Source organism: Porcipelethomonas ammoniilytica (genome assembly GCF_025567485.1).
GTDB classification, from domain to species: domain Bacteria; phylum Bacillota; class Clostridia; order Oscillospirales; family Ruminococcaceae; genus Porcipelethomonas; species Porcipelethomonas ammoniilytica.
In genome coordinates this window covers 121,280-178,005 of record NZ_JAOQKH010000004.1, presented here as the reverse complement: position 1 = coordinate 178,005, position 56,726 = coordinate 121,280, and the positions used below count along the sequence as shown (strand labels likewise).

Here is a 56,726-nt window from a genome sequence, read left to right as displayed (position 1 = left end):
GATAACATCTGAATGCTAAACTTTCACCATTTTGAACAACTGAATTCCAACGATTATGTGAAACAACCGTAAGTACTTTACCATTATTCAGCATTTGCTTTACTATATTAAGATAAGGATCATTTACATTCTGTATAGTATTATCAAGAGGCATATCATATTTTGCAGTATTTTCTACTCTGGTTTCTAAAGCCTCTATCTTTTCATTCTGCAATTGAGAAGGCCATTCCGTGTAATTATCCGTATAAGGAAAATCATTGCTTTTTAAGCTTCCTAATGTTTCCAATGTAGAATAGGCGTCTATGGGACAAAGACCTATGTCATTTCCATTATTTATCAAATTATAAATCCATTTAGGTGAATAAATGACTCTGTCAGAAACATTGGTCACATTATTAAGTTTGTTTACCTCATATGAGTATTGGTAATAAGTTGTTGCAAATGCCACACATGATCTTAACCTTCCTTGATTGGCTATAGGCGGAAAGCATGGCGAAGTACTTAAATCAACCGAACTTGGTACAGAAGCTGTCGTTGTCGGAATGTCCCCTGGATTTTCAAAAATATTATTTATACCTAGTGTTGAATTCAATATTACGCCTTCAGAACAAGTATTTTCTTCCGCTCCTACCGGTAACATACTGATTAGATTAACAGCCAATATTCCACCTACAGCAGCACTTAAAAGTTTTTTTAATTTGCTCATTGTATTGTCCTCCTATTTTTAATTTGAATAGTATTTTTCCTTCTGTTTATATTATATCACAAATTTCCTATTTTTACCATAGTTGTTTTTATATATTTATAATTTTGTATATATGCACAAAAATTAATAGAGTATTTGTACTAATTTACAAATACTCTATTAAAAATAATATTATTGTTGTTCAACAAACATACCTTCGGCTCTTGCCAAAGCTTTAGCGGCAAGGAACCGAGCTATTTCTGCGCAATCCAATGCTGTTATTTTCCCGTCACCATTGAAATCTGCTGTTTCCGGTAATTCGTCTGCTTTCTGTTCCGCAAGCTTTTTTGCTATGTATGCTGCGTCTCCGGCTGTAAGCTTGTCATCGCCGTTAGCTTCTCCATAATTAGAGGCATGCGAAAAAATGTCAACATAAGGTGAAAGATAAAGTAAATTACTATCAGCCTGCATAATACAATATTCAAATTTTGCTAAGTAAAGTATATCCTCATCAGTTATTTCTAAAAACTTTAATTTAAAATCAGTAATACTTACCTCAAGCCTCCAATCGAAATAAGACGAACCTGACATCAACGGTGATTTTACTGTATATTCAACACTATCCCCTAATAAATACTGTATGCATTTTTCAGTTTCATAAGGAATATATTCCTTATCACTTGATTTTACAGTACAATCAAATACGCCTCTTAACCCGACATAGTCACTATACATAACTTTCAAGGCCTCATAATCAGGCACATTAGATGAACCCTGCATATTATTAATACCATATATTGCCCTAGCTTCACCCTCAGGTATCGATTTCATATCATAATAACAAGAATTAGCAGTTTCGTCAAGAGCCAAAAATTCTTCTTCACTCATCTCCAACAGTTCTGAAAAGGTATATATTTTTTCTTCTGATGCACTTGTAGATAAACTTCCCAACAACGAAACCGACATCATACCTGCAAGTATAGCACTCAAACATTTTTTTACTTTCATAATAATCGCCTCCATTATTTTCTATTTTATGTTAATTTTCTACGTATATAACTTCTGCCGACTGAATTCAGTCGGCAGAAGTTATATAGGTGATATCATAAATTGAATTATGGTATGTGTTAAAATATTATATTCATTGTCTTAGACGATGAATATTCTGATATTTCTTCACTGACCAAAACTAGTCAGCGAAGAAAAGCAGAAATAATTACTCATATAATGAGGTGCATATACGAATAATTAATATCAAATCAATTTTGGCATGCCAAAGACTTTGAAGTTGATTTTTCAACGCTAACCGAAGAATAATCGGTGCTGAATAATAATACAAAGCTCATTCATATCAAGAGGTGATATGTCTAAAGTATATCATATTATCGATTACAAGAAACATTCAAAAAACGGGGGATCTAACCGAACCACTAATCAACATCTAAATTTAAGGTTTCTGTACCGGCTAAGCCGATACAGAAACATATATGAATTGATTCACAAAAGGTTGAGATGATATTGTGAACAATCATACAGCAAATCTTCGACATAACCAAAATTGATAAGCTATCACGAATACTACTGGAAATCTATATTCCTTTCATATCCATTTATATTATAGCACAATATTCCAGTACTGTCAATAGTTTTTTTGAAAAAATATGTAAACAATTTATGAACAAATTAAAGACTTTTTTCGATACTGTATTTTATTACATCTTCATAAGAATTTCCCTTATAAACTTTTGCTACGGTTTTTACTCTATATGTACCGCTGTTTAATGTTGCCGAAGTATTATTAAAATCTAAACTCGTTGAATATTCGGTTCTGTACCATATTGCATGATCTATCCAATCACTACCGGATTTTTTCTGCAATATCTGCTCTACATAAATTTTAGTAATATCAGATTTACCTGATATAATACTAGTACAAGTAGCTTTTTTATTGGAAATAGAAATTTTACTTTGTGCATCATCAACATTTTCACTGAAAACGATGATTTCTTCATCAACAGCATAATCCAATTCATCAGCATTGACTATCATTCCCGATGTTCCGACTGCCAGAGCTGCTGTAAATACAGCAATAAATTTTTTCACTTTTTTCATATTTTTACACCTCATTAAAATTTGTTAGAAATTCACATTTCTATATATAAAGACAATAAAAACGATAATTTGCGGAATTCTTTTTTGAAATTTATTTTATTTTTGTAGATTTGCATAAATCAAGAGCAGTTTCCTGACTTGTATTTGTTCGCAATGTAAACAAATATATATCGTTGCTCCACATGATCAGATAATAATCTTCCTCTTCATCAAAATGGATCACATATTTTATTCCGTCTCCATCCGTAATAATATCATTGATCCCATGTTCATTATCAATGTAGATTATATTATCTTCCACTACTTCTTGTACAAATTTTATATAATCTTCATTATTTTCATAATATTTTTTTTGAGAAAATTCGCCTACAGTTTCATCCTTTAATTCAAAGCCTTCGGGTACTTCTATAGTATATTCTTCTTCAATTGTAGCAGGAAAAACATAATTTTCTTCACATTTTATACGAACTTCATCAAAATCATAATGGTACAGAACCAGATAATCAACCGCCGGATCTCTTCCGGCGTCTGTCAGTATACTCAATCCAGCCGCCATAACAAATATTGCCGCAACACTTGCTCCGCAGCGTCTGGCCATGCTGATAATTTTACCCCCGCGAGTTTTTCGTCTTTTTATAATCTTTGACATTCTGCGTTCAAACTCATCTGAAAATTCATGTTCATAATCTAAAGGAAGCGATTCGTTAAGTATTTCCGGAATAACAGATTCTGCCAGAGCTTCGGCAAATATGGATTTATCTTTTTTCATCTTTTGTCCGCCTCCAGTAATCTTTTCAAATGTTTTCTCGCCTGCTGCAACCGTTTCTGAGCAGCAGCATTTGTAATTTTTTTCATCTTTGCAATTTCTCTTAAACTTAAATCATAAAAATAGTAAAGTAACAATACTTCTTTTTCTTTAGGTTTTAATTTTGATATTTTTTCCTTTAAATACATCTTGTTTATATACTGCAATTCAATATCAGATAAAAAACTGTCATCATTTTCACAGTCATCTATGCTTATGCAATTATTTTTCGATTCTGAATTAATAATATTTTTACAGATGTTTTTTAATGTAAGAACACAATATGCTTCTATCTGACTATCGCTCAGCGTTTTAAAGGAATCGAATTTTACGGAAATATTTAAAAACGCTTCAGAAACAGCTTCCTCTGCAAGCTTTTCATCATTTAGCATCTTGTACGCTATAAAGTACAATTTCTGCTTTTGAGCATTATAAAGACGTTCAAAGCCGTCCTTTTCATAATCTTCTTCAGTAAAAGTCATATACGTCTCAAACATAAACGTCCCTTCTGTTATGTCATTTCAGATTCCTCCTTTTCATAATACATATAAAAATACGGATATTCTACCATATTTTATTAACAAACTTAATTTTTGTTGATATACACAATTTTGCAATAATATTTAGTTTTAGTTTTCGACACATATGACAATTTTAAAAATCGGAATATTATTGCTTATATATATAAAGACAACAAAAATGACTGTTTGCGGACATTTTTTTCAAAAAATATTTATATTTCGTATGAATGCACAAAATCATACGTTTTTTTTGTAAAAATTGCACATATCCGACATTAACATATCCACTATAATTTATAAAAAACAAAAAATGTCACATTATTTTTAAAAATAGGGTGACAATTCGATTTTTTTATGATATAATAGAAAAGGCAAAAACTTGTCTTAAAAATGGAGGTTAAAAAATGGAAGCTACAAGAAAAAAAACAACAACATTCAACATTGTCATGGTGGGGCTTTCTGCCGCACTGATATGTATTGCAGGACCTTTTGCAATTCCGATACCGTTCAGTCCTGTCCCGATATCGCTTATCCCACTGGCAATTTTTATTTGTGCGTTTCTTCTTGACTGGAAATTGTGCGGCTTAAGCTATGTAATATTCCTGCTTTTAGGAATGGTCGGACTTCCGGTATTTTCGGGATTCAGCGGCGGTCTGGCAAAGCTTGCCGGTCCTACCGGCGGTTATCTTATCGGTTTTATTTTTACAGCGTTGATATGCGGATTTTTCGTTACTAAATTCGATAAGATATATATGTACGTAACAGGAATGGTTCTGGGCATTATTATCGCCTATCTTTTCGGTACTGTCTGGTTTACAATCCAGCAGGATACTAATTTTATAACAGCTCTTAGCCTATGCGTGATTCCATATCTTCCGGGCGATGTTATTAAAATAGTTATTGCAGTACTTGTCGGACCTATACTCAAAAAAAGAATTGCAAAGCTTTCAATATAGTGAAAAAAGAGGACTGATAAAATCAGTCCTCTTTATTTTTGCTTTTCTTTCTTTTTTTAACGCATTCCGTCAGCAGAAATTCAATTTGTCCGTTAATAGAACGGAAATCGTCCTCAGCCCAGTCTGCCAGATCTGTCCACAGCTTCGGGGACAATCTCAGCACTATCTGCTTTTTTCCGCTGTCTTTTTTCTCTGCCAAGCTTATCCCTCCGATATATTTTTAATAAAGCGAACCGCTGTTCACTATCGGCTGAGCATCCTTGTTTCCGCAGAGAACAACCAAAAGATTTGAAACCATCTGCGCTTTGCGTTCTTCGTCAAGACTGCATATTTCGTTTTCAGAAAGCTTATTAAGCGCCATTTCAACCATACCTACCGCACCTTCAACGATTTTTTGTCTTGCTTCAATAATAGCCGCCGCCTGCTGACGCTGTAACATTGCCGCCGCTATTTCCGGCGCATATGCAAGATGTGTTATTCTTACTTCGATCACTTCCAGTCCGGCAACCTCGACCTTCTGCTGAAGTTCTGTCTTTAGAGCGTCCGCTACCTCCTGACTGGAGCCTCTGAGAGACTTTTCGTCTCCCTGCTCGGAAACGTCGTAAGGGTAAAGTCTTACAATATTTCTCAATGCCGAATCTGCCTGTGTGGAAAGATAATCCTCATAATTATCAACGTTAAATACGGCTTTCGCAGTATTATTGATTTTCCAGATAACATTTACTCCGATCTCAATTGGATTTCCCTGTTCATCGTTTATCTTCTGCTTTTCATTGCGCAAAGTCATTGCCTTGAGTGAAAGCTTTTTATCTACTGACGATACGGCTACCTTTATTTCGCCGTTTTTTACTTTTTGATTCAGATCGTTTAAATGCTTTGTATACGCAGGATTGACAGATGTACTGAAAGGATTTACAAAGAAAAATCCGTCTTTTTTAATTGATCCGCTGTACTTTCCGAAGAGAGTCAGAACCAGCGCCTCATTGGGTTTAATTACTCTCAGTCCGCAATCGATTAATATAGCCAAAACAATAATAAGCGAAGCCAAAATAAATATTACAGCTGCAAATCCGTCGTCTCCGTCAGAAACGGCTTTTCCCCCGGCAATAAACGCTCCGATAGAAGCAAGATACAGAATCAGCGACAAAAACAGCATTCCCCAGCCGCTTGAAGGATTCATTTCCTTTTCTTCAAAATTGATTTGTTTTTTCTCTTCCATAATGATTTCCCCTTATTTCAAATTATTAATTGATATGTTTTGATATCAATTTGATATCACTATATTATCACAGATTTTCCGGTTTGTCAAGAGGGTATTTGATTTTTCCGGAAAAATATGATATATTGTTTTCAGAGGTGTTTTAGAAAATGGAAAAAACAAACGTAATGAGAATACTGGATCAGAAGAAGCTTGAATATAGATCTCATTTTTACGGCGATACCGGAGCAATAAGCGGAACCGATGTAGCTCAGGCGCTGAACGAAAATCCGCAATCGGTTTTTAAAACTCTTGTAACTGCGGGAAAATCAAAAAAATATTACGTATTTATGGTACCGGTATGTGAAGAACTGGATTTGAAAAAGGCTGCTAAATCAGTTAATGAAAAATCCATAGAAATGATAAAATCAAAGGAACTTCTTCCGCTTACAGGCTACATTCACGGCGGATGCTCCCCCATAGGTATGAAAAAGCTTTTTACTACCGTTATTCACTATACCGCAAATAGCTTTGACAAGATTTTTTTCAGCGGCGGCAGGATTGGATGTCAGATAGAAATGTCATTTGAAAGTCTGAGAAAGGTCATACCGATCAATACCGCAGATATAATTGTAAATAAAAATGATTTATAACAGCATAGTAAAAGGCAGATTTATTTCACGTCCGAACCGATTTATAGCATACGCCGAAATAGACGGCAAAGAAGAGATCTGTCATGTAAAAAACACGGGACGGTGCAGAGAGCTTCTTATACCCGAAGCAGATATAATTCTCGAAATATCAGATAATCCTAACCGCAAAACAAAATTTGATTTGATTTCCGTCTATAAAAACGGACGGCTTATAAATATAGACAGTCAGGCGCCAAACAAAATTGCCGCAGAACTTTTGCCAAAGCTTTTTCCGGATTATATTATAAAGCCCGAACAGAAATATAAAAATTCACGTTTTGATTTTTATTTGGAGTCGGCAAATAAAAGAGCTTTTGCTGAAGTCAAGGGAGTTACTCTTGAAAATGAAAACATCGTTATGTTTCCGGACGCTCCTACAGAAAGAGGCGTAAAACACATAAACGAACTTATTCAGGCTGCCGAAAACGGCTTCGACGCATATATTTTGTTTATCATACAAATGAATCAAGTAAAATACCTTATTCCGAATTATGAAACTCACCGAGAATTCGGAGAAGCCTTACACCTTGCAAAGCAAAAGGGTGTCAAAATTCTTGCTTACGACTGTATTGTAAAAGAAAACGAGATAACCGCACATGCTCCTATAAAGGTTTTTACCGAAAATATGATCTGATTTTTGTCTAATTTTTTCATAAAAAGATATTGCTTTTTTTTAATTGTTATGTTATACTAAATTTAAATGGTTTGAAATACGTTATATCCGGCGCTGTTACAAAGTACTTTAGGCTTTAGAAGAATAAAAAGAAATCGGCAGTTTTTACCAAGTAATTTGTAAAAGAGACGGGTATATAATAATGGAGGAAGATATTAAATGAATATGAGTATACTGGAAATTATCGGCGGAATACTGCTGATTTTAACCTGCGTTCTTGCGGTTATTTTATGTTTGTTACAGGATTCAAAGCAGCAGCAGAATATGACGGCTGCAATTACCGGCGGCGCTAACGATTCATTCTATGAAAAAAATGAAGGAAGAACAAAAGAAGCTATTTTCAGAAAAATCACAAGAGTTTTACTTATTGCTTTGTTTGTTCTTACGATTGCTGTGAACGCCGTTATAGCTTTTGTAAAATGATTATTAATTCCCTGTGACAAAAACGAAAAGGTTAATGTCGCAGGGATTATTTTTAAAAATCTGTACGGCTGAAACAAAGCTTTCTGTCATCACATGTTCCAGATAACGAGGACTTAATAATGAGTAAAGAAAAATCAAAAAATAAAAAGAAATTTGGCAGCGGTAAATATTCTGTAGAAAATTATCAAAATAAAATTATAATTTTTCTTAAAAAAAACGGAAAAAAGCCCCTATCCTCTAAGGAATTGGCGGCAAAATGCAGAAGCGTAAAAGGAAATGAAAAAAATTACAAAACAGCGGTCTCTGAACTTTTACAGAACGGAACAATATGCGAACGCCGCAGAGGCTTTGTAATGTGCGATATTCTGGGATTTTTCAAAGCCGAAGTTTTAAGACTTAACCGTACGTTCGGATTCATAAAACGCTGCGACAATAATGAAGAGATTTTTATTCCGGGAAAATTTCTCTGCGGCGCAATGCCGGGGGATATTGTTTTGGCACGTTATATTGAATCCCGTTCAGGAAAACCGGAAGGCGAAGTTATCGACGTTCTTGTACCGTCGGCATCAAAGCTTACAGGCATAATCATCGAAGAAGAAGGTACTCAATATTTTCTTGCGGATACTATGTCGAAAACTCCTGTAAAAATTGAAGAAAACGGTATCGAATATCATGCCGGCGATAAGGTCATGGCAGAGCTTTGCAGAATGGGAAAACGTCACAGAGATCATAAAGTCAAGATAGTTTTCCGCTTCGGAAATTCACAGAATGCCGTATGCTGCGCTGAATCGGTATTGGCTGTAAACGGTATTGAAAAAGAATTTTCCGACGAGGTAAAGCGGGAAGCGCAAAAAATTGCGGCGGCAGGCGTATGGGAAGATGATTTTAAAAACCGTCTTGACTTAAGAAACCAACTGATTTTTACAATTGACAGCGCTGAATCAAAGGATCTTGATGACGCTGTTTCTATTGAGCGTATCGCAGACGGATATATACTGGGAGTGCATATCGCCGACGTTTCCCATTATGTTAAAGGAAACAGTCCTCTGGACAGAGAAGCTCTTAACAGAGGAACCAGTATCTATTACGCCGATAAGGTCATACCTATGCTGCCAAAGGAGCTTTCAAACGGTATCTGTTCGCTTAATCCCGATGAAAACAGACTGACTTTTTCTGCAATAATGAATATTTCAGCAGAGGGTAAGCTTAAAGATTTCACCTTTAAAAAGTCTGTCATACGCTCAAAGGTAAAAGGCATTTATTCGGAGATTAACAGTATTCTTGCCGAAAATGCTAACAAAGAAATCCTTGAAAAATACAGAGAACTTATTCCAAGTATTGAAATAATGAACGAGCTTGCTGACAAACTCATTGCAAACCGACAAAAAAGAGGTGCACCGAACATCGAAACCTCTGAAAGCAAGCTAATAATAAACGACGAACAGCTTTGTGTTGACGTCAAACCCAGAACCAGAGGCAAATCTGAAATGATTATTGAGGAATTTATGCTTCTAGCCAACGAATCTGCCGCAAGACTTGCAAGAGAAAAGCAGATTCCTTTTGTTTACAGAATCCATGAAACGCCTTCGCCGGAAAAAATTGACGATTTAAAAAGCGGTCTGAGAAGGCTTAATGTTGAGATTCCCGTATTTTCTCAGGTCAAGCCTGCACACCTTGCGGAAATTCTGACAAATGCAAAAGACAAACCGTTTTATCCGGTAGTCAACATGATGACGCTCAGATCAATGGCAAAGGCAAAATATCACACCGAACCTGTCGGACATTTCGGTCTGGCGCTTGACGACTACGCTCATTTTACATCTCCTATAAGAAGATATCCAGACCTTGCTATACACAGAATTCTTTCAGATGTCATAGACGGTGCCGACTCACAATGGCTTGAAAAAAGATACGGCGGATTTGCCGCAAAAGCTTCAGAACATTCCACCGCAGCGGAAATAAGAGCCATGAATATTGAAAGAGACTGCGAGGACTGTTATAAGGCAGAATATATGCAGCAGCATGTGGGAAACGTATTTGAAGGTCTTATTTCAAGCGTTACAGAATTCGGTTTTTATGTAGAACTGGAAAATACCGTTGAAGGTCTTGTTCATATTAACAGTCTGCCGGAGGGTTATTATAATTACGACGGTTATTTTACTCTCAGTGACGAATACAGCGGAAAATCATATTCTGTAGGAGACCGTGTAACCGTAATTTGTTCAAGGGCGGACGTAAACAGCGGAAATATAGATTTTGACCTGAAAGTATAGACAAGGAGAAAGCAATGAAAAAATATATGCTTGCAGCCGTTCTGTCAGTGTTACTGCTGACTGCTGCCTGTTCAAAGGAAGAAACAAAAACAGCAGACGCAAAAACATCTTCTGTTTTGTCCGACTCAGAAACAGAGGCTTCCGATCATGCAGACGGTAAAAGCGAAATTGAAAAGGAAGCTGATGAAGCAACTGAAAAAGTATCAGAAAATCAAAGCACTGCTGAAATGCAAAGCTTTGATGAACAGTCAAAAGAGATATTTGAAGCAGAAGAACAAAACAACCAGTCCTCTGAAAGCCCCGCTGATGAAGGCAGTTCGCAATCCCAAGACATTGAAGCTATCGGCAGCGAACTTTTTGAAAAAAGCTGTCAGGTAACATGGAATATGCTTATAGGCTGTCCTTACAATCTTGACTATGACACTATGACAAACAGCGGAGCCGTTCTTATCGACGATCCTGCCGTTACCGGTCTGGAGGATATTATAAACGATTATTGTCAGATTTTCGCTTCTCCTGACGGCGGTCTTTATGACAAATATTTTGAATCAGAAAACGGCGTATACTGCTTTGACGGCGGTAGAGGTGCAGACAGGTCTTATACAGATACAAAACTGGAACTCGTGTCTCAAAGTGATACGGAAGCGGTTTTCAATGCAGTATCACACTTTAAAGATCCTGACACTGAAGAATCTAAAGACGATGAAACCAACATATTTGTTATAGTCAAATCAGACGGCGTATGGAAAACAAAAACATTTACATTGCCTTATTAATAAAAAACCGGTCTTACGACCGGTTTTTTATATCTGTGTGTTTTCAACCTGTTTTAATTTCGGACCTTTTACCAGTGCAACAATTGAGGAAATAAAGAAAATAAAAAATATTACTGCCGCTATTACCGGAAGAATCATAAATGTTATTTCTGATTCAGATAAATCAAAGCCTTCACGATACTCGTCTAAGTCTTTATTTATTCCTTTATTAAATAAATCGTCCATTAATATAAATGCTTTCATAACCTTTAAAGATATAAGATCAAGTATAAGACATATTGCCATGAATATTGTACGTATCGCTGATACTGCCGGATGGTATGCCTTAAAGCAAATTATACTGAATATAATACAAAGTACCGTCATTATCATAAACGGGTAAAAGAATAAGGCTATATCACCAAGTATTCCGGAAAATTTCGGATCGTCTCCTGATCCTTCATGCTGAACGGCAAATATCATAGCTCTGATAAAATGCACAAACATAACTGCGCCGCACAGGAATGTCAGTATGGTCAGTATTCTGAAAATAATCGACGGGATTTTTGATTTCATAATTTTCTCCTTTTTTCCGTTTATGTCAGACGGAATTTATTCTAAAATATTAAATATAGTTAAAATTATATCATATTTTCTGAATATCGTCAAATTTATTTTTTATTTGCCTATTGACAATAAAGCAGATTTATGGTATAATTTCAAAGGTTGTGTGGGTGTGGTGAAATTGGCAGACACGCAAGATTTTGATTGCGTTACTACGGTGAAATTATTATTTTGTGTTAATTTCACTTATATATTGCAGTATTTGTGAAGGAGATAGGAAATATGGTTCTAAGAAATTATATAAAAGAAGATGCAGCAATTATCTGTAAATGGCTTAGAACCGAAGAAGAATTATACAGATGGTCGGCTGATAGGTTTAATAAATTTCCGCTTCTTGAAACTGACATTAACAATAACTATATGCCACAGATTGAAACCAGAAGATTTATTCCACTCACAGCGGTAGATGAGGAAGAAAATTTATTAGGTCATTTTATAATCCGATATCCAAGAGAAGATGTTGACTCTACTGTTCGATTTGGATTTGTTATATTAAATCCTGATTTACGAGGCAAAGGATACGGAAAGGAAATGTTGCGTCTTGGAATAGAGTATGTTAAAGACAATTTAAGTGCGAAGCGAATTGATTTAGGTGTATTTGCAAATAATGATAACGCAAGATTTTGTTACGAGTCGATTGGATTTAGAGAGTACAGCAGGCGAAAATGTGAGATGCCGATAGGTGTATGGGAGTGTATTGATATGGAGTTATTTATGGCGTAAAGAAACAAACAAAAACGACAAATTCGGATTTATACATGAAAAATTAAATATGCGGGTGTGGTGAAATTGGCAGACACGCAAGATTTTGATTGCGTTACTAAAATATATGATTAAATGAGGTACAGAAAATGATACAATATATTGAAGCAACGCCAACTGCTGATGAATTCAATACACTTACCGATTCTGTTGGCCGGGGTTGTACTAATAGAGAAATTGTTGAAAAAGCACTGAAAAATACTGTTTATTCGATTTGCGCATATGACGATAACAAAATTATCGGTTTCGGAAGACTCATAGGTGATACGGCAATGTTCTTGTATATTCAGGATATTATGGTTTTGCCTGAATATCAAAGACAACAAGTCGGTTCAAGTATAATGAAATATCTCATAAATAAGGTTGACGAATTTAAAAAAGATAATCTTGACATTAGAACTTATTTAGGCGCTTCCAAAGGCAAGGATGCATTTTATAAAAAATTCGGGTTTGTCACTCGTGAAGAAGCAGGGTTAGGTGCAGGAATGGTCTTGTTCTAATAAATAAGTATTATTATTTCTAATATGCGCCTGTGGTGAAACCGGCAGACACGCAAAATTTCGTTTGCGTTACTACAGTGCATTTAATTCTTGCGGCTGTTGATAGGTAAAATACAATATAAAAGACATGGCTTTATATTTTGAGGTTTAGTAATTATGACTGCATTATTTACGACAGAGCGCTTATCGGTGAGAAAATTTATTCCGGATGATTATGATGATTTAGCAGATATTTTAACTGATACTGAAGTTACTTATTTTGAACCTTATGAAACTTTTACAAGAGAAGCCTGTGTTCAAGAAGCAATAAATTTCTCAAAAAGCGAGGAGTTTTTTGCGGTTGTCTTAAATGATAAAGTTATAGGAAAGATATACTTTTCAGATAAAGGTTTCGGCAGCTATGAAATCGGATATACTTTTAACAGGAATTTTCAAGGTAAAGGATACGCTTACGAAAGCATCTGCGGAATGATGAAATATGCTTTTTCCGCCCTTGGCATCCGCCGTATTTTTGCTGAGATAGATTCAAGAAATATAAAATCTTTAAAGCTTGTTGAACGAATTGGAATGCGCAAAGAAGCAGAACATAAGGAACTGTTTCCACGAAAAGAAAATAATGAAATATATAATGATTTTTATATTTATGCAATTCTGAAAAGGGAATTTAAATATTAAACAAGAAATATGCGGGTGTGGTGAAATTGGCAGACACGCAAGATTTAGGTTCTTGTGCCGCAAGGTGTGCAGGTTCAAGTCCTGTCACCCGCACCAGATAATGATAATCCGAACCCGGTTCCAATCGGAGACGGCTTCGGATTTTTAGTATATCTTTAGTGCTAAAGCAAAAGCAACGGTATCGTGAGTGATACCGCTGCTTTTGTCATACGCTCCTTTTCTTTTCCGGTTCATTTCCCCTCTGCGCTTTCCATTCTTAAAATTCTTTCTTCCCCTCTGGGCTTTCAAAGAATTTCTGAATTTCTGGGAGCAGACAGTGGGCAAGGGCTTCTATTTCATGTTGGGGGATATTTGTGTCCGGTTGCTTTTTTGCCATATATCGCCTTTCTTATTCAGTTGTCAAAGTACAATGCCGCACAGGGGCGGCGTGAAAGTCTGCTTATGCTCAATCACCTTTCCTTTGTGTGCTGCCGTTGCCGCTTTACTTCCGCCAGCACATCCGGCGGGATACGGTCAACCAGCCTTTGGATATTCTGCAATTCGCTTTCCAGCTTCGCCCGTTCCATGCGGTCTTTCATTTTGTCGCTTTCGCTGGCTCTGGCTCTCGCTTCCAGCTTTTGATTTTCTTCCAACAGGTCATTGATTGTGACCTTGTATTTTTTGAGCTGCCCGGAGAAGTTCTCCATTTGCGGAAACCACTTTTTCAGCATGGCAAGGGCTTCCTTTTTCTTCCTTCCGGCGTTGATTGGATTGATACCGTCCAGCGTGGCTTCAATCGATCTTGCCTGTTTGGAGAGATTGACCGCCTGTTTGAAAAGCCGGGTAGGGATATGCTTCCGGCCTGTCTTGCTGGCGCTCTCCCCACGCTCCAAGTCCGGGATATTTCTCCACCATGTAGGCGTGAAAATCGTCCTGCCACTTCGTCAAATTCGCCCGGTTGCCTATGATTTCTTTAGCGCACAGGCGGTTGTCCTTTGTCAGCGGAACGAAAGTCAAATGCAGGTGGGGCGTTTTCTCGTCCATATGTACCACCGCCGACACGATATTTTCCCGGCCTACCCGATCAATGAGAAAGTCTGCCGCCCTCTGGAAAAAGGCTTGTATCTCCTTTGGGGACTTCCCCTTGAAAAACTCCGGGCTGGCGGTGATGAGCGTATCCACAAACCGGGTGCTGTTCTTGCGTGTCCTGCACCCCGCCTGTTCAATGCGGCTCTGAATGAAATGGTAGTATCTCCCCTCCGGCTTAACGATGTGAAAATTGTATTTGCTCCGGCTGGTGTCAATGTCGGGATTGCTGGCGTACTGGTCTTTCTGTTTTTCTGTCTTTCTGTCTTTCGTGGTGGGCTTCCAGCGGTCTTGCCGGATTGCCCTTATGCTTTTCAAATCGCAAAATTGCGTGCTGTGCCATAAACTCCTTTCCCCATTCCTTTCCTATCCGGGACTTTTCCACAGGAAAATCCCGCCGAAAATATCTCTGATAGGATTGGAATGGAATTGATATAAATAAATCTGTTAATCTTTGTATTTCTATATACCGTCCGGTTTTCGTACTTCAAGAGGATTGATTATCGTACTCCATGAGTACGGTTTTCAGTCCTCCGGCGTACCGGAACTGGATTTCTTGAAGTCGGTGTTTGAAACCGCTTCATAAGATTTGGGATAGATACGGTTGGGTTTTCCACAGCCCTGTTTCTGTATCTCCACAAGCCCCGCATACTGCAACTCCCGCAGGGTGTTGACCGCTTTCTGCCGCCCACAGTGGAGCAGGGCGACCACCTCGCAGATTGGATAATACAGGTAAATGCGCCCGTACTCGTCTGCCCAGCCGTTCTTGCGTGACAACTCCGTCCGGCGCAGGATAAAGGCATACAGTATCTTCGCTTCGTTGGACAAAGCTGTGAATGTGGGGGCTTCAAAGAGAAAATTCGGGAGCCGGGTGAAGCTGACCGATTTCTCCGGCTGATGAATATAAATGGTATTTGTCATAGTGTGCTTTGTGGACAGTTAGAACGGTATTTCCGGGGTAGGGCGATACTTTATACCACTTTCCCCGGTTCCGCCCTCTGGAAGCCTTATAAATCAAGGCTTTTTTCCTGCCTAATTGTCCACGCTTGACCTCCTTTTCCGTTCACTTTCCGCTTTCTGCCGCCTGTGAACGCTGGCGGCACAGGCGGGACAGTATTTCGCCCGGTTGGACTTTGGGATGAACACGCCGCCGCAGACCTCACAGTGTTTCAAGTCCTTTCCTCGAAAAATCTCTGCTTCCAGCGTCCCGTCCTGCGGCAAGACCGACCAGCGGAACCACTTACAGCAGACCGAGAAAGAAATCATCTGGGAGCAAGTGCGGCTGTCCCCGTCGTCAATGGCGATACAATCCCCGCCCTCACAGTTGCAGCACTCCCGGCGGATAAGGCTGTTTGCCTGTTTTCTCTGTGCCGGCGTCATGCGGTAGAGGGAGACGTCCGGCTTGCGCTCCAAGGGCGGCAATCGCTTGTATAAATTTTCTTTCATGCGTTCCTCCGTTTCCTTGCTGCCGTTCTCTCCAAAAGTCTTTATCCTAAAAGCCGTATTTCTACGGCTACCCCATTTCTGCAGCGTGTCCCGGCATTGGTGCGCTTTATGCGTCGCTTCTCCTGTCGGTCATATTTCTTTTGGACGGTCATTCTGTTTTCAAGGTGCTATTCCGAACGTTCGTGAATCCAGTTTATCAGAAAAAAATGCAAATCCCGGATTGTTGCGAGAATTGCATTTTCCCAAAGTCTATACTTTTGAAATTGCATTTCTGCAATTATCCTGTATAATGGAAGCATACAGAGGAGGTGCGTATTCATGGCTTTACCCGGAACACCCGGACAGCGGATTTCAGACCTTTGCAACGGGCGGCATATCCCGTAAAAGGAACTGGCAAAGAAAATAGGGATTTCCCCCTCCCAGTTGAGCCGGATCGTCAGCGGGGAAACAAAGACGGTCAGCAGTGATATTTTTATAGGCATTGCGAAAGAATTTAGAGTGTCAACGGATTATATTCTGGGCTTGTCAACAGTGAGCGTCCAAAAGAGTTATGACATATCGGAATTGGGATTGTCCGAGGGAGCAGTCCGGGGGCTTGTAACGGGAATGGTAGATGTGGAAATTCTCAACCGCTTGTTGGAACATAAGAATTTCCCACGCCTGATAAGCCTGATACAGATTTATTTTCAAGACACAGCGGCAAGGGGCGTTATGGCACGAAACCAGGTAATCGAAATGGCAACATCTTCGCTGTCCGATTTAATGAAAGACCGCCCGGAATACCGGGCGGAAGCAAGACAAGATATACAGTTTATGAACGCCCACAAGCTGGGGGAGCATGAAGCGGAGATTGAGAAAATCAAGAATGTGTTTATGCCTATCCTACGGGACATAAAAGGCGATATAGACAGCGGGGAGCCGCCGGAGGAACCAGTGACCGCAGCTATGTTTCAAAATATCCAGACCGCCGCACAGGAGCAGAAGCAGGAATTACATACCATTGATGATGTGACGGCGTTGGTTGCGGAACAGCTTAAAAAGGTCATGCCGCTGGACAAGGAAACAAACGAACAATTCCAGCAGTTGATGAAGAAGATAATTGAGCAAGCGGGAAAGTAAAGATATTTGAGGGAAAATGATATGGTAAAGTCAGAAGTTAAAGAAATAATTAGACGATTGAAGAAAAAAGAAATTCGGATTTTTGATGTCCCAGAAGAATATAAGAACGATATTCAGATTGTGACTTTTGAACGAAAAGCGGGTTTTCGTATAACAGGGAAAAGAGGATTTGACATTATTTCTAATTCTTTCTTCGTTGAAGAAACGTTAATTTATTTGGACACAGATGGCGTGGAACAAAAAAGAGGCGTTTTTCTATCGTTTGATAATTTTGATTCTTATTTTGAATTTTTAAATGGGGATATTTATGATAATGCTTGCTATACATTTTGCCCTTTTTCGAGAATATCTATTTCAAAAAAAATTGACGCAAAAAACTTAATGGCAAGAAAAGCGTTTATCGAAGATACAATAGATGAGTATTCGTTGTCATTATCAAACGAAGAAAAAGAGAAGTATGAGAAAGGAAAGCAAATTCATAAATATTGTCAACAGTGGAGCAAAAAATTTAATAATTGTAGTAGCTATGATGAATTGGTAAAAGTCGTGGGAAATTATCAGAAATCTAAGATTGCGTCCATTGTTGATGTCAGCTTTTTCTTTTTTCAGTATATTTTCGCAGATGTCAAGGATAAACAACGATTCTCTATTATTATGGATTATATGTCCTCCGGCGCTTATCCTAAATGCAAAATAATCAACGCATTGTGTTCAATATATAACCCTGATGATGTTATGCAGTCATATGACTACTCGCTGGGAGTAAAGGGAACGATATATAAGCATAAGAAGAAATTGAAAGAGTACATCTGCCGCTTGAAAAATGGAGAAATTAAATTTTATTCAAAATCATTTTTTGATAAGGAAACACATTACTATTGCGAAGAAACTCAAGGCTATCTAGAGGATAATAAATCAACAATTTATAGATATTTTGAAACGTTTGATGAGTTTGCTAGGTATCGTAACGGAGATTTGACATATTGTGATTTATCGGGTGCACTTGAATGTGATGCGGATTTTTCTAATTACATTATTGATGAAACGACAAAATTACCAGTTCATACAAATACAGAGGTTACTTATTCGATAAAAAAATACTATCAAAACAGAAAATTCTATGTTACGCAACAATGGTGTAATACATCTGGTAGTGTGATAAAAGAATACAAACATTCCTTTGATTATTTTTTCGATTTTGTTGCTTTTTTAAAGGGTGATTTGTCTGAAGCTAATTTACTTTTTTGTGATGGGCTTGACAATTTAGCTCAGTGGGATTTTATTGACTTTACAGGCGTAAAAATGAAAAGTAGCTTATGTGAAAAGTTTGGTCTACAATATGATACTTATGCGATCAACTTGAACGTCATAGAATCCTTTGAGTGTATTGAAAAAAACGAATCTGAAACTGCTTTAGTTCTTCAATCTTCAAGAGACTTGGTATCAGAAGTAGCAGGACGAGACTTATCAAATTTCGATTTGGCTTTTGATAACAAATGCCAAAGAGTTCACTATATTTCAGATCTTCATCTTATGCACAGAATAAAAAATGCAGGCTGCCGTTCAAAAGAAGATGTTATATATGTGATTCAAAAAATAGTTGATACTATTGCTAATGAAGCAGAAAGCTTATTATTGATTGACGGTGATGTAGCATCAGATATTGGAATATTTCAGCTGTTTGTAAAGATTCTTTCTAAAACATTACGTCGGAACACACAGGTTGTGTTTACACTTGGAAATCATGAGTTATGGAGTTTTTCGGGCTTTCAAATAGAACAGATTGTTTCAAAGTATCGAACTATTTTAGAAGAATACGGTATGTATTTACTTCATAACGATCTTCTTTACAAAGAAGATTGCGATTTGCTTGCTGAGCCAAAAACAGGAACACACCTGATTAAATATCACGATTTGTGTCAAATGAATGAAGCACAAATTTCTGACTGCTTGCGAAGTGCGAGATATGTGATTTTCGGCGGATTGGGATTTTCGGGATATAATATGGAGTTTAATGCCAATAATGGCATTTATCGAATGACTATGGATAGGGATACTGAAATAAAAGAATCTAAAATTTTTGAAGATTTGTATAATCGTTTACGTCCTATTCTTTCCAATAAGAACACGATTATTTTAACGCATACACCTAAAAAAGATTGGTGTAGAGAAGCAGGCCCTGATAAAAATTATGTTTATGTAAGTGGACATACACACAGGAATTTTTTCCATGATGACGGTGAGTATATAGTTTATTCGGACAATCAAGTGGGATACCATAGCGAGAACCCTCATTTGAAAACTTTTTTGATTGATAATGATTATGATTGTTTTTCTGATTATGAGGATGGCATATTTGAGATCACGAGTGAGCAGTACAAAAACTTCTATCGAGGGAAAAATATATCAATGACCTTCCAGCGAGAAGTAAATGTACTCTATATGTTAAAAAAGAATGGGTATTATTGTTTTATCCACAAATCAAGAAGTGGCAGTCTTACTATCCTTAATGGTGGTGCTATGAAAAAATTGGAAATTCAAGATGTTCAGTATTATTATGATAATATGGACTCCATGATTTCTACAATAAAAAAGCCACTTGACGAGTTTACTTCATTTCAAAAGCGTATTGCAGATATGGTAAAAAGAATTGGTGGAGTTGGTACGATTCATGGGAGCATAATCGACATTGATTTTCGTAATCACATATATGTGAACCCGTTTGACTTATCAATAACTGGGTATTGGGCATCCAATATAATTAACAAAATTGTATATCCGTCCATTCCGGCCTTATTGGAAAAGAACTGCCCTACAATATTTGGCGAATATGTCAAACTTCTTAAAGGTAATAGCGAAAATCCGTTAGCACCAAAACAACAAACGAATGTTGCAATATTACCACAGACGTATCTTGATACGGATATTTACAGGGCTTCAAGAGAAATAAATAAAATGCAGAAACTTCATTCAAATATATTAAGCTCTTGGTATGAAGATACTCTACATAAAAGACCTCAAATTGAAATCACATAAAATTGGACGTTCTACTTATTTTGGCTTATGAAAAAATACGATTATAAATTACAGGGAAAGGGTAAACGAGGACTTCATATACGCCCTGTCTGCTGATGAAACCAGTCCTGCGCTTGCGGCTCCACGCCACGCAATCACAGCCCTGTTTTCCTGCCGTAAAAATGCCCTTGCCCTCCCCAGTGGCAACGACATTTTTACGGCAACGCCGACAGAGCGTATAACACACTACACTTTGCAAGCAAAGTCGTGTGCCAAAGGGGTAACCCTTTGGAAACCCTGTTTTGTCGGAGTGTTCAGCCACACTTCTTCCAAAACGTAAAATAAGCGGTTGCAATCTGCTGTTAAAATTACAGCCGGATTGACCGCTTATTTTGTTTCTGCCCGCCAGTTTTCTCTATCCTATCCATGATTATATTATATAAAAATTATGCTTAATACGGGTTGAAATATAAACGCATAAATGATATAATGAATGTAAAGAAAACAAGGAGGTCACAACCTATGAAAGAGTTAGGAGAACGCCTGCGGATATTGCGGGAGAGTGTGAAGCTGTCACAGGTAAAAATGGCGGGATTATTAGGAGTAAAACAGTCCAGTATCAACCGCTATGGGCAAGGGCAGTCGGCGCCCTCTTTGGAAACGCTTGTGAAGTATGCAGATTATTTTGATGTGTCAATGGATTATCTCTTTGCACGAACCGATAACCCACAGGGAAAGCTATATGAATACCGTCCCAAGATTGCGGCGAGGAGTGACGAGATGAAACAATTTATTGAAATGTGCTTTGACCCGCAATCTCCAATGATGAAAAGTTAAAGCAGACGCTTCTTCAAATTATGGAGGTGGACAGATGAAAGGTGTTATCTACGCCCGCTATTCTTCCGACAATCAGAGGGAAGAAAGTATTGAGGGACAGTTGAGAGAATGTAAAGAGTATGCCGAGCGCAACGACATTATGATTTTGGGCACCTATATTGACCGGGCTTTATCAGCGAAAACAGATAACCGCCCCGAATTTCAGCACATGATTAAGGACAGTGCAAAGGGCTTATTTGATGTCGTGCTGGTTTGGAAGTTAGACCGATTCGCCCGGAACCGTTATGATAGCGCACGATATAAAAATATTTTGAAGAAGAACGGTGTCAAAGTTATTTCCGCAAGAGAAAATATCTCCGAGGGAAGCGAGGGGATTATACTGGAAGCCATGCTTGAGGGATATGCAGAATATTACTCTGCCGAACTCTCCGAAAAAGTTATTCGGGGATTGACCGACAATGCGTTGAAATGCAAATACAACGGCGGCACAGTCCCAATGGACTATTCTATTATATTGACGAACAGCAGTATTATCAAATCGACCCCAAGACTGCCCCGGTGGTGCTGGAAATGTTTACGAGATACAGCGAGGGAGCGACCATGCAGGAGCTTGTCAATCTGCTGAACAGCCGGGGGATGCGCTCCATTCGTGGCGGGAAAATCACGCTAAACATTATGAACCACCTGTTAAAGAACCGCCGCTATATGGGCGAATACAGTTATCGTGATGTAGTCAAGGAGGACGGTATTCCGGCGATTGTCCCGAAAGAATTATTTGAACGAGTACAGGAACGGCTGGCGAAAAATAAAAAAGCTCCCGCCCGTCATAAAGCAGAGGACGATTATTTGTTGACAACGAAGCTGTATTGCGGGAAGTGCGGCTCTTTTATGGTAGGGGAAAGCGGCACAAGCCACACGATGAAAGTACACCGCTATTATCGTTGTGTGAATACCAAGAAAAAGAAACTCTGCGACAAGAAAGACTGGATTGAGGATTTAGTTGTCAGCTACACTATGAAAGCGATTATGAATGATGAAGTCATGGAACGGCTGATTGATACGCTTATGGAATTGCAGAAAAGAGAAAGCACCGACCTGCCTCTTTTGAAAAAACAGCTTGCAGAAACGGAAAAAGGCATTAACAATATGCTCAACGCTATCCAAGCCGGGATTTTCACACCGTCCACCAAACAAAGGCTGGACGAGTTGGAGGAAACCAAGAGCCAGCTTGAAATCAGCATTTTGCAGGAAGAAATGCACAAGCCCATGCTTACAAGAGAACAGATAGCTTTCTTCATTTACCGTTTCCGGAAATTTGATGTGACAAAGCTGGAACAGCGGCAAAGACTGATTGACAGCTTCGTCAATGCGGTGTATCTTTATGAGGACAAGATAATCCTTACTTTCAACTATAAGGACGGTTCCAAGACTATCACGCTGGCGGAAGTTGAGGGTTCGGATTTATCCGTACTCGGTGCACCAAAGGCAAAGTTACAGAATGTAATTTTGCCTTAAATTTTATAAAGTTTATTTTAAGGAGATAATTGTTTGAATAAAAATAACAGACCTGAGATAGCAGCGTAAACGGGAGGTTTGCGAATATATCTCACACAAACCTCCCGTGTTGCATTAACAACTTTCAGGAGGAAAAACAATGAATAAAAATGACTATATTATTCGTCTGGAGACAACAGCCGACTATAGAACTGTAGAAAATATAAACCGTGAAGCATTTTGGAATTTAAGCGTTCCCGGAGCAAACGAGCATTATTTTGCACACATTATGAGAGACCATGCTGATTTTATTCACGAACTTGATTTTGTTATTGAAGTTGACGGAAAAATAATTGCAAGCATAATGTACACTAAATCAAAGCTCATTAATGAATCTGGAATGGAAAAGGACATCCTTTCTTTCGGTCCAATCTGCGTTTTGCCTGAATATCAGCGTATGGGTTACGGCAAAATCCTCATTGAACACTCTTTTGCAAAGGCACTTGAAATGGGTTATGATACGGTTGTGATTTTCGGTAATCCAGATAATTATGTGTCTCGTGGATTCAAAAGCTGCATAAGATACAATGTTTGTATTGAGGGTAATATATTCCCTACAGCGCTTCTTGTAAAGGAACTTCGTGAGGGCGTGCTCGACGGTCAAAAATGGTATTACCATGAAAGTTCCGTTATAGAATCGCTTAACGATGAGGAAAAATTTAAACTCTTTGACGCAGAGTTTCCGCCTAAAATCAAGGCATGGCAGCCAAGTCAGGAAGAATTTTTCATACACTCTCACTCAGTTTTCAAAAATAACAAATAAAGTAAAGTCGACAGTTTTTGCTGTCGGCTTTTTTAATTTAATCACGGCTGACGGCAGTATAAACATAACAGTTTATAAATTTTTTTTAAAGCCTTGACATACCGGATTAAATATGTTATGATATGAATGAACAATTCATTTATAAAAAGAGGTGAGATAATGCAGAATGAAAGAATCAAAGAAATTTATAATGCGGCGGTAAAATTATTCTTGCAGCAAGGGTATTCAAAAACTCAAATCAGCCATATTGCAAAAGCTGTAGGAGTATCTGTTGGAACTATATACCATGACTTTGCCGGAAAGCAGGAAATCATGCACTTTATATTAAAGTGTACTATTGAACCAAGCTTCCTTGAAAGGGACTTTAACGGACCGATCACGGATAAGCTTTTTATTAAATTAAACGATGAAATCAAAAACGAATTCATAAAAGCTGCCGAAGTGTTTTCATACAATTTAAAAAATGTGGACGCCGATTATACGTTTGAAAATTTTATATCCGACGCTTTTGACCTTTTAGAACGTTATGCAGTCGGTTGTCTTTTCATTGAAAAAAATAAGATGGACTGTACTGAGCTTGCGGAACACTATCTTTTGTATAGAAAAAAATTCATTTCCGCAATGACTGAATATGTTGTCAAGTTTATGGAAAAAGGAATTATTCGTCAGTTAAAACATCCGGAACTGACAACTATTTTAATTATCGAAACGCTTAGCTGGTGGACAATGGATATGCGCTATACTTCTTTTGAAACATTGAATATCCCAACTGAATTAGCAAAAGAAGTTTGCTTGGATAATATTATTTCTGCTTATAAAATATAAAATTTGCAGGCAATAAGTCCTGCTTATTTTAAAAGATATTTATGAATGAATGATTCATTTTAATAAAATTGGAGGAATTATTATGAAGGAAAAATTATTTTGTATCGGTATGTTATCAATAGTTTCATTATTTACAGGCTGCTCAAGTAATTCAAGCTGTAAAATGGTTAATCAAATGATCTTTGATTTAAATAGTGTAACTGAAATTACAATAGCGTATGACGAAGAAGACATCTCATTTTATGAGGGCAGCAATAACGAATTGCGGATAGAAGAATATATGACCGCTGACAAGAAAAGCTATTACGCAGAAGTAAGCGAGAAAAAAAACAGCATTCATATCAGCGAGGGCAGCAAACCCTTTTTTAGCGGTGATTTTGAACGGTATGTCAAGGTTTATCTGCCGTCAGAATACAATGCAAGTCTGAATGTATCTACTACAAACGGAGAAATCAACTTTTCAGATATTTTTATTCAGTTAGAATCTTTGTATGCTGAGAGTACCTCCGGTAAGGTTATTATTAACGAAGTCAATACCTCTGACATTCGTCTTATAACAACAAACGGAAAAATTGACTGTGGAAATGTAGCGTCAGATAAAATAACGGTACGCTCTACAAACGGAAATGTGCACATTCAAGCTTTAGAAGGCAAGGTAAGTTATACGTCTACCGGCGGTTCGCTGACTGTTGAATCAGCACGGGGAGGCGGAAGCTATAAGGCTGAAAATTCCGGCAAATTGAAGGTATGCTATGAAGAGTTATCCGACGACTTATATATGTTCAATAAAAACGACAGCATTAATCTGATGCTGCCTGAAAACCTATCCTTTGAATTTAAAGCAACAACTAAAAACGGTTCAGTCAGTGTACCTTTTAACGACGAAGTTTCAAAAAAAGATCGTACAACTAAGGGGACAATTGGTTCTGATCCGACTGTCAAAATAGAACTTGAATCACGAAACGGAAATATAAAGGTAGAGCAATAAAACAGTAAACAGACAGTTCTGAGAATTTTTATTTATTATTTCACCAAATTTTTTTAAATAAATTGTGCATAATAACAAATTTCTTAAAATATTTTTTCTTAATTGTATATTTTTATGCAAAAATATGTCCTTTTCTCACTATTTATAGAGGGACTTGTTCTCTACTATACATAAAAGGAGAAATTTAAATGACATTGGAAAATTTTAATTATCGTACTGATCCATTGTTTTTAAGAAATCAATTTGATTCTGCAAATTCATTTGGTATTCCGGATATTCCGAAACCAGAATTCACAGAAGATGAGCTGAAAAACCTACTTTTGCTTGGCTTCAATCAACTTAAAAAAGATAATGGAAAGCACGCGGAGCGAATAATCCATTTCTTTTTGTATGACTACAATTTTGAAAAAATATGGAGTAATCCGGAATTGTATTTGAAATCTTTATCTCAATACAAAGGAATCCTCACGCCGGACTTTAGCATGTATCTTGAAATGCCTTATACACTTCAGCTTTACAACACATTCAGGAACAGATGGTGCGGAGCTTTTTTTGCCTCAAAGGGAGTTCATGTAATTCCTACAGTAAGCTGGACTGATGAGAAATCCTTTGAGTTTTGTTTTAAGGGAATTGAAAAAGGCTCAATTGTAGCGGTTTCCACATATATGTTTCATGAAAGCGATCATCATAAGGATCAGAAAGAGTTATTTATGAATGGATACAACAGAATGCTTTCTGAAATCGAACCTGAAAAAATCATTTGTTACAGCGAACCTTTTTATGAAATGAAAGGGGATATTATTTATGTCGACTATGAATTAAGTTCATGGAAATATCTTAGCAGCAATATATCACCATATTTGACAAAACCAGACATTAATGATATAATAATAAAAAGTTATGGATATGTCTGCAAAGGCGGCGGAAGCGCATTCGGAGGAGAATGGAAGCCTAAGGACAAAAATTCTGAAAGGTTTTTAGGTGAACCTAATACTATAAGGGAAAACACTGTAAAAACAACCAAAGGCAGTTATGATGTCCTCGATTATTATAATAAAGATGGAAAAGCTATTGCTGAAAGACATTTGACAGATCACAATAAACCTCATAAACATTCCGATCCTCATGACCACTTGGTCGATTGGGATAAAAATTTTCCCGACCCTGGTTCACCAATAAATTATACAGATAATATTATACCAACTTTTGAAGAATTTGTCAGTGAGCTTATTGGAAAAATATCAGACTATATTACAGGAGATGAAAAATCAATGAAAAATTATGAATATAATCCTGATGACCATAAATTTAAAACACTGGGAGAGTTTAAATTTTATTTAAATACGGGTTGGAATCTCGGTTTTGAATATAACGGTGTAGAATATGGCATCGAGGGTCATAATAACAGTTTTGAAATATGGATTTATAATGAACGATTCCTTGCAGAGGATATAACCCTTGAACAAACCCTTGATTTTGAATTTGACGGTGTAAAGCTGCGCGATTTCATTACTACGGACGATGTTGTAATTATTGAAAGACATATTTAATTTATTTATATTTTAAAATGCAGCCAACAATATACAAGGAGATGAAAAATCAATGAAAAATTATGAATATAATCCTGATGATCATAAATTTGAAACACTGGGAGAATTTAAGTTTTATCTTTCATGCGGAGCAAATGTTGGATTCAAATACAATGGCGTAGAATACGGAATTGAAGGACATGAAAATAAATTTGAAATATGGATTTACAATGAGCGATTCCTTGCAGAGGATATAACCCTTGAGCAAACTCTTGATTTTGAATTTGACGGTGTAAAGCTGCGTGATTTCATTACTACGGACGATGTTGAAATTATTGAAAGAATAATGTAAATTCTCTGATTTTATTACAGGAGATGAAAAATCAATGAAAAATTATGAATATAATCCTGATGACTATAAATTTGAAACACTGAAAGAATTTAAGTTTTATCTTTCATGCGGAGCAAATGTTGGATTTAAATACAATGGCGTAGAATACGGAATTGAAGCTGTATTCGGCTCAGATGGAAAAAAACAAAATGACAGTTATTGTATATGGAATGATAAAGAAGATTTAGCTGAGGGTATTACACTTGAGCAAACTCTTGATTTTGAATTCGATGGTGTAAAGCTGCGTGATTTCATTACTACGGACGATGTTGAAATTATTGAGAGAATAATGTAAATATAAAACGAATCTTTCTTTTAAAGGATTCGTTTTTTTACTATTCAGCTGCTTTTTCTACCGATTTGTTCTTACAATAATATCACATAATTCTTACAATAATGTCACATAAAAAGTTAAAATGTAATGTAAATAGATGTCGGATATTCAGCGTTTCTGTTATAATGTATCTTGCAAAACGATAAATGAATTGAATTTTTAATCAATTACAAAAGGAGTATGAACCCGCATGATACTGAGCGTTAAATTTATAAAAAAAATAACTTCCCGTTTATTAGTCGTTATTATGATTATCCTAGGTTTTTTTTGTGTTAAAGGTTACAATTTATACTCAGATACGATAAAACAAACCCCTATCGAAGATATAGCGGATAATATCCAGAGTCAGGATAACTTTACTTATTACGATGAATTGCCTCAGATATACATTGACGCTGTTATTTCTGCCGAGGACAAACGTTTTGAAAAACATTTTGGCATTGATCTATTTGCAATAAGCAGAGCGACATGGACAGATATAAAGACATTTTCCTTTGCTGAAGGAGGAAGTACTATTACACAGCAAATTGCTAAAAATCTGTTGTTTACGCAAGAAAAAAAATTAGAACGTAAATTTGCTGAAATTTTTGCTGCTTTCGCATTGGAAAAAGAGTACAGCAAAAAAGAATTATTTGAAATCTATGTTAATACGATTTATTTCGGAGACGGATATTATGGAATTTATGACGCCTCTCAGGGGTACTTTGGAAAAAAACCGTCTGAGCTTACCGATTATGAAGCTGTCATGCTTGCAGGTCTTCCAAATGCTCCTTCCGATTATTCACCAAACGATAATATAGAGCTTGCCGAAAAACGAATGTCAGCCGTACTTGACCGTATGATAAAATGCAAAAAAATCACTAAAGAAAAAGCAGAAAATATTATGAACGAAAATAACTAATCAAAAATAATTATGTAAATTATCTTGACAAGTTAAGAATATAGTGATATAATTTAAAAAATTAAAAAAGAGGAGAAATATAATGAACAAATTAAAAAAAATATCAATTCTTTTTGCGGCTGTTTTATCATTGACCATGCTGGCATCATGCGGCAGTGATTCAAAAGATACGAAAAAGTCAGATAAATCAGACTCGTCAACTGCTGAAGATAAAGCTGTTTTTGGTTTTAAGTTTACTGTAAACGGCGATGAATATGCTGTACCTGCTCCGTTTAAAGACTTTGCAGATAAGGGTTGGGAATATGACGGCGAATCTGATGAAAAAGTTCCGGCGCATAAATACCTGATAGGCGCATACATAGAAAAAGACGACATGGATCCTTCAGTTTATATTATGAACGACAGTGACGACGAAATAAACGTAACCGAAGGAGATATATCCTGCATAGGTTTCGACCAGTTTGATATGAAAAACAACGAAATTAAATACGGTGATAACATTACAATGGGTAAAACTACCCTTGAAGAAGTAAAATCCGCTTTCGGAGAACCTGATTATGAAAATACTCTTGAAGATCTTGGTATTACAACAATAAGGTATGAAAAAGATATTTACATAGAAGTTGAGTTTAAATTTGATGAATCAGGCATTCTTAACGGTTTTACCCTTACAAATCAGCCTACAGATTTCTAATTAGTAAATACCTCAGGAATAAATTCCTGAGGTATTTTTTATAAACTATTCCGCCGACTTTACATGTTCTGCAAAAATACTTTGAATTTCCGAATATTCTCCCAGACCTTTCATTATACACTCAACCTCAAAACCTTCATTAATAAAATTATTTTTCCAGGAATCCTGACCAAAGCCTGCCATATCGTTTGACGCATGATCTCCTGAAACTATCATAAACGGCATGAGCACAACCTTTTTATATCCTCCTGCTCTTACTTTTAAAATAACTTCGTCCAGTTCGGGTTCTGCTTCAACAGTACCCACAAAAACATTTTCAATTCCGCAGCTTCTGAATTTTTCCTCAAGTTCGGTATAAACTGTATTTACGCTATGCTCAGTTCCATGTCCCATAAAAACGGCTGCCGTATGTAAATCTGCAAATTTTTTTACTTTACCGGAAAAAATATCAACAACCTTCTCAAGATCCTTATCTGATGTAAGAAGAGGACTGCCTATTTTCATAGATTTAAATTTATCCTCATAGTCTTTTAAAATTTCAATCATTTTGTCATTTTCAATACCGTTAATAATATGAGTAGGCTGAACAATAACTTCTCTGATACCGTCGGACAACAGTCTTTCCATAGCTTGTTCAACACTATCGACCTCAATACCGTCATGCTCTCTTAATTTATTTATTATAATACGACTTGTAAATGCACGGCGTATTTCACATTCCGGAAATTCCTCCGCTATTTTTCTCTCAATACCGCCGATTGCATTTTTTCTTGCCCTATCAAAACTTGTCCCGAAACTGACAACAAGAATAACTCGACTTTTTTCTGTACTTTTCATTCTGATTTTTCCTTTTTATTTTTTATTATTCTAACATGAACTTTTTACAAAGTCAACCAGCCTTTTGAAAAAGGCTGGGCGAAAACTTTTATATCGTCTTTAGTTTGATGATTTAATCTATATAAGGCTCGACAGGTAAGCAAACAGAGGATTGAAGAAAAAAATTTGAAAAAGGCTGGGCGAAAACTTTCTCCGCTTTTGAAAAAGCGGAACCAAAACTTTTATGTCGAGTTTCATAATCTTTAATTTCTTTATAAAAACTCGTAAAGTAGCTTTTAAACACTCCTACTTTTTTGAAAAAAAGTAAGCAAAAAACTTTCATATCGTCTTTAGTTTGATGATTTAATCTATATAAGGCATAAAAAACCGCAGAATTTCTGCGGTTTTTCATAATTAAGAGGAGAATTATATTTCATATAGAACCGCAAAGCGGCTGTGATGAATACTTGCTTTTGGCTGAAATACTGTTTCGGCTGGTAACAGCGTCAGTAACCTCAATGCAAACACTGCTGATAAACTGCCAGTCCGTTTGAAAATTATGCTTCATACCAAGATACTTTTCATGTGCAGATTCTATCATGCTGACGCATGAAGCTTTGCATTTTACGTCATTAATACTTTTATTATAGTCAATACCGTTTATTGCTTCAATGTATTTATGAAAAAGACTTTCATATTCTACATGCTGTTTAAGAGTACCGGTAAAATCAGGAGAATGAGGAAATGTAAAGTAATCGGCTATGAAATGAACTATTCTTCCAAGCTCATAGTAATCGGATACTGTTTTCAACTTGTTTTGCAGCTTGGAAACAGTTTTTTTAACATAAGAAATCGTACCCTTATAAGTGTGACCTTTTATATAAGTCAGAAAATTTATATCCGGCGAAATACACCCTGTTTCAAATGCAGCTGAACGGTATGAATTGCTGAAGCTTTTGTTACTGAAAGTAATTAATCTTGCCAATGCTAAATGATCCTTTGTTTCCATTTTTACTCTCCTTTTCTTCATCACGCCTTTAATGCTAATATTATATATCTGTTTTATGATAATTCTGCGAAAATCCGGTAAATAATCTATAAAATTTATTTTCGCCCAGCCTTTTTCAAATTTTTTCTTCAATCCTCTGTTTGCTTACCTGTCGAGCCTTATTTAAAATATTTCATCATACTAAAGACGATTTGAAAGTTTTTTGCTTACTTTTTTCAAATTTTTTCTTTTATTCCCTGCAAAATTAATTTTGCGAGTCTTTAGAATGTGTTTCAAGTTGCTTTTGCCCGTTATAAAAGTTTTCGCCCAGCCTTTTTCAAATTTTTTCTTCAATCCTCTGTTTGCTTACCTGTCGAGCCTTATTTAAAATATTTCATCATACTAAAGACGATTTGAAAGTTTTTTGCTTACTTTTTTTCAAAAAAGTAAGTTACTTATCTTTTTGTTTAAAAATAATAGAAGCAAGCAGACCAAAAATCAGAGCTGCAGTAATACCGCCTGCCGCACTGGTCATTCCGCCGGTAAACACGCCGAGAAATCCCTTTTCATCTATGGCTTTCCGAATTCCCTCAGCCAGAAGATGACCGAATCCGGTAAGAGGCACAGAAGCCCCGCCGCCTGCAAATTCCACAAGAGGCTTGTACCAGCCGAATGCAGAAATAATAACGCCGATAACAACGTATGACACTAATATTCTTGCTGGAGTAAGCTTAGTATAATCTATTAAAATCTGTCCTACTGCACAAAAAAGTCCGCCTATTAAAAACGCCCATAAATACTCCATAATAACCTCCTTAAATTGAATGACTGATATGCACCAGATGTGATATCGACGGTATTGATTCACCTTGCTGTGAAGCGGTAGGCGACATCAGCGCTCCGGTCGCTGCAAAAATCATTTCTTTTATTTCACCTGTCTGAACCTTAGGAAGAAAATAACCGCATAAAACGCTTGCCGAGCATCCGCATCCGGAACCGCCCGCATGAGTATCCTGTTCTTCAGGATCAAAAATCAGCGCTCCGCAGTCTTTATGCTTATTTGATATATCTATATTATCTTTTAGTAAAAGTTCATTTAAAAGCTTGCTGCCGACTAGTCCCAGATCGCCTGTTACTATATAATCAAAATCATCCGGTTTAAATCCCGTATCGTCAAAATATTTTTTTATTGTAGTCGCAGCCGCAGGCGCCATTGCCGCTCCCATATTGTTTGCATCGGTAATTCCCAGATCAACAATACTTCCTATTGAAACTGCTCTGACGTAAGGGGCGTTTCCCTCCGGGGACAATACAACGGCTCCGGACGCTGTACAGGTCCACTGCGCGGAGGGAGTTCTCTGTCCTCCGTAGGAAAGAGGAAATCTGAACTGACGTTCTGCTGTTGAAAAATGGGAAGAGGTTGCCGCTGCAATTTTTCCGCCAAGTCCGCTGTCTGTAAGCAGCGACGAAAGCAAAAGTCCCTCTGCCATTGTTGAGCATGCACCGTAAAGTCCCAGAAAGGGAATATTAAGATCACGAAGTCCGTAGGTAGTACCGATACACTGATTTATAAGATCTCCTGAAAAAATGTAGTCAATATCCGAAGGCTTAAGACTTGCCTTTTTCATTGCAAGCTCTACAGTCTGCTTTTGCAGCTCGCTTTCTGCTTTTTCCCACGTTTCCTGTCCAAAGTGACTGTCCACTTCAATTCTGTCAAAACAGCTTCCTAACGGCCCCTGTCCCTCCTTTTCTCCGACTATAGATGCAAATGACATTATTGACGGTGAATTTTCTGTAGTAAATGTATTTCTGCTTATTTTTTTTGCCATATTTATTCTCCGTTCTTTTTTATTTTTATTATTTTCTCCATTTAAATTTTAAATATTCCTTACTTTTTTGAAAAAAAGTAAGCAAAAAACTTTTATGCCGAATTTTATTAATATAAAATTGTTTTTGAAGACACGCAAAGTTACTTTTGCAAAAAATCAAGGATAAAATGTGAAAAAAGTAAGCAAATAACTTTTATGCCGGACGTAATAAAAGCGCCGCCTGAAATTTAATAATTTCAGGCGGCATTCAATTATTTTTTAATCCACAGGAGAGAACATGTCCTTGCCTACTCCGCACACAGGACATACCCAGTCGTCAGGGATATCTTCAAAAGCTGTTCCCGGAGCGATTCCGCCGTCCGGATCGCCGGCTTCAGGATCATAAACGTATCCGCATGGATCACATACATATTTTTTCATAATAAAAACTCCTTTTGATTTATTTTTTAAATTATAAAATATAATTTATCAATATGTTACCTGCCTAAAACTTCTTCCCATGTGATATCAGCATTAATACTCCTCATAGCAAGAAATTTAGCTATACAAGCCGCATCTGCGGCAGAAACCTTACCGTTGCTGTCGGCATCTGCCATAGCTCCGTTGAGGGAATCCTCATAACCTGACATATAATCAGCATTTAAGCTTACATTCGCACGATAACTGGCAATATAAGCGGCATCCGCAGCACTTAAGTTTCCATCGCCATTTGCGTCTCCCCTTATACCGATTCCCACAGGAACATAACCTGCGGTCATTTCTCCGACTTTGACCCCCACAGAATATTTCATATCCGGAGCGGATACTCTGTTTGCAGGCAGATAGTTACCCGTTGCTGCAACGATTCCGGCAGTAAGAACGACAACAGACGCTGCAACAGAAATAATTATTTTAATGGTTCGTTTTTTCATACTGTTTTTCTGCCTTTCTTTAGTTTTCTCTATAATAACACTAAAAATACATTCTGTCAAACCTTTTTTGCCATTTCATTTATTCTAGTTACAGCCTTTTTCAAATTTTTCTTCAATCCTCTGTTTACTCACCTGTCGAGCCTTATATAAAATATATCATCATACTAAAGACGATTTAAAAGTTTTCGCCCAGCCTTTTTCAAATTTTTCCTTCAATTCTTTTTTACTTACCTGTCGAGCCTTATATAAAATATATCATCAGACTAAAGGCGATATAAAAGTTTTCGCCCAGCCTTTTTCAAATTTTTCTTCAATCCTCTGTTTACTCACCTGTCGAGCCTTATATAAAATATATCATCATACTAAAGACGATTTAAAAGTTTTTTGCCTACTTTTTTTCAAAATTTTTCTTCAATCCTCTGTTTACTTACCTGTCGAGCCTTGTATAGATTATATCATCAGACTAAAGACGATTTAAAAGTTTTTTGCCTACTTTTTTTCAAAAAAGTAGGGGTGATTGACAGAATGCGGTAATCCATGATATAATAAAGTGTTTAATAATAAAGATAAAAGGAGTTAATACCCTTATGAGTAACACAAACAGCTATGAAAGTCCTTTCTGCACAAGATATGCCAGTGAGGAAATGCAGTATATTTTTTCTGCCGATAAGAAATTTACAACTTGGAGACGTCTCTGGGTGGCTCTTGCAAGAGCAGAAATGAAGCTGGGTCTTCCTGTTACAGAAGCACAGGTGAAACAGCTTGAAGAAAATATTAACAACATCGACTACGATATGGCAGCAGCACGTGAAAAGGAAGTACGCCACGACGTTATGGCGCACGTTTATACATACGGACAGGCTTGCCCTGACGCTAAAGGAATTATCCATTTAGGTGCAACTTCATGCTATGTAGGTGACAATACTGATGTGATAATCATGCGTGACGCACTTCAGGTGATCCGCAGAAAGCTTATAAACGTAATTGCCCAGCTTTCCGACTTTGCTATGAAATACAAAGACATGCCTGCCCTTGCTTATACTCATCTCCAGCCGGCACAGCTTACAACAGTCGGTAAGAGAGCAACTCTCTGGACAAACGAACTGCTTATGGATCTAAAGGAAATTGAACGCAGAATTTCCGATCTTCAGCTTTTAGGCTCAAAGGGTACTACAGGTACTCAGGCTTCATTTATGGAGCTGTTCGAGGGTGATACAGATAAAATCAAGCAGCTTGAAAAAATGATCGCTGAAGAAATGGGATTTGAAAGCTGTGTGCCTGTTTCAGGTCAGACATACTCAAGAAAGGTCGATTCCTTTGTGGTTAACGCTCTTGCAGGTATTGCACAGTCTTGCAGCAAGTTCTCAAACGATATGAGAATTTTACAGTCCTTTAAGGAAATGGAAGAACCTTTTGAAAAGAGTCAGATAGGTTCAAGTGCTATGGCTTACAAGAGAAATCCTATGAGAAGCGAAAGAATTACTTCACTTTCAAGATATCTTATGGTCGACGTACTGAATCCTGCTTTTACTGCCGGTACACAGTGGTTTGAAAGAACTCTAGACGATTCCGCAAACAAGAGAATCTCAGTGGCAGAAGCGTTCCTTGCAGCAGATGCGATTTTAAATATCATGATAAATGTAACAAGCGGTATGGTCGTATATCCTAAGATAGTACGCAAGAGAGTTATGGCAGAGCTTCCGTTTATGGCTACTGAAAACATTATGATGGACGCTGTTAAAAAAGGCGGTGACAGACAGGCTCTCCACGAAAAGATCAGACAGTATTCAATGGAAGCGGGCAAAAAGGTCAAGGAAGAAGGACTTGAAAACGATCTTTGCGAAAGAATCCTTGCAGACCCAATGTTTATGATAACAAAGGAAGAAATGGACGCTATAATGGCTCCTGAAAACTTTACAGGCAGAAGCGCTCAGCAGGTAGAAGAATTTGTGTCCGAACTTGTTCAGCCGATCCTTGAAGCAAATAAGGATATCTTAAACGAAACATTTGAAATGAAAAACTAACTTACTTTTTTTGAAAAAAAAGTAAGCAAAAAAACTTTTATATCGCTTTTAGTCTGATGAAACTTGTTTCATAAGGCTCGACAGGTAAGTAAACAGAGTATTGAAGGAAAATTTTGAAAAAAAAGTAAGCAAAAAAACTTTTAAATCGCTTTTAGTCTGATGGAACTCGTTTTATAAGGTTCGACAGGTAAGTAAACAGAGTATTGAAGGAAAATTTTGAAAAAAAAAGTAAGCAAAAAAACTTTTAAATCGTTTTTAGTCTGATGGAACTTGTTTCATAAGGCTCGACAGGTAAGTAAACAGATTATTGAAGGAAAATTTTGAAAAAAGTAAGCCTCCGCTTTTGAAAAAGCGGAACCAAAACTTTTATGCCGGATATAATCAACTTTAAACACTTTTTAAAGACTCGCAAAGCAGCTTACAATCTACCTTTAATTGCACCCAATTAAAATGGGCGTGAATTTTAGATGTAACGTCTTGCCTTTTACGAGGAGCATTATTAGTTCAGTATCAGAATGACGGATAAAATTCGGCACTTTAAGTGCCTTAAGCCGTCCTGCGGCGTTTGAGCAGGCGTGTTTCTTTGGTTCGTTTCTTGTCACGGGACAAGAAATGAACAAGTAAGTTTTAGTTTCGTTTTTAAAACGAAAAAAACGCCCTGCGAGAGAGGGCGTTCCCTAAAAAATATGATTTACTTTTTCAATTTTGGTTGGTCGGTTCGCTGAAGAAGATAATCGACTGAAACGTTAAAATAATTTGAAAATAGAATCAGAGTTTCAATATCAGCTGTGTAAAAATTGTCTTGATACTGATCTATTGCTTCTTGTTTCAAGCTTAAATCCGAAGCGAGTTTTTTTCGAGAAATTCCTCTCTGCTTCATAAGAGTTTTTAATCTAGTAGAAATATATTCCATATTCACTTTCCTCCAAGTTTATAATAACTTAATTGAATTATATCACTTTAGTCGGTGATTGTCAATAATATTTTCACTGTAACAAGTGATATTAGTGCAAATAAACAAAAAGGAGATTTATTTTTATGTATAATTCACAAGAAATATCCAATAGAATAAAATCCTTTGCTAAGTCTAAAAATATATCATTAAAAACTATGCTATCAGATTGTGAATTGGGGATAAACCTCATCTCACATTTAGCAAAAGGGCAAGCTATTACGTATATAAACCTTACTAAAATCGCTGATTATCTTGACTGTTCAGTCGATTACCTGCTGGGCAGAACAGATAATCCCGATTCGCATAAGAAATAACAAGCTTTGACAAAAGAAAGGCGTAATTGATGTTTTGGGAACGCTTTGAACAGTTATGTAAAAAAATTGGTTCTAAACCTAATCCGGTTGTAAAAGAATTAGGTTTATCCAATTCAATAACAACGAAATGGAAAAACGGTGCAATTCCCAATGGTGAAATTTTATTAAAAATTGCTGATTATTTCAATGTTTCCATTGACTATCTAATGGGCAGAACGGATAATCCCGATTCGCATAAAAAATAAAATCAAAAGGGTTACTATAGTTTCAACAAAGCTTTTCTAAAAAGCTTGTGAAAAATGGTGAAAAACTATAAATACCCTTGACATTACTGTTAAATGATAATATAATAATATTAATTGTCGGCATAAATAAAATATTATGCCGTAATGAATAATAAGATTTAGGAGGCTTGAATGTGAAAAAAGCAAAAAAACCAGTATTCTTTATAGTTTTTGCGCTTATAATTGCCTTTGCAGCGTCTGTTATACTCGGCTTTACCACACAGTACGGCGATATAACCAAAACACGCATCAAGGGCGTCAACGACATTCGTCTGGGTATCGACATTCAGGGCGGTGTTGACGTAACATTTGTTCCGGAAAACGGCGTCGACGCAACAGATGAACAGCTTGACTCAGTTATGGAAGTTATTAAGCAGAGACTAAGCTCACTGAAAATCAATGACAGTGAGGTTTATCAGGATAACGCAAACGACAGAGTAATTGTAAGATTCCCATGGCAGGCAGGAGAAAAGGATTTTGATCCTAAGGCTGCCGTTAAGGAACTGGGTGAAACAGCAGTACTTTCATTCAGAGTCGGAACCGATACAAATGAGGACGGTTCTCCGGCAGGCGATGTAGTTCTTGAGGGTAAAGACGTTTTAAAGGCTGAACCTATGAGACAACCGGAAAATGACGGTACATATTCATATGTAGTATCACTGAAACTTTCAGATACTGCAAAAGAAACCTTTGCAACAGTTACACAAACTATGGCAGGTACAGGTGAATCCATTTCCATCTGGATGGACAACGATATGATTTCTGCACCTACTGTAAACGAAGCTATTACAAACGGTGAAGCCGTTATTTCAGGTAATTTTACCGCTGACAGCGCTAAGAGTCTTGCAGATAAAATCAACTCGGGTGCACTGCCTTTCAAGCTTGAAATATCCAGCTTCAAAACGATTTCTCCAACCTTGGGTACGGGCGCACTGAAAGCCATGATAATAAGCGGTCTTATCGCTTTTGCATTTATTGCAATATACATGATGTATTTTTATAAAATTCTTGGATTCGTTGCGGCAGTTTCAATTATCGGACAGGTTTCTGTTACTCTTGCATGTATCTCCGGATGGTTCGGATTTATGCCGAGTTCAACCCTAACAATTCCCGGTATTGCAGGTATTATACTCACTGTTGGTATGGGCGTTGATGCTAATGTTATTACCGGCGAACGTATAAGAGAAGAACTTAATGCAGGAAAGAGTCTGGATACTGCGCTAAGATCCGGTTACAAAAGAGCATTCTCTTCAATTCTGGACGGAAACCTTACAAGTATGATAGTTGCCGTTATTCTTATGGCAGCATTTGGTACTCCTGACAGTTTCTTAGCGTCAGGTCTTAATAAGGTACTTAGTCTGTTCGGAATCGGCGCTACAACAGAAGGCGTTATTTACTCATTCGGCTTCACACTATTTGTGGGTACACTCCTGAACTTCATTATGGGTGTATTCGCTTCAAGACTTATGGTTACTTCACTTTCAAGATTCAAAGTCTTCAGAAATAAGAAGCTTTACGGAGGTGCAAGTAATGAATAATAAAGTATATGATATTTCAGGAAAGAAAAAGATTTGGTTTATCATTTCTCTTGCACTTATTGTCGCAATCGCTGTAATAACAGTAATCAAGGGCGTTGAAATCGCTATCGAATTCAAGGGCGGTACTATTATCTCATATTCCTATGAGGGTGATGCTTCAATTAAGGACGCACAGTCCGAAATCGAAGATCTTCTGAAAACACCTGTTGTTATTCAGGAAGGTGAAAATCTGTCAAATGATTCAAACAGTTTTTCAATTTCATTTAGCTATGATACCGGTCTTTCAGTAGAAGATCAAACTGCTCTTACAGAACTTCTTCAGGAAAAATTCCCTGACAACAAGGTTGAACTTCTTGATTCAAACGATGTAAATCCAACATCAGGTAAAGAATTTTTCTTAAAATGTGCAATTGCTTCGATTCTTGCCGCAGCACTGATAATCATTTATATTGCTTTGAGATTCAAAAAGATAAGCGGCTGGTCCGCAGGCGTGTGTGCGGTTATCGGACTTCTCCACAACTTGATTTTCGTTTTTGGTACATTCGTTATTATGGGCTATGAGATCAACGCAAACTTTATGGCTGTAATACTTACAATTCTCGGTTACTCGGTTAACGATACTATCGTTATTTATGACAGAATCAGAGAAAACAAGAACAATATGCCTAAAGCTTCTGTTGCAGAACTCGTAAACGTAAGTACAAGCCAGTCTCTGAGACGTTCCATCAGAACATCTGTTACTACAATTTCAACTATGCTTATTGTAAGTATCGTTGCTTCAATTTATCACGTATCTTCAATTCTCAGCTTCTCAATTCCTATGATCGTTGGTATGATCGCCGGAACATACGCCAGCCTTTGTATCGCTTCACCTCTTTGGGTTTGGTGGAATGAACGGAAATCTAAGTCAAACAAGAAAAAGAAAAAATAAATTAAAAAGGAATCCTTCAACACGAGGGATTCCTTACTTTTTTGAAAAAAAGTAAGCAAAAAACTTTTATATCGTCTTTAGTCTGATGGAACTTGTTTTATAAGGCTCGACAGGTAAATAAACAGAGGATTGAAGAAAATATTTTGAAAAAAAGTAAGCAAAAAACTTTTATATCGTCTTTAGTCTGATGGAACTTGTTTTATAAGGCTCGACAGGTAAGTAAACAGAGGATTAAAGAAAAAAATTTTGAAAAAAAGTAAGCAAAAAACTTTTATATCGTCTTTAGTCTGATGGAACTTGTTTTATAAGGCTCAACAGGTAAATAAACAGAGGATTGAAGAAAAATATATTTTTTTGCAAGTACAGAACTACTTGTAATTTTATATTTTTTTTGGTATAATAAGTAAATAATAGTAATTATTTTTTGGAGGTTAAAGCAATGAAAGCCGGCGTTTCCACGGCGTGTCTATACCCCAGACTGCTTGAGGAATCTGTCTACGACCTTGCCGTCAACGGCATAAATCACATTGAAATTTTTGTGAATACAGACAGTGAACTGAAAAAAACTTATGTCAGCAATATTGCAGATACTCTTAAACGTTTTGAAGTATCCTGCCGTTCGCTGCACCCATATACATGCGCTATGGAACCTATGATGTTTTTTTCCGCCTATGAACGGCGTATAGCCGATGTATTGGAATATTACAAAAAGTATTTTAACGCTATGAATATACTGGGAGCAGAACTTTTTGTTTTTCACGGAAATAAAAGTTTATTGCAGATTCCATGCGAGCTTTACTGTGAAAGATTTCTGAAGCTTTATGAAACCGCAAGGGAATTTGGTATAACAGCAGCACAGGAAAATGTTTCAAGATGCTCAAGCGGATCTTTAAGTTTTATGAAAGAAATGGTCAGAAATCTGGGTGACAAGGCAAAATTTGTTCTGGACACCAAACAGGCTGTAAGAGCAAATGAAAGCAGCTTTGACATTCTGCGTACTCTTAAAAATCATGTAGTCCATGTTCATATAAGCGACCACGGCGAAATGGGCGACTGCCTGCAAATCGGTAAAGGACGCTTTAATATAAAACGGCTTTTGGAAATTTTATGGGAAGAAAGTCCCGACTGTTCAGTAATGCTGGAGCTTTACAGAAGTAACTTTGATGGAATATCAGACCTGACTGACAGTTACAACATATTAAATAAAATAATAAATACAATTGAGGTGACGTCAAAATGATTTGTCCTTTCTGCGGATATGAAGACTCAAAGGTGATTGACACACGTCCAATGGATATGAGAATACGCCGCCGCCGTGAATGTACCAGATGTGCCAAAAGGTTTACAACCTTTGAAACCACCGAAAAACCGCTGCTTATGGTTCATAAAAAAGACGGTTCATTTGAACCCTTTGACCGCAGCAAGCTTATCAGAGGGATCTATAACGCCATAAAAAAACGACCTATAAATGTTGAACAGGTAAATCAGATTGTGGATAATATTGAAAATTATTATGCCAATGCGCTGATAACTCAGGCAGCTACAACAGAAATCGGAGATATGATACTTGAACAGCTAAAGGACATTGATGCTGTAGCATATATTCGTTTTGCTTCTGTTTATAAAGATTTTGCAGATGTTCAAAGCTTTATTAAAGCAATAAGCGAACTAGAAAACAGCGAGAAATACTGCACAAATTTTAATTGTAACAAACGCAAAATTTAGGACATCCTACAAAAATATTTTTGCGTATGGAAAAGTATATTATAATATGATATTATTAAAGAAAGGCTGAATAATCAATCAGCAACTTTATAAAAAGAAAGAGGTAATAAAAATGGATAACAATAATATGTTTGACTCAGAGGATCTGACAGGCAGTTTTGATACAAATGATATAGAGCAGAATAAAGCAATTTCAGCTATTGCGTACATACCGATTTTATTTCTTGTTCCAATGCTCGCCTCACAGTCTCCTTACGCTAAATTTCATGCAAATCAGGGTCTTATTTTAACGCTTACTTCTATTATCCTAAGCATTGCAAGCAGCCTTATGGGTTTTATTTTAAGCTGGGTGCCGATCCTTCCTACGCTGATTTCCGCCGTATTTAGTCTTGCAACCCTTGCCTTACTTATTATCGGTATTATAAATGCAGTCCAGGGCAAAGCAAAAAAGCTTCCCGTTGTAGGAGGGCTTTTCAACATAATTCATTAATAAAAAACAGGACGCTTTAAAAGCGTCCCTTTTTCTCCGTTTTCAAAAAATCTGAGATTAAAATTACTGTAAAAGCGGTTCTGAAAGTTTAAAATTGAGTTTACGACATAAAAACTGAAAGGAAAGATGATGATTTTAAAAGACATAGTAAAAAAAATTCCCTTTTTAAGAAAAATACTAAAAAAATTATATTTAAATAACAGATCTGCGGACTATGAAAAAATTTCCAATAAGTGTACAACTGATTCAAAGCTGGTGGTTTTTGAATCGTATCAGGGCAGAAGCTATTCATGCAGTCCGAAAGCGATATATCAGTATATGTTATCGTGCCCGAAGTTCAGCGACTACTCATATGTATGGGTATTCAGGGATATTAATGCCCATGGCAGTTTTCCGCAAAATACCCGTCTTGTTAAATTTGATTCCGAAGAATCCTTTTATGCCTATGCACAAGCTGGTACATGGATCACTAATTCACGTCTCAGGGATTTTTACATTCCCAAATCCGATCAGAAATATATACAATGCTGGCACGGTACACCTTTTAAGAAAATCGGCTGTGATGTGACTGCCGCAGGAAACGCCACCTCTACAGTACAGGAAATATATGATGAGTATACGAACGAAGCAAAACGTATTTCACTATTGGTCTCACCCAGTGATTTTACCACTTCAAAGCTTATTTCCGCTTTTAATCTAAAAAGTTCAGGTAAGGAAAATTGTATAATTCAAAAAGGTTATCCAAGAAACGACGCACTTTTCAACACTGATTCAAAAACTGTTGAAAACTTAAAAAACACTCTCAATATTCCGCAAAATAAAATAGTTGTTCTCTATTGTCCTACATTCAGAGACAATCAATTCAGCGGCAGCGGATACACTCTTGAACCGGCAGTTGATTTTGATTCTTTGAAAGATAAGTGCGGCAGTGATTTTATTATACTTTTTCGTGCCCATTACTTCATTGCCAATTCTTTTGATTTTAAAAAATACAGCGGATATGTTCTTAATGTGTCCGAATACGACGATATAAACGATCTGTACCTTATAAGCGACATTCTTATAACCGATTATTCAAGCGTTTTCTTTGACTATGCAAACCTTAAAAGACCAATGCTCTTTTATCATTATGACTTGGAAGAATACAAAAATAAAATGCGTGATTTTTATTTCGGTACAGCAATGCTCCCCGGACCGGTAATACAAACTCAGGAAAAGTTGGAAAACGAACTGAATAAGATCCTTCAAGACATCAGAAAAGGCGGATCCGGACTTTTAAAATATGAAAAAGCTTTAAATGCATTCAATAAAAAATTCAATCCTCTTGAGGACGGTCATTCTGCGGAAAGAACAGTAAAAGAAATCTTTTGAATTAAAAAATTTAAAGCCTGAGATTTTAATCTCAGGCTTTGATTTTATATATACCTTAATTGTGCATACCGCAAAGCTTTAAATCAAGCATTTATAATTGCGTCTGCAAGTTTTTCCATATTTTCAATATCGGAATCTTTCATAGTTGATTTAATAGTAACGACAGGTTCAACGATTGACACATTTTTCATCTGTTCAACAACAGCTTTCATTGTTCTTGCAGCAGACGGTGCCCATGAACCGTTTTCAAGCAATCCCACAGTACGCTTCTGATAAGCCTTTGATTTCAAATGATGCAGAAAATCCTCCATACATGGGAATACGCCTGCGTCATAGCTTGCAGCTGCCAGGATCATTCTGTCATATCTGAATGCGTCTTCAATTGCCTCTGCCATATCGTCTCTTGCAAGATCGGTTATTGCTACCTTCTCCGCACCCTTTGATTCAAGTATTTCCTTAAGTTTTTTCGCCGCCTTGGCTGTATTGCCATGTATTGAAGCATACGCTATAAGTATACCTTTATCTTCCGGTTCATAACTGCTCCAGGTCATATATTTACCGATATAATATTCAAGATTTTCCTTGAGTATAGGACCGTGAAGAGGACAAATTGTTTGTATATCAAGCGCAGACGCCTTTTTCAGCAGCGCCTGAACCTGTGCGCCGTACTTTCCGACTATATTGAAATAATATCTTCTCGCTTCGCATGCCCAGTCCTCGTCAGTATCCAAAGCACCGAACTTACCGAAACCATCGGCGGAGAAAAGTATTTTTTCTGACTTTTCATATTCAACCATAACCTCAGGCCAGTGCACCATAGGCGCCATAAAGAACTGCAATGTATGGCTGCCTAAAGAAAGCTCGTCCCCTTCTTTTACAATAAGGAGCCTGTCTGCTGAAATTTCAAAAAACTGCGGAAGCATAGTCTCTGATTTTGAATTTACGACAATTTTCATTTCCGGATATTTGTCAGCCGCTTTTTTTATATTGCCGGCATGATCCGGTTCAAGATGTGAGACTATCAAATAGTCAGGTACTGCACCGTTTAACGCTTTTTCAAGATTTTCAAACCATTTGTCCGATACTCTCATATCAGCCGTATCCATAACGGCAATTTTTTCGTCAAGTATCAGATAGGAGTTATAGGAAACTCCGTTTGGTACTTCATACTGGCTTTCAAACAGGTCGATATCCTTATCGTCAACGCCTATGTAAACTATAGAATCTGAGATTTTTACATCTGCCATTTTAATTCCTCCCAATAATTGTTTTTTTAATAATATCATATATTTGCTTAAATTTCAAGACTAAAAAAATTTCTTTTTTATCATAACTGCGTTTTCTGCCTAAATAAAAGGTTTAATAAAGCTTACCCACAAGTCTGATTCCTGCTGCCTCCAACACCCTTTTACAGTTCTGAGCATCATCGTATGTATTAAAAATCCGGCAAAGAGTCTGACGCTGTTCTTTGTAATTATCCCTATGATTTATAATATCTTCAGCAAATTTAAGAAGTTCGTCACCGCTTGTTATTATATCCCCCGGCATAAAATCCACAGGATTATCAAATACAAAACCTCTTTGACTATCATATTCCGATATATCTGAAACAACAAACCCTATAGGCTTGTCAAGCAGCATATAGTCGAAATACACTGAAGAATAGTCGGTTATAAGACATTCCGAATATCGTATAACACTGTAAAAATTAATTCCCAATGAATCAAGACGCTGATCGGTTATTATTTTAATTCCTTTGTAATCATTAAAATCTTCAGCTTTGAATGAAGAAAGCGGATGGGGCTTTATAACTACTGTATATTTTCGGTTTATACACATCTGATTTAAGCTTTCAAGCTGCTCCTTTGAAAGTATATCAAATTCATCGGCACTTTTTTCTCTGAAGGTTGGAAGCCATAAAATCATTTTATTTTTTCTTTCATTAAAGCTTATAATACGGGCTTTTATTTCACGTTCCTTAACCGGCGCCTGACTGTTAAGCATATTATCCGTTCTCGGCTGACCGCATATAACAATTTCATTATCTGAACAGTTAAAGGATTTTTTCATTATATCTCGGAAAAATTCGGAAGTGCATAAAAGATGAGTAAAATAATTATAATTTACTTTTTCACAGCCTTTGACCATATTTCCAATACGCTTTAAAGGCATTCCGTGCCATAAATTAAATACCACCTGACCAGGCGCAGGCTTTATAGGATATTTACCGAAACAGTAAAAACAGTATTTGCACCTGAAAAAGCTGAATACTCCTTTTAAATTGCTGACAAATTTAATATTAGGTATATTTAAATTTTGATATGTTTTTTCATATTCTTCATAGTTATTTAAGCTCACCGTTATTCGGAACTCACTGTTATATTTATTTTCTATCAAATAATCAAAAATAGCTTTTATATTATCCCTGAATCCCAAGTTTGAATAAATAAAGATACTTTCTTTATCCTTTTTTATAAGACGGTTAATAATATCTAAAAAACGCCATACTTTTCTTGGTATTTTTTGCAATAAACTCATTTTTCATCTCCTTTAATATTTTTCTTTCTGAGTAATCCGGAATAAAAAGTCATTCTGAGTTTGTTGGGTATAAGACCTATGATAATATGTCCGCAGCAGCAAATCAAAAAATCGGATAACGTACAGAATTTTCCGGAATACATTAACTTTCTGAATCTCAGAGCGTCGGCGGTATATTTAAGTCCTCCCCTTCTCAGATACATTTCCCTGCCGCTTCTCATATAAAGCACCGGCTTTTGTATATTATAGCCGGTACAGCCGTTTGAAAGCATACGAAGCCACAGATAATAGTCTTCAAAACCAGGACAATCAAGATAACCTCCTGCCATATAAACCTGATGCTTGCGAAAGCATGTACACGGATGATTAAAAGGATTGCGCCGCTTTGAATATTCTCTTATAAGACCGTCTGTCTCCGGCAGATTTTTTTCATTTATTATATTGTCTGTAGTACCGGTAAACTCCAATAAATTCCCGCTGACTATATCTGCGCTTTTTTTTATAAACGCTTCAAGCTGAAGCTCCATTCTTTCAGGTACTGCAATATCATCACTGTCCATTCTTGCAACAATGTCGTTTTTACAGTATTTAAGACCGTTATTGAGAGCGTTTCCAAGTCCCATAGGAGTTTCATTGTATATTACGTTCAGTATTGAATATTTTTTTCTGAGAGAATCTATTTCCTCATATAATTCATTAGTCAGAAGTCCGTCGCAGTAAAGGACAAAATCCTCCGGAGGAATCGTCTGATTTACCATACTTTCAACGCTTAAACGAAGATTTTCAGGTTTTTCTTTTATATATACAGACATTAATACGGAATATTTACTCATCGCTTGCTCCTACTTTATTCTTTCTTTTTCTTTAGTCGGCTAAAAAATTTAAAACTACGTATAAAAGATATGTTTCCGCTTTTTCAATAGCAGAGACAATAATTAAATAAAGTATACATCTTAAATCAGCTTATGTCAATATTTTCATATAATAAAAAAAGACTAAAAGGGGTTTATTTTTATGTGAAAAAGTAGTATAATAAAATGGATTGATTTTCATAAAAGGAAAGGAGAAGCTTTTTTATTATGAAACCTTACTTAAAAAGAGCCTGGGCTGAAATAAGTCTGGGGACGCTGGAATCGAACATAGAAAAAATCAAATCCATTCTCAGTGACAATACGCAGATAATGGCGGTAATAAAAGCCGACGCTTACGGTCACGGAGAGGACGATATCCTGAAAAAGCTTTGTGAATGCGGAATAAAATATTTTGCGGTTTCAAATCTGGACGAAGCTTTGAGCGTCAGGAAACATTGTCCCGACGGTGAAATACTTATTTTAGGCTACACTCCTCCGGAGTATGCCGCAGAGCTTGAACAAAATAATATTTTACAGGGCGTCGTCTCCCTTGAGTATGCAAAAGAGCTTGCTGCCGCCGCACATAACAAAGTAAGATGCCATATAAAAATAGATACGGGCATGGGTCGGATAGGATTAAAATATTCCGAACCTGAAAAGTGTGCAGATGAGGCTGAAAAAATAATTGCACTTGAAAAAATCAGCGCCGAAGGACTGTATACTCATTTTGCCGTTGCTGATTGTCCTGACGATGAGGAAAGTGTTGAATATACAAAAAATCAGTCGGATTTTATTTTAAACGTTTATGATATTCTCTGTAACAGAGGAATAAAGCTTGAGCATCTGCATTTTTTAAACAGCGCCGGAGCATGCTATCATAATAATCCCCGAAGTACTCTTGCAAGGGCAGGAATTATTATGTACGGACTTTATCCTAACTATCCGGTAAAGCTTCCCATAAAAGTCGAACCGGTAATGTCGCTTAAAGCTGTGGTTTCGCAGGTTAAAAAGCTGAATAACGGCGACAGCGTAAGCTACGGCAGAACATACCGTGCCGACGGAGACAACATTACCGCCGCTACCGTAACAGTTGGCTATGCCGACGGCTATTCAAGACTTTTGTCCGGAAAAGCAGACGTACTGGTTAAAGGAAAACGCTGTCCTATAATCGGAAGAATATGCATGGATCAGCTTGTACTGGACGTTTCCGGTGCAGGAGATGTAAAAGAGGGAGAGATAGTGACCCTCATTGGCAAAGACGGAAACGAAGAAATTACCGCAGATGAACTAGCTTCACTTTACGGTACTATCGGATATGAGGTAGTATGCGGGATCTCTAAAAGAGTACCCAGAATATATGTGGATTAAACGCTTTGAAAAGCCTATGCAAACTATTAAGCTTTACAAAAGCTTAATCAAACATATTTGGTTCATTTCTTGTCTCGTGACTGATGCCGAACCAAAGAAACACGTTCCGCTTTCTTTTCATCTGAAAATAAAGCTCGCAAAGAAAAAATTTTATACATCATTTTGATAATGAACTAATAGGACTCCATCTAAAAGGCAAGACTTCACATTTAGAATTCACTCCCAATTAAGATGGGTGCAGCTAAAAGATTTCTCAGGGTTGCCCTTTGATATGATGGGTTTTTAATATATTTGATATAATTTTTATCAAGCTTTTTATATAAAAGCTTGAGAGGAGGAAATAAACTTTGACAGAATTAGAAAAAGAAATAAACAGACGGCGTACATTCGCCATCATCTCCCACCCGGACGCAGGTAAAACTACCCTTACCGAAAAGCTTCTCCTGTACGGAGGCGCAATAAATCAGGCAGGTGCGGTAAAAGGCAAAAAATCAGACCGCCATGCTGTGTCCGACTGGATGGAAATTGAAAAGCAAAGAGGTATTTCCGTTACATCGTCCGTTTTGCAGTTTAAGTACAAAGACTTCTGTATCAACATTCTCGATACTCCCGGACATCAGGATTTCTCCGAGGATACTTACCGTACTCTTATGGCAGCAGATTCTGCCGTAATGGTAATAGACGCTTCAAAGGGTGTTGAAAATCAGACCAGAAAGCTTTTTAAAGTCTGTGTAATGAGAAATATTCCTATTTTTACCTTTATTAATAAAATGGATCGTGAATCACGTAATCCCTTTGATCTCCTTGAACAGATCGAGGACGAGTTGGGTATCAAAACCTACCCTGTCAACTGGCCTATCGGTTCGGGCAAGGATTTTAAAGGCGTATATGACCGTGCTTCAAAGCACATTGTCAGTTTTTCCGCCAACGGAAACAGCAAGCAGGCAGATGCAGTTGAAGTTGACTTAAATGACAGCTCTCTTGACGCTCTTATAGGTGCAGAACACCGTGAAACTCTCCTTGAGGACATTGAGCTGCTAGACGGTGCCAGCGAGGAATTCGACATGGAACAGGTGAGAAAAGGTAAGCTTTCCCCCGTATTTTTCGGCTCTGCTCTTACTAATTTCGGCGTTGAACCGTTCCTTGAAAGCTTCCTTGAAATGACTACTCCGCCTCTGCCCAGACCGTGCGTTGAGGGTGAATGCAGTCCCTTTGACGAGGACTTTTCCGCTTTCGTATTTAAAATTCAGGCGAACATGAACAAGGCGCACAGGGACAGAGTAACCTTTATGAGGATATGCTCCGGAAAATTTGAAAGAGACATGGAGGTTATGCACGTTCAGGGTAACAAGAAAATGCGTCTTTCACAGCCCCAGCAGATGATGGCTCAGGAAAGGGAAATTATTGACAGCGCTTATGCAGGAGATATTATCGGTGTTTTTGACCCGGGCATTTTCTCTATCGGCGATACAGTTTGCTCTCCCAAGAAAAAGGTTACCTTTGAGGGTATTCCCACATTCGCCCCCGAACACTTCGCAAGAGTACGCCAAAAAGACACTCTCAAAAGAAAGCAATTTGTTAAGGGTACTGAACAAATTGCCCAAGAGGGTGCTATTCAAATCTTCAAAGAACCTTTTACCGGTATGGAAGAGGTTATTGTGGGCGTTGTAGGCGTTTTGCAGTTTGAGGTTTTTGAGTACCGTATGAAAAATGAGTACAATGTTGAAATTATCAGAGAACCTCTGCCGTACTCCTATATAAGATGGATCGACAAAACTCCCGTTGAACCTAAAGACCTTGTTATAAGTTCCGATACCAAAGTAGTTCAAGACTTTAAAGACAATTTCCTGCTGCTGTTCTCCAGTGAGTGGAATATCAACTGGGCGCTTGATAAAAATGAGGGTCTGGAGCTTTCGGACTTTAATAAATAAACCGGCTTTAAGCCGGTTTTTTCTTTTAAAAAAACAGAAACAAAATCTTTGTTCATTTCTTGTTTCGTAAATTCTACGCTTTGTAAAAGCGCAAGCAAAACATATTTGTCATTTTCTTTGATTGCCCAAAGAAAATAACGAAAAGAAATGCCCTTCTTTCTTTGTTCACACAAAAGAAGAAAGCAAAGAAACAAGTTTCTTTAAAACTTCCTTTTTTTAACTTTCTTGTTTCGCAACAAGAAAGTAACAAAGAAATGCGCCCACTCAAACGCCGTGGGCGGCTTGCGGCACATAAAGTGCCGAATTTTATCCGTCATACAGTTTCTGAACTAATTGGTCTCCCCGTAAAAGGCAAGACGTGACATCTAAAATTCACGCCCATGTTAGATGAGTGCAGTTAAGCGGAGAACGCAAGTGGCAAAAACGTCTCAGTACAGTTTTGGGAGAGTACCTTGCGTGATTTTTCACTATCAATTATGCAGTCGTTACATTTTTTGCTTCTTTTTTCGTGTGAACAAAAAAGAAGTGTGTTTCTTTGGTTCGTTTCTTGTCACGAGACAAGAAATGAACAAGAAAAAATTTTATTTTAGTTTATTTTTTATGTGAATCGGGATTATCGGTTCTTCCTAGCAGATAATCAGTAGAACAATCTAGATAATCGGCAATTTTAGCAAAACTTATACAAGATAATTGTTTACCTTTTGAAAATTCAGAAATAGTGTTTATTCCTAAATCGCAGTCAGATAACATACACTTCAAAGTTATATTTTTAGCTTTAGCACGATTTTTAATTCTTTCTGCTATTTCTTGTGTAATATACATAAAACAACTCCCTAATATTTGTGAATCTGTACAAAACTCACATGATTGCGTGACAAATTGTTGACACTCACACGATTGCGTGATATAATATGATTAAGCTTTTAAAGCAACTTATTAAATTTTTAACGATTGGAGATAATAAGAATGAAAATTGAATGTGATACTTATGATTTTGCAGAACGTCTTACTGATTTAAGAATTCAAAAAGGCGTTTCAGCAAGGGATATGAGCTTATCTATGGGACAAACTTCAAGCTATATCAATAACATAGAAAACAAAAGCAATTTGCCTTCAATGAAAGCTTTTTTCTGCATATGCGAATATTTAGAAATTACGCCTTTGGATTTTTTTAATTATGATGATGAATCTCCATTGATTTCTAACGAACTTATTAAAGAAATACGAATGCTTAACACTAGTCAAACAAATTTAATCTACAAAATCCTTAAGGAAATAAATGGTACTACTTAACTGCCTGTCGAGCCTTATTTAAATTATAGCATTTTTTTGATTGATTCGTCAATAATTTATTGTTCATTTTTTGTTTTGTTATTAATTCCGAACCAAAGAAACAAGTTCTTTAAAACTTCCTTTTTTTAACTTTCTTGTCTCGTACATTCTACGCTTTGTAAAAGCGTAGGTAAAAAACATTTGTCATTTTCTTTGATTGCCCAAAGAAAATAACGAAAAGAAATGCCCTTCTTTCTTTTTTCACACAAAGAAAAGAAGCAAAGAAAGGTAACGACTGCGTAGCCCTTTTAAACTATCACGCAAGGTACTCTCCCAAAACTGTGTTGAGACATATCTGCTACTTGCGTTCTCCACTTAACTGCACCCATCTTACTTGGGCGTGAATTTTAGATTTTACGTCTTGCCTTTTATGGGGAGACCTATTAGTTCAGTAACTGTATGACGGATAAAGTTTTTCTTTGTTTTACTTTCTTTCACATGAAAGAAAGTAAAATACGTGTTTCTTTGGTTCATTTCTTGTCACGAGACAAGAAATGAACAAGAAAAAAGATTTATTTTATTTTATTTTTTATGTAAATTAGGATCATCTGTTCTGCCTAAAAGATAATCCACAGAGCAATCTAAATAATCGGCGATTTTAGCTAAATTGTTTGCATGAAGCCACGAACCACGAGATTTCATTGACCAAAGGGCATTTTTATTTATCTCACATGCATTTAACATATCAGAAATTTTAAGATTTTTTTGTTTTGCTACAAGTTTTATGCGTTCTACGGTTTTGTTTGTATTGTACATAAACTAACCACCTGTTTTTGTATAAACTTACAAATTTCCAACAATTGTGGAAATTTGTATTGACTTACCACAATTGTGGGTGTATAATATAATTAAGCTATTGAAAAGGTCTAAAACAATTTATACATATAATCACCCAACTTGAATTATAACATTATTTGTTTTAGTTCGTCAATAGCTGAATTTTTAAGAGAATGGAGTTTTATATAATGAGTGAAAATGATTTTATCGACCGTCTTGCGGAATTAAGATATTTGCGGGAAGTATCTTCAAGAAGAATGAGTTTATCTCTCGGACACGAACCCGACTACATTTATTCTATTGAATACGGTAGTTACTTGCCTACTATGAAAGAATTTTTTGAAATTTGTGATTATCTAGACGTAACTCCCATGGAATTTTTTGACTATCACGATATTTTTGCACAGGAACATAATGAATTAATGAAAGAACACACTAAAACAAAATTGGAAAATACAGAAATAGTAAATTCTTTAAACGAACTTAAAAATGCTATTACCGATATTAAAAAGGAAATCAACGATTACAAGGCAACAGAACAATAAGAAATGTAACTTTGCGAGTTTTTATAAAGCGTTTCAAGTTGATGAAATTCGGCATAAAAGTTTTTTGCTTACTTTTTTTCAAAATTTTTTTCTTTTATTCCCTGCAAAATTAACTTTGCGAGTCTTTAAAAACGGTTTTAAGTTGCTTTTGCTCGGCATGAAAGTTTTCGCCCAGCCTTTTTCAAAAGGCTGGTTCAACAGAAATAATATAATAATACACCGGTTGACCGCCGTTTACAAGCATGATCTCAATCTTTGAACCGAGCTTTGCTTCTAAAGACTCTATAAGACTTTCAGCCTGTTCCTCTGTTACGTCTGCGCCGTAAATAACGGTAATATAAGAAGTATCGCTTTTGGTCATTTTCTTTGCAAGCTTATAAGCCGCCTTATTTACGTCCTTTTCGGCAAATTGAAGCTTACCGTTATTAAAAGCCATTATTTCGCCTTTTTTGATATTGTGTCCCTCATACTCGGAATCTCTTGCGGCAAAAGTTACCTGTCCTGTAGACACTCTTTCAATAGCTTTTATCATTTCCATACGGTTATCAGTAAAAGTATTGCTTTCATCAAACGCCATAAGGGCAGAGATTCCCTGCGGAATAGTTCTTGTTGGCAGTACGCAGACGTTTCTGTCAGCTAAATTAACAGCCTGTTCAGCCGCCATAATTATATTTTTATTGTTTGGAAGTACAAAAACAGTTCTTGCGGGTGTTGCATGAATTGCTTTAAGAATATCGTCCGTTGACGGATTCATCGTCTGACCGCCTTTTATAATACAGTCCGCACCCAGATCCTTAAACATTTCTTCAAGACCGTGTCCTGCGGCAACTGCAACGAAACCGAAGTCCTTTTCCGGACGGATAGGTACAAACTCCTGGCGGTTAGTAATTTTTTCGTCCTTTACACGCATTTCATGCTGAATTTTCATATTTTCAATTTTTGGCTTGGGATCGTTTACAAATCTTCCAAATTCAAGAGCTTTTTGTATTGCAAGTCCGGGATTGTCAGTATGGACATGAACCTTAATAATTTCATCATCTTCAACTACCACAACGCAGTCGCCTATAGTTTCAAGATACGCTCTGAGCATAAAAGCGTCTTTGCAACCGGTTTTTTTCTCAATAATGTATTCCGTACAGTAGGAATACTTGATTTCTTCTTCATTTTCCGCAGAATTATCTGTAACCTCAAAGGTTCTTGCTACCGGTTTTTTGTCAGATTTCTTTGCAATACCGTTTCCGCTGAAAACGTCAAGCATTGCCCTGTAAATTATAACGAGTCCCTGACCTCCTGCGTCCACAACTCCGGCTTTCTTCAGTACCGGAAGCTGTTCGGGAGTTCTTTCCAAAGCCTCCTGTGCGGCAATGCATATTTCATTCCAGAAAGATTGTATGCTTCCTGAATATTCGGCTATTTCTCCTGCTCTTTCCGCCGCTTTGCGTGCTACAGTCAGAACGGTACCCTCAGTAGGGTTCATTACCGATTTATATGCCGCTTCAACTCCGATTTCCATAGCCTTCGCAATATGTATGCAGTCGGCTGTTTCAAGTCCCGCAAATCCTTTGGAAAATCCTCTGAAAAGCAGTGACAGAATCACTCCTGAATTTCCACGGGCACCTCTTAAAAGTGCTGAAGCAGCAATATCCGCTGCCTGTGATACTGTTATATTATCGTCCGCAAGTTCAAGCTCTCTTGCTGCCGCCGACATTGTCATTGACATATTTGTACCTGTATCGCCGTCCGGCACAGGATAAACATTAAGCTCGTCAACTCTGCGTCTGTTATTTTCTATACTGATTCCCGCTGAAATCAGACTGTCTCTGAATAATTTTCCCTTTAACACTGTTTCGTTTCCTTTCTTTAATTTTTAATACCGTCTATATAGACGTTAACTGCCTGTACAGTTACTCCTGCGTATTCATTTAAGGCAAAAGACACCTTATTTTTTACACTTTTTACTACGGCTGAAATATTTGTTCCGTATGTTACGCATATATGCAGATTAACAATCAGTTCATTATTTTTTTCAGTAATTAATGTACCGATACCCTTTGTTTTTCTGCCCAGAATATCGCTTAATATAAATTCTCTGAAAGAACAGCTTTTCATTCCTGCAACTCCAAAGCATCTTGAAACGGTACGGCATACAAGATCTTTAAGATAAGCGTCTGACATAATGATTTTGCCCATATAATTTTCGTTATTTATCATTTCCTTATCTCCTTGAACATATTTATTTAATTATATCATAACCAAAAATTTATTACAACCCCTTACTTTTTTGAAAAAAAGTAAGCAAAAAACTTTTATACCGATTTTTATTAACTTGATTTTGTTTTTAAAGACTCGCAAAGTTATTTTTGCAAATAATTAAAGGGAAAATTTGAAAAAAAGTAAGCAAAAAACTTTTATACCTTCCGCTTTTGAAAAAGCGGAACCAAAACTTTTATACCGGATTTCCTCAACTTGAAACATATTCTAAAGACTCGCAAAGTTACTTTCGCAAATAATTAAAGAGAAAATTTGAAAAAAAGTAAGCAAAAAACTTTTATACCTTCCGCTTTTGAAAAAGCGGAACCAAAACTTTTATACCGGATTTCCTCAACTTGAAACATATTCTAAAGACTCGCAAAGTTACTTTCGCAAATAATTAAAGAGAAAATTTGAAAAAAAGTAAGCAAAAAAACTCTTATACTTTTCGCTTTTGAAAAAGCGAAACCAAAACTTTTATATCGGATTTCCTCAACTTGAAACACATTCTAAAGACTCGCAAAGTTACTTTTGCAAATTAAAAAAAAGGAAAATTTTAAATACATCTTTTTGTTGCGCAATAAAAATAAAAAGCCGGAAAGGAAAAACCCTCCGACCTTTACAATTCATATTTACAAATTATCTCTGCTCACAAATAAGTTTAATTGCAGTTCTTTCTTCGCCGTCAATCTGAATATTAGCAAAAGCCGGTATACAGATTAAATCCACACCGATAGGCGCCAGATAACCTCTTGCAATAGCAATAGATTTGATAGCCTGATTTGCAGCGCCTGCACCCACAGCCTGAACCTCTACAGCTCTTTGCTCACGGATAACACCGGCAATTGCTCCGGCTACTGAATTTGGGGAAGAATGTGATGAAACTTTTAAAATTTCCATTGTACTGACCTCCATTAAATTAAATATTTGATTAAATTAGTTGATTGTTCTAATTTTTACTGTATGTTATTATTATACAACACAAAAAAAATAATTGCAATAGTTTTACAAAAATATTATTTATTATCTATTAATTATACGCTTGATTTTTGTGCATTTTCCCGATTTTTCGTCAAAAGAAATTACAACTCCGTTAATAAAACATGCAGTCTGAGCCTCAGTAAACCTTACAGGATATTTAAATCGCTGTTTATCCACCGCAGCCTCTATGCTTACTCCCAGTACGGAAAGTTCAGGACCGGTCATTCCCGCATCGGTTATATATCCGGTATGATTCTTCAAAATTATTTCGTCAGCGGTCTGCACATGAGTATGAGTACCCAATACAGCCGTAACCCTACCTGCAAGAAAATGTCCCATAGCCTTTTTTTCAGCGGTAGCTTCAGCATGAAAATCCACAAAAATATTAGGGGTTTTTAAACTGTCCAGTAAATTTTCCATAACGGTAAAAGGATTATCCAACGGTTCCATATAAACAGTACCCATAAGATTTACGACCGCTGCACTAAAACAACCGCAGTCGATCAGACAGTACCCTTTTCCGGGACAGCCATCAGGAAAATTAATCGGTCTGATTATATTATCATCATCGTAAATACCGATCGAATCACGGCGTTTAAAGCAGTGATTTCCCGTTGTAATAACATCAGCGCCCATTTTAAGGAGCATATCTGCGGAATATCTGGTAATACCGTTTCCCTGAGCGGAATTTTCTCCGTTTATTACAGTTATATCAATATCATTTTCTTTTTTTATACCGTAAATTTTTTCCGACAGAAAATCACATCCGCTTTTTCCGACAACGTCTCCTATAAACAAAAGATTTTTCATTTTTCACCTTCTAATTATACTTACTTTATTATATCAGCATAGTTGTCAAGTG

61 protein-coding genes, 1 tRNA gene and 2 pseudogenes (1 of these 64 cut by a window edge) are annotated in these 56,726 nt (G+C 36.8%); 37 read left to right on the top strand and 27 right to left on the bottom strand.

The features are described 5' to 3' along the window. From OCV67_RS05055 to OCV67_RS05035, 5 genes are all read right to left on the bottom strand, one after another. Positions 1-706, bottom strand: partial view of a C1 family peptidase gene (locus OCV67_RS05055; RefSeq protein ID WP_147642868.1) — the start only. Its footprint begins 863 nt before the window's first position; only the first 706 of its 1,569 coding nucleotides appear in the window; it begins with the start codon at positions 704-706; its stop codon lies beyond the left edge, outside the window. Positions 707-877: 171 nt separating this feature from the next. After that, entirely contained in the window at positions 878-1,693 is an 816-nt protein-coding gene (locus OCV67_RS05050) for a dockerin type I repeat-containing protein (protein WP_147642867.1), read from the bottom strand. A gap of 675 nt (positions 1,694-2,368) precedes the next feature. After that, positions 2,369-2,797: a hypothetical protein gene (locus OCV67_RS05045; protein WP_147642865.1), complete on the bottom strand. Its 429-nt coding sequence runs from the start codon at positions 2,795-2,797 to the stop codon at positions 2,369-2,371. 91 nt (positions 2,798-2,888) lie between these two features. Beyond that, a complete protein-coding gene (locus OCV67_RS05040; protein ID WP_147642863.1) occupies positions 2,889-3,566 on the bottom strand; it encodes a hypothetical protein in 678 nt (225 codons plus the stop codon). Beyond that, a complete protein-coding gene (locus tag OCV67_RS05035; protein ID WP_147642861.1) occupies positions 3,563-4,099 on the bottom strand; it encodes an RNA polymerase sigma factor in 537 nt (178 codons plus the stop codon). Before OCV67_RS05035 ends, OCV67_RS05040 begins: the two co-directional genes overlap by 4 nt. A gap of 428 nt (positions 4,100-4,527) precedes the next feature. Here OCV67_RS05035 and OCV67_RS05030 point away from each other — a divergent pair, with 428 nt between their 5' ends. After that, positions 4,528-5,079 carry a biotin transporter BioY gene (locus OCV67_RS05030; protein ID WP_147642860.1) on the top strand — a complete coding sequence of 184 codons (552 nt, stop codon included), beginning with the start codon at positions 4,528-4,530 and terminating at the stop codon, positions 5,077-5,079. Positions 5,080-5,101: 22 nt separating this feature from the next. Here the strand turns inward: OCV67_RS05030 and OCV67_RS05025 are convergent, their stop codons facing one another. Together OCV67_RS05025 and OCV67_RS05020 are read right to left on the bottom strand one after the other, a co-directional pair. Further along, positions 5,102-5,278: an Arc family DNA-binding protein gene (locus OCV67_RS05025; protein WP_147642858.1), complete on the bottom strand. Its 177-nt coding sequence runs from the start codon at positions 5,276-5,278 to the stop codon at positions 5,102-5,104. A 21-nt stretch (positions 5,279-5,299) separates the two neighbouring features. Then, a complete protein-coding gene (locus OCV67_RS05020; protein ID WP_147642856.1) occupies positions 5,300-6,298 on the bottom strand; it encodes an SPFH domain-containing protein in 999 nt (332 codons plus the stop codon). A 149-nt stretch (positions 6,299-6,447) separates the two neighbouring features. Between OCV67_RS05020 and ybaK the strand changes: the two genes are divergently transcribed. From ybaK to OCV67_RS04995, 5 genes are all read left to right on the top strand, one after another. Then, positions 6,448-6,930: a Cys-tRNA(Pro) deacylase gene (gene ybaK / locus OCV67_RS05015; protein ID WP_147642854.1), complete on the top strand. Its 483-nt coding sequence runs from the start codon at positions 6,448-6,450 to the stop codon at positions 6,928-6,930. Continuing rightward, positions 6,920-7,603: a DNA/RNA nuclease SfsA gene (gene sfsA, locus OCV67_RS05010; RefSeq protein WP_147642853.1), complete on the top strand. Its 684-nt coding sequence runs from the start codon at positions 6,920-6,922 to the stop codon at positions 7,601-7,603. Before ybaK ends, sfsA begins: the two co-directional genes overlap by 11 nt. Positions 7,604-7,801: 198 nt before the next feature. After that, positions 7,802-8,065: a preprotein translocase subunit SecG gene (gene secG / locus OCV67_RS05005; RefSeq protein WP_262644295.1), complete on the top strand. Its 264-nt coding sequence runs from the start codon at positions 7,802-7,804 to the stop codon at positions 8,063-8,065. 119 nt (positions 8,066-8,184) lie between these two features. Beyond that, positions 8,185-10,338 (top strand): ribonuclease R, encoded by a 2,154-nt coding sequence (rnr, locus tag OCV67_RS05000; protein ID WP_147642851.1) that lies wholly within the window; start codon positions 8,185-8,187, stop codon positions 10,336-10,338. 14 nt (positions 10,339-10,352) lie between these two features. Then, positions 10,353-11,114 carry a hypothetical protein gene (locus OCV67_RS04995; RefSeq protein ID WP_147642849.1) on the top strand — a complete coding sequence of 254 codons (762 nt, stop codon included), beginning with the start codon at positions 10,353-10,355 and terminating at the stop codon, positions 11,112-11,114. A gap of 27 nt (positions 11,115-11,141) precedes the next feature. Here OCV67_RS04995 and OCV67_RS04990 read toward each other — a convergent pair whose 3' ends face one another. Further along, complete coding sequence (locus OCV67_RS04990; protein ID WP_147642847.1) at positions 11,142-11,669, bottom strand: hypothetical protein; 528 nt, start codon at positions 11,667-11,669, stop codon at positions 11,142-11,144. 270 nt (positions 11,670-11,939) lie between these two features. On the opposite strand from OCV67_RS04990, the gene OCV67_RS04985 reads away from it, so the two are divergent. The 4 genes from OCV67_RS04985 to OCV67_RS04970 all read left to right on the top strand — a co-directional run bounded on the left by OCV67_RS04985 (position 11,940) and on the right by OCV67_RS04970 (position 13,750). Continuing rightward, positions 11,940-12,440, top strand: a complete 501-nt coding sequence (locus tag OCV67_RS04985; protein WP_147642845.1) for a GNAT family N-acetyltransferase — start codon at positions 11,940-11,942, stop codon at positions 12,438-12,440. Between the two features lie 128 nt (positions 12,441-12,568). After that, positions 12,569-12,979, top strand: a complete 411-nt coding sequence (locus OCV67_RS04980) for a GNAT family N-acetyltransferase (protein WP_147642844.1) — start codon at positions 12,569-12,571, stop codon at positions 12,977-12,979. Positions 12,980-13,135: 156 nt separating this feature from the next. Beyond that, positions 13,136-13,654, top strand: a complete 519-nt coding sequence (locus OCV67_RS04975; protein WP_147642842.1) for a GNAT family N-acetyltransferase — start codon at positions 13,136-13,138, stop codon at positions 13,652-13,654. A gap of 11 nt (positions 13,655-13,665) precedes the next feature. Continuing rightward, positions 13,666-13,750, top strand: a tRNA-Leu gene (locus OCV67_RS04970). Between the two features lie 353 nt (positions 13,751-14,103). On the opposite strand, the pseudogene mobV reads toward OCV67_RS04970, so the two are convergent. From mobV to OCV67_RS04955, 3 genes and pseudogenes are all read right to left on the bottom strand, one after another. Beyond that, positions 14,104-15,062: pseudogene (gene mobV, locus OCV67_RS04965) on the bottom strand (MobV family relaxase). A gap of 182 nt (positions 15,063-15,244) precedes the next feature. Beyond that, a complete protein-coding gene (locus OCV67_RS04960) occupies positions 15,245-15,640 on the bottom strand; it encodes a replication initiator protein A (RefSeq protein ID WP_147642840.1) in 396 nt (131 codons plus the stop codon). A gap of 111 nt (positions 15,641-15,751) precedes the next feature. After that, positions 15,752-16,165 (bottom strand): cysteine-rich VLP domain-containing protein, encoded by a 414-nt coding sequence (locus OCV67_RS04955; protein ID WP_147642838.1) that lies wholly within the window; start codon positions 16,163-16,165, stop codon positions 15,752-15,754. Between the two features lie 390 nt (positions 16,166-16,555). Between OCV67_RS04955 and OCV67_RS13800 the strand changes: the two are divergent. The 14 genes and pseudogenes from OCV67_RS13800 to OCV67_RS04895 all read left to right on the top strand — a co-directional run. Beyond that, positions 16,556-16,669 (top strand): annotated as a pseudogene (locus OCV67_RS13800) (helix-turn-helix domain-containing protein); the annotation flags it as partial. A gap of 102 nt (positions 16,670-16,771) precedes the next feature. Then, complete coding sequence (locus OCV67_RS13795; protein ID WP_449580832.1) at positions 16,772-17,284, top strand: hypothetical protein; 513 nt, start codon at positions 16,772-16,774, stop codon at positions 17,282-17,284. Between the two features lie 21 nt (positions 17,285-17,305). Next, positions 17,306-20,320, top strand: coding sequence for a metallophosphoesterase (locus OCV67_RS04945; RefSeq protein ID WP_147642836.1), 3,015 nt, complete (start codon positions 17,306-17,308; stop codon positions 20,318-20,320). Between the two features lie 501 nt (positions 20,321-20,821). After that, the gene (locus OCV67_RS04940) at positions 20,822-21,136 is read left to right on the top strand and encodes a helix-turn-helix domain-containing protein (RefSeq protein ID WP_262644292.1); all 315 of its coding nucleotides are present in this window, start codon (positions 20,822-20,824) and stop codon (positions 21,134-21,136) included. 34 nt (positions 21,137-21,170) lie between these two features. After that, positions 21,171-21,761, top strand: coding sequence for a recombinase family protein (locus tag OCV67_RS13635; RefSeq protein WP_317235028.1), 591 nt, complete (start codon positions 21,171-21,173; stop codon positions 21,759-21,761). Then, on the top strand, positions 21,707-22,651 hold the full coding sequence (locus OCV67_RS13630; RefSeq protein WP_317235027.1) for a recombinase family protein: 945 nt from the start codon (positions 21,707-21,709) through the stop codon (positions 22,649-22,651). Before OCV67_RS13635 ends, OCV67_RS13630 begins: the two co-directional genes overlap by 55 nt. Before the next feature lie 139 nt (positions 22,652-22,790). Further along, positions 22,791-23,453: a GNAT family N-acetyltransferase gene (locus OCV67_RS04930; RefSeq protein WP_147642834.1), complete on the top strand. Its 663-nt coding sequence runs from the start codon at positions 22,791-22,793 to the stop codon at positions 23,451-23,453. Between the two features lie 159 nt (positions 23,454-23,612). Next, positions 23,613-24,278, top strand: a complete 666-nt coding sequence (locus OCV67_RS04925; RefSeq protein WP_262644290.1) for a helix-turn-helix domain-containing protein — start codon at positions 23,613-23,615, stop codon at positions 24,276-24,278. An 82-nt stretch (positions 24,279-24,360) separates the two neighbouring features. After that, positions 24,361-25,266, top strand: coding sequence for a DUF4097 family beta strand repeat-containing protein (locus OCV67_RS04920; protein WP_178085007.1), 906 nt, complete (start codon positions 24,361-24,363; stop codon positions 25,264-25,266). A 188-nt stretch (positions 25,267-25,454) separates the two neighbouring features. Next, positions 25,455-26,816, top strand: a complete 1,362-nt coding sequence (locus tag OCV67_RS04915; protein WP_147642828.1) for a DUF4417 domain-containing protein — start codon at positions 25,455-25,457, stop codon at positions 26,814-26,816. Positions 26,817-26,868: 52 nt separating this feature from the next. Beyond that, positions 26,869-27,147, top strand: coding sequence for a hypothetical protein (locus tag OCV67_RS04910; protein WP_147642826.1), 279 nt, complete (start codon positions 26,869-26,871; stop codon positions 27,145-27,147). A 34-nt stretch (positions 27,148-27,181) separates the two neighbouring features. Beyond that, on the top strand, positions 27,182-27,481 hold the full coding sequence (locus tag OCV67_RS04905) for a hypothetical protein (RefSeq protein WP_147642824.1): 300 nt from the start codon (positions 27,182-27,184) through the stop codon (positions 27,479-27,481). A gap of 229 nt (positions 27,482-27,710) precedes the next feature. After that, positions 27,711-28,421, top strand: coding sequence for a transglycosylase domain-containing protein (locus OCV67_RS04900; RefSeq protein WP_178085006.1), 711 nt, complete (start codon positions 27,711-27,713; stop codon positions 28,419-28,421). A gap of 82 nt (positions 28,422-28,503) precedes the next feature. Next, entirely contained in the window at positions 28,504-29,115 is a 612-nt protein-coding gene (locus OCV67_RS04895) for a hypothetical protein (protein ID WP_147642822.1), read from the top strand. 45 nt (positions 29,116-29,160) lie between these two features. Here OCV67_RS04895 and OCV67_RS04890 read toward each other — a convergent pair whose 3' ends face one another. The 6 genes from OCV67_RS04890 to OCV67_RS04865 all read right to left on the bottom strand — a co-directional run bounded on the left by OCV67_RS04890 (position 29,161) and on the right by OCV67_RS04865 (position 33,659). Beyond that, positions 29,161-29,952, bottom strand: coding sequence for a sirohydrochlorin cobaltochelatase (locus OCV67_RS04890; protein ID WP_147642821.1), 792 nt, complete (start codon positions 29,950-29,952; stop codon positions 29,161-29,163). 412 nt (positions 29,953-30,364) lie between these two features. After that, entirely contained in the window at positions 30,365-30,940 is a 576-nt protein-coding gene (locus OCV67_RS04885; protein WP_178085005.1) for a zinc dependent phospholipase C family protein, read from the bottom strand. Between the two features lie 430 nt (positions 30,941-31,370). Beyond that, positions 31,371-31,724, bottom strand: coding sequence for a stage V sporulation protein AE (gene spoVAE / locus OCV67_RS04880; protein WP_147642818.1), 354 nt, complete (start codon positions 31,722-31,724; stop codon positions 31,371-31,373). A 10-nt stretch (positions 31,725-31,734) separates the two neighbouring features. Further along, a complete protein-coding gene (spoVAD, locus tag OCV67_RS04875) occupies positions 31,735-32,748 on the bottom strand; it encodes a stage V sporulation protein AD (protein ID WP_147642816.1) in 1,014 nt (337 codons plus the stop codon). A gap of 258 nt (positions 32,749-33,006) precedes the next feature. Then, the gene (rd, locus tag OCV67_RS04870) at positions 33,007-33,168 is read right to left on the bottom strand and encodes a rubredoxin (RefSeq protein WP_147642814.1); all 162 of its coding nucleotides are present in this window, start codon (positions 33,166-33,168) and stop codon (positions 33,007-33,009) included. A gap of 56 nt (positions 33,169-33,224) precedes the next feature. After that, a complete protein-coding gene (locus tag OCV67_RS04865) occupies positions 33,225-33,659 on the bottom strand; it encodes a dockerin type I domain-containing protein (RefSeq protein ID WP_147642812.1) in 435 nt (144 codons plus the stop codon). 587 nt (positions 33,660-34,246) lie between these two features. Here OCV67_RS04865 and purB point away from each other — a divergent pair. Beyond that, positions 34,247-35,683 (top strand): adenylosuccinate lyase, encoded by a 1,437-nt coding sequence (purB, locus tag OCV67_RS04860; protein ID WP_147642810.1) that lies wholly within the window; start codon positions 34,247-34,249, stop codon positions 35,681-35,683. A 691-nt stretch (positions 35,684-36,374) separates the two neighbouring features. Here purB and OCV67_RS04855 read toward each other — a convergent pair. Continuing rightward, complete coding sequence (locus tag OCV67_RS04855; RefSeq protein ID WP_147642808.1) at positions 36,375-36,596, bottom strand: helix-turn-helix domain-containing protein; 222 nt, start codon at positions 36,594-36,596, stop codon at positions 36,375-36,377. A gap of 125 nt (positions 36,597-36,721) precedes the next feature. On the opposite strand from OCV67_RS04855, the gene OCV67_RS04850 reads away from it, so the two are divergent. The 8 genes from OCV67_RS04850 to OCV67_RS04815 all read left to right on the top strand — a co-directional run bounded on the left by OCV67_RS04850 (position 36,722) and on the right by OCV67_RS04815 (position 43,291). Then, a complete protein-coding gene (locus OCV67_RS04850; protein WP_147642806.1) occupies positions 36,722-36,952 on the top strand; it encodes a helix-turn-helix domain-containing protein in 231 nt (76 codons plus the stop codon). A 29-nt stretch (positions 36,953-36,981) separates the two neighbouring features. After that, positions 36,982-37,197 (top strand): helix-turn-helix domain-containing protein, encoded by a 216-nt coding sequence (locus OCV67_RS04845; protein WP_147642804.1) that lies wholly within the window; start codon positions 36,982-36,984, stop codon positions 37,195-37,197. 173 nt (positions 37,198-37,370) lie between these two features. Continuing rightward, positions 37,371-38,774: a protein translocase subunit SecD gene (gene secD, locus OCV67_RS04840; RefSeq protein ID WP_147642802.1), complete on the top strand. Its 1,404-nt coding sequence runs from the start codon at positions 37,371-37,373 to the stop codon at positions 38,772-38,774. Further along, positions 38,767-39,705 carry a protein translocase subunit SecF gene (gene secF, locus OCV67_RS04835; protein ID WP_147642800.1) on the top strand — a complete coding sequence of 313 codons (939 nt, stop codon included), beginning with the start codon at positions 38,767-38,769 and terminating at the stop codon, positions 39,703-39,705. Before secD ends, secF begins: the two co-directional genes overlap by 8 nt. 439 nt (positions 39,706-40,144) lie before the next feature. Then, on the top strand, positions 40,145-40,945 hold the full coding sequence (locus tag OCV67_RS04830; RefSeq protein ID WP_147642799.1) for a sugar phosphate isomerase/epimerase family protein: 801 nt from the start codon (positions 40,145-40,147) through the stop codon (positions 40,943-40,945). Beyond that, positions 40,942-41,430, top strand: a complete 489-nt coding sequence (gene nrdR / locus OCV67_RS04825; protein ID WP_147642797.1) for a transcriptional regulator NrdR — start codon at positions 40,942-40,944, stop codon at positions 41,428-41,430. Before OCV67_RS04830 ends, nrdR begins: the two co-directional genes overlap by 4 nt. A 112-nt stretch (positions 41,431-41,542) precedes the next feature. Beyond that, the gene (locus tag OCV67_RS04820) at positions 41,543-41,920 is read left to right on the top strand and encodes a DUF4870 domain-containing protein (RefSeq protein WP_262644287.1); all 378 of its coding nucleotides are present in this window, start codon (positions 41,543-41,545) and stop codon (positions 41,918-41,920) included. Between the two features lie 129 nt (positions 41,921-42,049). Then, complete coding sequence (locus tag OCV67_RS04815) at positions 42,050-43,291, top strand: CDP-glycerol glycerophosphotransferase family protein (RefSeq protein WP_178085004.1); 1,242 nt, start codon at positions 42,050-42,052, stop codon at positions 43,289-43,291. An 83-nt stretch (positions 43,292-43,374) separates the two neighbouring features. Here OCV67_RS04815 and OCV67_RS04810 read toward each other — a convergent pair whose 3' ends face one another. From OCV67_RS04810 to OCV67_RS04800, 3 genes are all read right to left on the bottom strand, one after another. Continuing rightward, positions 43,375-44,538, bottom strand: a complete 1,164-nt coding sequence (locus OCV67_RS04810; protein WP_147642793.1) for an FprA family A-type flavoprotein — start codon at positions 44,536-44,538, stop codon at positions 43,375-43,377. Between the two features lie 112 nt (positions 44,539-44,650). Then, positions 44,651-45,829, bottom strand: coding sequence for a CDP-glycerol glycerophosphotransferase family protein (locus OCV67_RS04805; RefSeq protein ID WP_147642791.1), 1,179 nt, complete (start codon positions 45,827-45,829; stop codon positions 44,651-44,653). Next, positions 45,826-46,662, bottom strand: a complete 837-nt coding sequence (locus OCV67_RS04800) for a glycosyltransferase (protein ID WP_147642790.1) — start codon at positions 46,660-46,662, stop codon at positions 45,826-45,828. Before OCV67_RS04800 ends, OCV67_RS04805 begins: the two co-directional genes overlap by 4 nt. A gap of 246 nt (positions 46,663-46,908) precedes the next feature. Between OCV67_RS04800 and alr the strand changes: the two genes are divergently transcribed. After that, positions 46,909-48,048: an alanine racemase gene (gene alr, locus OCV67_RS04795; protein ID WP_147642788.1), complete on the top strand. Its 1,140-nt coding sequence runs from the start codon at positions 46,909-46,911 to the stop codon at positions 48,046-48,048. A 347-nt stretch (positions 48,049-48,395) separates the two neighbouring features. Next, positions 48,396-49,979, top strand: a complete 1,584-nt coding sequence (locus tag OCV67_RS04790; protein WP_147642786.1) for a peptide chain release factor 3 — start codon at positions 48,396-48,398, stop codon at positions 49,977-49,979. 591 nt (positions 49,980-50,570) lie between these two features. On the opposite strand, the gene OCV67_RS04785 is transcribed toward OCV67_RS04790, so the two are convergent. Continuing rightward, positions 50,571-50,801, bottom strand: coding sequence for a helix-turn-helix domain-containing protein (locus OCV67_RS04785; RefSeq protein ID WP_147642784.1), 231 nt, complete (start codon positions 50,799-50,801; stop codon positions 50,571-50,573). A gap of 144 nt (positions 50,802-50,945) precedes the next feature. Between OCV67_RS04785 and OCV67_RS04780 the strand changes: the two genes are divergently transcribed. Beyond that, a complete protein-coding gene (locus OCV67_RS04780) occupies positions 50,946-51,272 on the top strand; it encodes a helix-turn-helix domain-containing protein (RefSeq protein ID WP_147642782.1) in 327 nt (108 codons plus the stop codon). Between the two features lie 561 nt (positions 51,273-51,833). Here the strand turns inward: OCV67_RS04780 and OCV67_RS04775 are convergent. After that, positions 51,834-52,067, bottom strand: coding sequence for a helix-turn-helix domain-containing protein (locus tag OCV67_RS04775; protein ID WP_147642780.1), 234 nt, complete (start codon positions 52,065-52,067; stop codon positions 51,834-51,836). Positions 52,068-52,276: 209 nt separating this feature from the next. On the opposite strand from OCV67_RS04775, the gene OCV67_RS04770 reads away from it, so the two are divergent. Next, entirely contained in the window at positions 52,277-52,633 is a 357-nt protein-coding gene (locus tag OCV67_RS04770; RefSeq protein WP_147642779.1) for a helix-turn-helix domain-containing protein, read from the top strand. A gap of 181 nt (positions 52,634-52,814) precedes the next feature. Here OCV67_RS04770 and OCV67_RS04765 read toward each other — a convergent pair whose 3' ends face one another. From OCV67_RS04765 to OCV67_RS04750, 4 genes are all read right to left on the bottom strand, one after another. Beyond that, positions 52,815-54,476, bottom strand: coding sequence for a DAK2 domain-containing protein (locus tag OCV67_RS04765; protein WP_147642777.1), 1,662 nt, complete (start codon positions 54,474-54,476; stop codon positions 52,815-52,817). 17 nt (positions 54,477-54,493) lie between these two features. Beyond that, positions 54,494-54,844: an Asp23/Gls24 family envelope stress response protein gene (locus OCV67_RS04760; RefSeq protein ID WP_147642775.1), complete on the bottom strand. Its 351-nt coding sequence runs from the start codon at positions 54,842-54,844 to the stop codon at positions 54,494-54,496. Between the two features lie 678 nt (positions 54,845-55,522). After that, positions 55,523-55,783 (bottom strand): stage V sporulation protein S, encoded by a 261-nt coding sequence (locus OCV67_RS04755; protein ID WP_147642773.1) that lies wholly within the window; start codon positions 55,781-55,783, stop codon positions 55,523-55,525. Between the two features lie 123 nt (positions 55,784-55,906). Further along, positions 55,907-56,674 (bottom strand): TIGR00282 family metallophosphoesterase, encoded by a 768-nt coding sequence (locus OCV67_RS04750; RefSeq protein WP_147642771.1) that lies wholly within the window; start codon positions 56,672-56,674, stop codon positions 55,907-55,909. Positions 56,675-56,726 lie beyond the last annotated feature (52 nt).

Excerpts from the sequence above, each read along its gene's own strand:
- OCV67_RS05050 (WP_147642867.1), bottom strand. The coding sequence starts at position 1,693 with ATGAAAGTAAAAAAATGTTTGAGTGCTATACTTGCAGGTATGATGTCG.
- OCV67_RS04780 (WP_147642782.1), top strand. The coding sequence starts at position 50,946 with ATGAAAATTGAATGTGATACTTATGATTTTGCAGAACGTCTTACTGAT.
- OCV67_RS04910 (WP_147642826.1), top strand. The coding sequence starts at position 26,869 with ATGAAAAATTATGAATATAATCCTGATGATCATAAATTTGAAACACTG.
- spoVAD (WP_147642816.1), bottom strand. The coding sequence starts at position 32,748 with ATGGCAAAAAAAATAAGCAGAAATACATTTACTACAGAAAATTCACCG.
- OCV67_RS04815 (WP_178085004.1), top strand. The coding sequence starts at position 42,050 with ATGATTTTAAAAGACATAGTAAAAAAAATTCCCTTTTTAAGAAAAATA.
- OCV67_RS04850 (WP_147642806.1), top strand. The coding sequence starts at position 36,722 with ATGTATAATTCACAAGAAATATCCAATAGAATAAAATCCTTTGCTAAG.
- OCV67_RS04830 (WP_147642799.1), top strand. The coding sequence starts at position 40,145 with ATGAAAGCCGGCGTTTCCACGGCGTGTCTATACCCCAGACTGCTTGAG.
- OCV67_RS04995 (WP_147642849.1), top strand. The coding sequence starts at position 10,353 with ATGAAAAAATATATGCTTGCAGCCGTTCTGTCAGTGTTACTGCTGACT.
- rd (WP_147642814.1), bottom strand. The coding sequence starts at position 33,168 with ATGAAAAAATATGTATGTGATCCATGCGGATACGTTTATGATCCTGAA.
- ybaK (WP_147642854.1), top strand. The coding sequence starts at position 6,448 with ATGGAAAAAACAAACGTAATGAGAATACTGGATCAGAAGAAGCTTGAA.
- OCV67_RS04905 (WP_147642824.1), top strand. The coding sequence starts at position 27,182 with ATGAAAAATTATGAATATAATCCTGATGACTATAAATTTGAAACACTG.
- OCV67_RS04770 (WP_147642779.1), top strand. The coding sequence starts at position 52,277 with ATGAGTGAAAATGATTTTATCGACCGTCTTGCGGAATTAAGATATTTG.
- OCV67_RS04900 (WP_178085006.1), top strand. The coding sequence starts at position 27,711 with ATGATACTGAGCGTTAAATTTATAAAAAAAATAACTTCCCGTTTATTA.
- OCV67_RS04890 (WP_147642821.1), bottom strand. The coding sequence starts at position 29,952 with ATGAAAAGTACAGAAAAAAGTCGAGTTATTCTTGTTGTCAGTTTCGGG.
- OCV67_RS13635 (WP_317235028.1), top strand. The coding sequence starts at position 21,171 with ATGAAAGGTGTTATCTACGCCCGCTATTCTTCCGACAATCAGAGGGAA.
- OCV67_RS04885 (WP_178085005.1), bottom strand. The coding sequence starts at position 30,940 with ATGGAAACAAAGGATCATTTAGCATTGGCAAGATTAATTACTTTCAGT.
- rnr (WP_147642851.1), top strand. The coding sequence starts at position 8,185 with ATGAGTAAAGAAAAATCAAAAAATAAAAAGAAATTTGGCAGCGGTAAA.
- OCV67_RS04980 (WP_147642844.1), top strand. The coding sequence starts at position 12,569 with ATGATACAATATATTGAAGCAACGCCAACTGCTGATGAATTCAATACA.
- OCV67_RS04855 (WP_147642808.1), bottom strand. The coding sequence starts at position 36,596 with ATGGAATATATTTCTACTAGATTAAAAACTCTTATGAAGCAGAGAGGA.
- nrdR (WP_147642797.1), top strand. The coding sequence starts at position 40,942 with ATGATTTGTCCTTTCTGCGGATATGAAGACTCAAAGGTGATTGACACA.
- purB (WP_147642810.1), top strand. The coding sequence starts at position 34,247 with ATGAGTAACACAAACAGCTATGAAAGTCCTTTCTGCACAAGATATGCC.
- OCV67_RS04760 (WP_147642775.1), bottom strand. The coding sequence starts at position 54,844 with ATGATAAATAACGAAAATTATATGGGCAAAATCATTATGTCAGACGCT.
- OCV67_RS04820 (WP_262644287.1), top strand. The coding sequence starts at position 41,543 with ATGGATAACAATAATATGTTTGACTCAGAGGATCTGACAGGCAGTTTT.
- spoVAE (WP_147642818.1), bottom strand. The coding sequence starts at position 31,724 with ATGGAGTATTTATGGGCGTTTTTAATAGGCGGACTTTTTTGTGCAGTA.
- OCV67_RS04960 (WP_147642840.1), bottom strand. The coding sequence starts at position 15,640 with ATGACAAATACCATTTATATTCATCAGCCGGAGAAATCGGTCAGCTTC.
- OCV67_RS05045 (WP_147642865.1), bottom strand. The coding sequence starts at position 2,797 with ATGAAAAAAGTGAAAAAATTTATTGCTGTATTTACAGCAGCTCTGGCA.
- alr (WP_147642788.1), top strand. The coding sequence starts at position 46,909 with ATGAAACCTTACTTAAAAAGAGCCTGGGCTGAAATAAGTCTGGGGACG.
- OCV67_RS04805 (WP_147642791.1), bottom strand. The coding sequence starts at position 45,829 with ATGAGTTTATTGCAAAAAATACCAAGAAAAGTATGGCGTTTTTTAGAT.
- OCV67_RS04945 (WP_147642836.1), top strand. The coding sequence starts at position 17,306 with ATGGTAAAGTCAGAAGTTAAAGAAATAATTAGACGATTGAAGAAAAAA.
- secG (WP_262644295.1), top strand. The coding sequence starts at position 7,802 with ATGAATATGAGTATACTGGAAATTATCGGCGGAATACTGCTGATTTTA.
- OCV67_RS04920 (WP_178085007.1), top strand. The coding sequence starts at position 24,361 with ATGAAGGAAAAATTATTTTGTATCGGTATGTTATCAATAGTTTCATTA.
- OCV67_RS05030 (WP_147642860.1), top strand. The coding sequence starts at position 4,528 with ATGGAAGCTACAAGAAAAAAAACAACAACATTCAACATTGTCATGGTG.
- OCV67_RS05020 (WP_147642856.1), bottom strand. The coding sequence starts at position 6,298 with ATGGAAGAGAAAAAACAAATCAATTTTGAAGAAAAGGAAATGAATCCT.
- OCV67_RS04940 (WP_262644292.1), top strand. The coding sequence starts at position 20,822 with ATGAAAGAGTTAGGAGAACGCCTGCGGATATTGCGGGAGAGTGTGAAG.
- OCV67_RS05035 (WP_147642861.1), bottom strand. The coding sequence starts at position 4,099 with ATGTTTGAGACGTATATGACTTTTACTGAAGAAGATTATGAAAAGGAC.
- OCV67_RS04810 (WP_147642793.1), bottom strand. The coding sequence starts at position 44,538 with ATGGCAGATGTAAAAATCTCAGATTCTATAGTTTACATAGGCGTTGAC.
- OCV67_RS04930 (WP_147642834.1), top strand. The coding sequence starts at position 22,791 with ATGAATAAAAATGACTATATTATTCGTCTGGAGACAACAGCCGACTAT.
- OCV67_RS04955 (WP_147642838.1), bottom strand. The coding sequence starts at position 16,165 with ATGAAAGAAAATTTATACAAGCGATTGCCGCCCTTGGAGCGCAAGCCG.
- OCV67_RS04925 (WP_262644290.1), top strand. The coding sequence starts at position 23,613 with ATGCAGAATGAAAGAATCAAAGAAATTTATAATGCGGCGGTAAAATTA.
- OCV67_RS05040 (WP_147642863.1), bottom strand. The coding sequence starts at position 3,566 with ATGAAAAAAGATAAATCCATATTTGCCGAAGCTCTGGCAGAATCTGTT.
- OCV67_RS04865 (WP_147642812.1), bottom strand. The coding sequence starts at position 33,659 with ATGAAAAAACGAACCATTAAAATAATTATTTCTGTTGCAGCGTCTGTT.
- OCV67_RS04785 (WP_147642784.1), bottom strand. The coding sequence starts at position 50,801 with ATGTATATTACACAAGAAATAGCAGAAAGAATTAAAAATCGTGCTAAA.
- sfsA (WP_147642853.1), top strand. The coding sequence starts at position 6,920 with ATGATTTATAACAGCATAGTAAAAGGCAGATTTATTTCACGTCCGAAC.
- secF (WP_147642800.1), top strand. The coding sequence starts at position 38,767 with ATGAATAATAAAGTATATGATATTTCAGGAAAGAAAAAGATTTGGTTT.
- OCV67_RS04895 (WP_147642822.1), top strand. The coding sequence starts at position 28,504 with ATGAACAAATTAAAAAAAATATCAATTCTTTTTGCGGCTGTTTTATCA.
- OCV67_RS04750 (WP_147642771.1), bottom strand. The coding sequence starts at position 56,674 with ATGAAAAATCTTTTGTTTATAGGAGACGTTGTCGGAAAAAGCGGATGT.
- OCV67_RS04975 (WP_147642842.1), top strand. The coding sequence starts at position 13,136 with ATGACTGCATTATTTACGACAGAGCGCTTATCGGTGAGAAAATTTATT.
- OCV67_RS04915 (WP_147642828.1), top strand. The coding sequence starts at position 25,455 with ATGACATTGGAAAATTTTAATTATCGTACTGATCCATTGTTTTTAAGA.
- OCV67_RS04985 (WP_147642845.1), top strand. The coding sequence starts at position 11,940 with ATGGTTCTAAGAAATTATATAAAAGAAGATGCAGCAATTATCTGTAAA.
- OCV67_RS04775 (WP_147642780.1), bottom strand. The coding sequence starts at position 52,067 with ATGTACAATACAAACAAAACCGTAGAACGCATAAAACTTGTAGCAAAA.
- OCV67_RS04845 (WP_147642804.1), top strand. The coding sequence starts at position 36,982 with ATGTTTTGGGAACGCTTTGAACAGTTATGTAAAAAAATTGGTTCTAAA.
- OCV67_RS04990 (WP_147642847.1), bottom strand. The coding sequence starts at position 11,669 with ATGAAATCAAAAATCCCGTCGATTATTTTCAGAATACTGACCATACTG.
- OCV67_RS13795 (WP_449580832.1), top strand. The coding sequence starts at position 16,772 with ATGGTAGATGTGGAAATTCTCAACCGCTTGTTGGAACATAAGAATTTC.
- OCV67_RS04800 (WP_147642790.1), bottom strand. The coding sequence starts at position 46,662 with ATGAGTAAATATTCCGTATTAATGTCTGTATATATAAAAGAAAAACCT.
- OCV67_RS04755 (WP_147642773.1), bottom strand. The coding sequence starts at position 55,783 with ATGGAAATTTTAAAAGTTTCATCACATTCTTCCCCAAATTCAGTAGCC.
- OCV67_RS13630 (WP_317235027.1), top strand. The coding sequence starts at position 21,707 with ATGTTTACGAGATACAGCGAGGGAGCGACCATGCAGGAGCTTGTCAAT.